The organism is Streptomyces sp. WMMB303 (genome assembly GCF_029351045.1).
Classification (GTDB): Bacteria; Actinomycetota; Actinomycetes; order Streptomycetales; family Streptomycetaceae; genus Streptomyces.
Genome location: NZ_JARKIN010000001.1, coordinates 2,559,537 through 2,605,000 on the forward strand (window position 1 = coordinate 2,559,537; position 45,464 = coordinate 2,605,000).

Annotated in this window: 28 protein-coding genes, 2 rRNA genes and 1 pseudogene (2 of these 31 cut by a window edge); 10 read left to right on the forward strand and 21 right to left on the reverse strand. The window is 71.9% G+C overall.

What is annotated here, in order from left to right:
• The 3 genes from P2424_RS11490 to P2424_RS11500 form a co-directional block, all read right to left on the reverse strand.
• A protein-coding gene (locus P2424_RS11490) for a Gfo/Idh/MocA family oxidoreductase (protein WP_276478933.1) crosses the window boundary here: on the reverse strand, positions 1–908 show its 5' portion. The gene continues 268 nt to the left of window position 1, outside the view; the window shows 908 of its 1,176 coding nt (coding positions 1–908); its start codon is at positions 906–908; its stop codon lies off the left edge, out of view.
• Positions 909–1,075: 167 nt separating this feature from the next.
• Positions 1,076–2,194: a DegT/DnrJ/EryC1/StrS family aminotransferase gene (locus P2424_RS11495; RefSeq protein WP_276475658.1), complete on the reverse strand. Its 1,119-nt coding sequence runs from the start codon at positions 2,192–2,194 to the stop codon at positions 1,076–1,078.
• Between the two features lie 196 nt (positions 2,195–2,390).
• Entirely contained in the window at positions 2,391–3,044 is a 654-nt protein-coding gene (locus P2424_RS11500) for an acyltransferase (RefSeq protein WP_276478934.1), read from the reverse strand.
• A 434-nt stretch (positions 3,045–3,478) separates the two neighbouring features.
• On the opposite strand from P2424_RS11500, the gene P2424_RS11505 reads away from it, so the two are divergent.
• The gene (locus P2424_RS11505) at positions 3,479–5,389 is read left to right on the forward strand and encodes a hypothetical protein (RefSeq protein WP_276475659.1); all 1,911 of its coding nucleotides are present in this window, start codon (positions 3,479–3,481) and stop codon (positions 5,387–5,389) included.
• A 37-nt stretch (positions 5,390–5,426) separates the two neighbouring features.
• Here P2424_RS11505 and P2424_RS11510 read toward each other — a convergent pair whose 3' ends face one another.
• The 3 genes from P2424_RS11510 to P2424_RS11520 all read right to left on the reverse strand — a co-directional run bounded on the left by P2424_RS11510 (position 5,427) and on the right by P2424_RS11520 (position 9,229).
• Complete coding sequence (locus P2424_RS11510; protein WP_276475660.1) at positions 5,427–6,362, reverse strand: class I SAM-dependent methyltransferase; 936 nt, start codon at positions 6,360–6,362, stop codon at positions 5,427–5,429.
• 135 nt (positions 6,363–6,497) lie between these two features.
• Positions 6,498–7,940 (reverse strand): hypothetical protein, encoded by a 1,443-nt coding sequence (locus P2424_RS11515; protein WP_276475661.1) that lies wholly within the window; start codon positions 7,938–7,940, stop codon positions 6,498–6,500.
• Complete coding sequence (locus tag P2424_RS11520) at positions 7,940–9,229, reverse strand: acyltransferase family protein (RefSeq protein WP_276475662.1); 1,290 nt, start codon at positions 9,227–9,229, stop codon at positions 7,940–7,942. Before P2424_RS11520 ends, P2424_RS11515 begins: the two co-directional genes overlap by 1 nt.
• A 179-nt stretch (positions 9,230–9,408) precedes the next feature.
• Between P2424_RS11520 and P2424_RS11525 the strand changes: the two genes are divergently transcribed.
• On the forward strand, positions 9,409–11,841 hold the full coding sequence (locus P2424_RS11525) for a glycosyltransferase family 4 protein (protein ID WP_276475663.1): 2,433 nt from the start codon (positions 9,409–9,411) through the stop codon (positions 11,839–11,841).
• On the opposite strand, the gene P2424_RS11530 is transcribed toward P2424_RS11525, so the two are convergent.
• The 4 genes from P2424_RS11530 to P2424_RS11545 form a co-directional block, all read right to left on the reverse strand.
• Positions 11,799–14,120, reverse strand: coding sequence for a hypothetical protein (locus P2424_RS11530; protein ID WP_276475664.1), 2,322 nt, complete (start codon positions 14,118–14,120; stop codon positions 11,799–11,801). The two genes, P2424_RS11525 and P2424_RS11530, sit on opposite strands and share 43 nt — an antisense overlap.
• A gap of 116 nt (positions 14,121–14,236) precedes the next feature.
• The gene (locus tag P2424_RS11535; protein WP_276475665.1) at positions 14,237–19,291 is read right to left on the reverse strand and encodes an NAD-glutamate dehydrogenase; all 5,055 of its coding nucleotides are present in this window, start codon (positions 19,289–19,291) and stop codon (positions 14,237–14,239) included.
• 517 nt (positions 19,292–19,808) lie between these two features.
• Positions 19,809–20,489, reverse strand: a complete 681-nt coding sequence (locus P2424_RS11540) for an HAD family hydrolase (protein ID WP_276475666.1) — start codon at positions 20,487–20,489, stop codon at positions 19,809–19,811.
• A 130-nt stretch (positions 20,490–20,619) separates the two neighbouring features.
• Entirely contained in the window at positions 20,620–21,147 is a 528-nt protein-coding gene (locus tag P2424_RS11545; protein WP_276475667.1) for a hypothetical protein, read from the reverse strand.
• Positions 21,148–21,431: 284 nt separating this feature from the next.
• Between P2424_RS11545 and P2424_RS11550 the strand changes: the two genes are divergently transcribed.
• The gene (locus tag P2424_RS11550; protein ID WP_276475668.1) at positions 21,432–21,911 is read left to right on the forward strand and encodes an Rv3235 family protein; all 480 of its coding nucleotides are present in this window, start codon (positions 21,432–21,434) and stop codon (positions 21,909–21,911) included.
• Positions 21,912–22,192: 281 nt separating this feature from the next.
• On the opposite strand, the gene secA is transcribed toward P2424_RS11550, so the two are convergent.
• Entirely contained in the window at positions 22,193–25,039 is a 2,847-nt protein-coding gene (secA, locus tag P2424_RS11555; protein ID WP_276475669.1) for a preprotein translocase subunit SecA, read from the reverse strand.
• A gap of 196 nt (positions 25,040–25,235) precedes the next feature.
• Between secA and P2424_RS11560 the strand changes: the two genes are divergently transcribed.
• Both P2424_RS11560 and P2424_RS11565 read left to right on the forward strand, forming a co-directional pair.
• Entirely contained in the window at positions 25,236–25,895 is a 660-nt protein-coding gene (locus tag P2424_RS11560) for a GNAT family protein (RefSeq protein ID WP_276475670.1), read from the forward strand.
• Positions 25,896–26,148: 253 nt separating this feature from the next.
• Positions 26,149–27,363 carry a crosslink repair DNA glycosylase YcaQ family protein gene (locus tag P2424_RS11565; RefSeq protein WP_276475671.1) on the forward strand — a complete coding sequence of 405 codons (1,215 nt, stop codon included), beginning with the start codon at positions 26,149–26,151 and terminating at the stop codon, positions 27,361–27,363.
• A gap of 96 nt (positions 27,364–27,459) precedes the next feature.
• Here P2424_RS11565 and P2424_RS11570 read toward each other — a convergent pair.
• From P2424_RS11570 to mtnA, 7 genes and pseudogenes are all read right to left on the reverse strand, one after another.
• Positions 27,460–28,119: pseudogene (locus tag P2424_RS11570) on the reverse strand (response regulator transcription factor); the annotation flags it as partial.
• Between the two features lie 303 nt (positions 28,120–28,422).
• Positions 28,423–29,124 (reverse strand): ribosome-associated translation inhibitor RaiA, encoded by a 702-nt coding sequence (gene raiA / locus P2424_RS11575; RefSeq protein WP_019354229.1) that lies wholly within the window; start codon positions 29,122–29,124, stop codon positions 28,423–28,425.
• A gap of 302 nt (positions 29,125–29,426) precedes the next feature.
• On the reverse strand, positions 29,427–30,185 hold the full coding sequence (locus P2424_RS11580) for a ComF family protein (protein WP_276475673.1): 759 nt from the start codon (positions 30,183–30,185) through the stop codon (positions 29,427–29,429).
• A gap of 173 nt (positions 30,186–30,358) precedes the next feature.
• Positions 30,359–32,224: an LpqB family beta-propeller domain-containing protein gene (locus tag P2424_RS11585; protein ID WP_276475674.1), complete on the reverse strand. Its 1,866-nt coding sequence runs from the start codon at positions 32,222–32,224 to the stop codon at positions 30,359–30,361.
• Positions 32,221–34,140 (reverse strand): MtrAB system histidine kinase MtrB, encoded by a 1,920-nt coding sequence (gene mtrB / locus P2424_RS11590; RefSeq protein ID WP_276475675.1) that lies wholly within the window; start codon positions 34,138–34,140, stop codon positions 32,221–32,223. The genes P2424_RS11585 and mtrB overlap by 4 nt, the downstream gene beginning before the upstream one ends.
• A 1-nt stretch (position 34,141) precedes the next feature.
• Entirely contained in the window at positions 34,142–34,819 is a 678-nt protein-coding gene (mtrA, locus tag P2424_RS11595) for a two-component system response regulator MtrA (protein WP_019354225.1), read from the reverse strand.
• Entirely contained in the window at positions 34,816–35,937 is a 1,122-nt protein-coding gene (mtnA, locus tag P2424_RS11600; protein WP_276475676.1) for an S-methyl-5-thioribose-1-phosphate isomerase, read from the reverse strand. Before mtnA ends, mtrA begins: the two co-directional genes overlap by 4 nt.
• A gap of 127 nt (positions 35,938–36,064) precedes the next feature.
• Here mtnA and P2424_RS11605 point away from each other — a divergent pair, with 127 nt between their 5' ends.
• From P2424_RS11605 to P2424_RS11625, 5 genes are read left to right on the forward strand one after another with little or no spacing between them, the layout of a single operon-like run.
• Positions 36,065–37,429, forward strand: a complete 1,365-nt coding sequence (locus P2424_RS11605; protein ID WP_276475677.1) for a glycerophosphoryl diester phosphodiesterase membrane domain-containing protein — start codon at positions 36,065–36,067, stop codon at positions 37,427–37,429.
• A 4-nt stretch (positions 37,430–37,433) separates the two neighbouring features.
• Positions 37,434–38,171 carry a DUF4129 domain-containing protein gene (locus P2424_RS11610; protein ID WP_276475678.1) on the forward strand — a complete coding sequence of 246 codons (738 nt, stop codon included), beginning with the start codon at positions 37,434–37,436 and terminating at the stop codon, positions 38,169–38,171.
• A complete protein-coding gene (locus P2424_RS11615) occupies positions 38,168–39,418 on the forward strand; it encodes a DUF4350 domain-containing protein (RefSeq protein ID WP_276475679.1) in 1,251 nt (416 codons plus the stop codon). The genes P2424_RS11610 and P2424_RS11615 overlap by 4 nt, the downstream gene beginning before the upstream one ends.
• Entirely contained in the window at positions 39,415–40,380 is a 966-nt protein-coding gene (locus P2424_RS11620) for a MoxR family ATPase (RefSeq protein ID WP_276475680.1), read from the forward strand. The genes P2424_RS11615 and P2424_RS11620 overlap by 4 nt, the downstream gene beginning before the upstream one ends.
• 17 nt (positions 40,381–40,397) lie before the next feature.
• Complete coding sequence (locus P2424_RS11625) at positions 40,398–41,708, forward strand: DUF58 domain-containing protein (RefSeq protein WP_276475681.1); 1,311 nt, start codon at positions 40,398–40,400, stop codon at positions 41,706–41,708.
• 98 nt (positions 41,709–41,806) lie between these two features.
• On the opposite strand, the gene P2424_RS11630 is transcribed toward P2424_RS11625, so the two are convergent.
• The 3 genes from P2424_RS11630 to P2424_RS11640 form a co-directional block, all read right to left on the reverse strand.
• Positions 41,807–42,742 (reverse strand): helix-turn-helix domain-containing protein, encoded by a 936-nt coding sequence (locus P2424_RS11630; protein WP_276475682.1) that lies wholly within the window; start codon positions 42,740–42,742, stop codon positions 41,807–41,809.
• Positions 42,743–43,082: 340 nt separating this feature from the next.
• Positions 43,083–43,199 (reverse strand): 5S ribosomal RNA (rrf, locus tag P2424_RS11635).
• Between the two features lie 104 nt (positions 43,200–43,303).
• Positions 43,304–45,464, reverse strand: a 23S ribosomal RNA gene (locus P2424_RS11640) (it continues 963 nt past the right edge of the window).

Here is a 45,464-nt window from a genome sequence, read left to right on the forward strand (position 1 = left end):
ACGATGCCGCTGCCCGCACCGGTGCCCTCGCGCACCGCGTCGCGGAACCGCTCGTGCTCGACGAGCAGCGGTTCGCGCTTGGGGAACGCGTACCGCACCGCGTCGCCCTCGGCGACCCCGCGGAAGGCGCGCAGGGCCTCCCACTCGGTGGCCACCGCGCCGTTGGCGTGGAAGGTCAGGTCGGCGGTGAGGGTGTCCGCGACGAAGCAGCCCCGCTCGCCCGTGACGGCGGTGAAGCGCTCCTTGAGCGGGCTGAGCCAGTTCACCAGGTGGCTGACCATGGTGCCGCCGGTCAGCGAGCCGACGACGGCGACCATGTCCTCGTGCTCGCGGCCGCTCTTGGAGACGGTGCGGGCCGAGAGCGAGGCGTAGCCCTGCCCGGTGATCCAGCTCGTCAGGTCGATGTCGTGGGTGGCCAGGTCCTTGACCACGCCCACGTCGGCGATGCGGTGCGGGAAGGGCCCCTGCCGCCGGGTGACGACCTGGAAGAGGTCCCCCAGCTCTCCCGCCTCCAGCCGGGTGCGCAGTTGCTGGAGCGCGGGGTTGAACCGCTCCACGTGGCCCACCCCGGCGACCAGACCACGCTCCTCGAAGGCGTGCACCAGCCGCCGCGCGGCCTGTGGCGTGTGCGCCAGCGGCTTCTCCAGCAGTGCGCACACGTCGTGCGCGGCGAGTTGCAGGCCGACTTCCTCGTGCAGCGCGGTCGGACAGGCGACGACCGCGTAGTCGACGCCGAGCGCCAGCAGGTCGGCCACCTCGTGCAGCACCGGCACGCCGGGCGGCAGGGGTCCGGCGTGCGGGGCTCCGGCCGGGTCGACGACGCCGACGAACTCCACGCCGTCCAGCGAGGAGAGGATCCGCGCGTGGTTGCGGCCCATCACCCCCAGTCCGACGAGTCCGGCGCGCAGCCGCCGCCCCGAGCCGTGCCCCGCGTGCTGCTCCTCGGTCGCGGCGGCCTCGGCGGTCCCGAGGCCGGACCCCGCGCGGGGCGCGCGGGCGGTCCTGGGCTCGTTGGCCGCGGGGGCCACCGGGGCGGCGGACACGGCCGGCGGCGCAGAGGCCGCCCTCGCCGCCGTCACTTCGTCACCCCGGCCCGGCTCGCCGCGCTGTTCGCCGCGGCCACGATCCGGTCCAGGTCCTCGGGTGTGAGTGCGGGGTGCACGGGCAAGGAGAGCACCTCCGCCGCGGCCTGGTCGGTGACCGGGAGGTCGGCGCCCAGGTGTGCGTAGGGCTTCAGCCGGTGGATGGGGGTCGGATAGTAGACGGCGCACCCCACGCCGGCGGCCTGCAACTCGCGCTGGACCGCGTCCCGCACGGAGGAGCCGCCCGGTACCCGGACCGTGTACTGGTGGAAGACGTGCCGGGCGCCGTCGGCGACCTGCGGGGTGACCAGCCCGCCGGTCAGGCCCGCGTCGAGCGCCTTGGCGTTGGTGCGGCGCTGCTCCGTCCACTCCGGCAGCCGTTCGAGCTGCACCCGGCCGATGGCCGCGGCCACGTCGGTCATCCGCATGTTGGCGCCGACGATCTCGTTCTCGTACCGCTGCTCCATGCCCTGGTTGCGCAGCAGCCGCAGGGTGCGGGCCCGCTCCGCGTCCGGGACGACGACCATGCCGCCCTCCAGGGCGTGCATGTTCTTCGTCGGATAGAAGCTGAAGCAGGCCGCGTCCCCGAAGGCGCCCACCGGCCGCCCGTGCAGTGCCGCCGCGTGCGCCTGGCAGGCGTCCTCGACGACGGCCAGGCCGTGCCGCTGCGCGAGCTGGGTGAGGCGGCCCATGGGCGCCGGGTGGCCGTACAGATGCACCGGCAGCAGTGCGGCGGTACGCGGACCGACGGCGTCGGCGGCGGCGTCCGGGTCCAGGCAGAAGGTCTCCGGGTCGATCTCCGCGAAGACGGGTTCGGCACCGGCGAGCCGCACCGCGTTCGCCGTGGCGGCGAACGAGAACGAGGGGACGACGACCTCGTCGCCCTGCCCGATGCCGAGCGCGAGCAGCGCCAGGTGCAGCGCGGAGGTGCCCGAGTTCACGGCGACGCACGGGCGGCCCTCGACCAGTGCGCCGAACTCTTCTTCGAAGGCCGCCACTTCGGGGCCCTGGACCACGCGGCCGTCGCGCAGGACCCGTACGGCGGCGGCGACCTCGTCGTCCCCGAGCACGGGTTTGGCGGCCGGAATCGTGGGCTTGGCAGCCGGAATCATGTCTTTTCGCAGCCCTTGCATGCGGATGTGCCCTCCGGTTCCCCCGGCAGATTCGCCCTATGTGGACCCGCATCCGGCCCTCCTCTTGCATGATTTGCGTACAAATCACCCGGATCGCCTACACCGGCACCCCGGACGAGGGCGCACCGGCGCCCTCCGCGCGCGCTCCGTCACCGAACGGTCGGCCCGGCCCCCCTCACGAGCGGCCCCGCGCCCCGGCCCCGTGCTCCACGGGCCGCACCTCGCGGAGCCCGGGGCCGCCCCCGGCCGCGCCGGCGGCACCCTCCTCGGGCTGCTCCCGGTACCGCTCACCCGTCCTGGGGCACTCCCACTCACCCGGCCGCTCCGGCACCGGACGCAGCCGCACCCCGGAGCGGCCCACCCAGCCGACGCGGCGCGCCGGAACCCCCGCGACGAGGCCGAAATCGGGAACGTCGGCCGTCACCACGGCCCCCGCCGCCACCATGGCCCAGCGGCCGATCCGTACCGGCGCCACACACACGGCGCGCGCACCGAGCGAGGCGCCGTCCTCGACCGTCACCCCCACCGCCTCCCAGTCCCCCGCCCGCTTGAGCGTGCCGTCCGGCTCCACCGCACGCGGGGCGCGGTCGTTGGTGAGGACCACGGCCGGTCCGACGAAGACACCGTCGCCCAGCACGGCCGGCTCGTACACCAGGGCGTGGTTCTGCAGCTTGCAGCGGTCGCCGATCCGGACCCCGGCACCGACGTAGGCGCCCCGCCCGACCACGCACTCCGCGCCGACCTCCGCGTCCTCGCGCACCTGCGCGAGCTCCCACACGGTGCTGCCGTCCCCGACGGCGGCCCGCTCGGAGACCTGCGCGCCCGGCATCGCACGGAAGCCCCCCGCCCGCGTGTGATGCGGCGGCCGGAAGGACGAGGCCGGCCGGTCGGCAGCGGCCGGATTCGGAGTCACCGGGTTCGGGGAGACCGGGTCGGGGGTGGGATCGGCGATGGGCATGGCGGCTCGCTCTCTGTGCGGGACGGTACGGGGACGGAACGACACGGCGGACGCGGCAAAAGCGTCGGGGCCGGCGGTCCGGGACCGCTTCGGCGGGGCCGGGCCGCTCCAGATCCGGTCCGGCCCGGCGAACCGGCCCGAGGCCGAATATGGCCGCGGCACAGGGCATGTCCGACGACCGGCGCGCGCGGCGCACCAGGAGTCCGCCCGCTTCCCCGCGGCACCCCTCCGCCGACCGGGTGAGCGGCGCCCCGGCGGCGCGCCGCAGGCACGGGGCCCGGCGGGCCCGGGGAGAGGCTGGCGGTATGTCGCGCTCGGATGAGATCCCCGTCCCCCAACCGGCGCAGAGACCTCGGGCCTTCGGCCTGCCCGGCACACTGGTCCAGCGCTGGAACGCGCTCGCCGTCCTCGCCTGCGGCGCGACCGTCCTCGTCCTGGGGTACCGGCACCGCTGGACCAACGACGACGCGCTGATCTACACCCGCACCGTGCGGCAGATCCTGGCGGGCAACGGCCCGGTCTTCAACGTCGGCGAGCGCGCCGAGACCTCGACCGGCACGCTCTGGCAGTGGCTGCTCGCCGCCGGGAGCACCGTCCCCGGAGTGGACGACCCGCTGCGGCTCGCGGTCGCCCTGGGACTGCTGTGCACCGTGGCGGGCTTCCTGCTGGCACTGGACGGCACCCGCCGGATGATCCGCCTGCACCGGCCCGCAGGCGCGCTGCTGCCCGTCGGCGTACTGGTGCTGCTCCCGCTCTGCGCGACCTGGGACTACGCGACCTCCGGGCTGGAGAGCGGGCTGACCTTCGGCTATCTGGGCGGCTGCTGGTGGCTGCTGGTCCGGGCGCGCTCGGAACCGGATCCGGAACAGGGCGGGGACCGGGAGGCGCCGGCGCCCCGCGGGCTGCGGCAGGCGCTCACGGCACCCGGACGGGCGCTGCCCGCCACCGCGTTCGTGTTCGGCCTGGGCCCGCTGGTGCGGCCGGATCTCGTGCTGGTCGGCACGGTGTTCCTGGTCGCACTGTGGGTGGTGCGGCGCCCCCGGCCGCGCACCGCGCTCGCCTGGGCGGGCGTGGCGGTCGCGCTGCCGGGCGGCTACGAACTCTTCCGCGCCGGGTACTACGGCGTACTCGTCCCGCTCCCCGCCATCGCCAAGGAGGCCTCCGGCAGCCAGTGGGGCTACGGCTGGTACTACCTGCGCAACACCCTGGACCCGTATCTGCTGTGGGTGCCCCTCGGCTTCCTCGCCGCGTACGGAGTGCTCCACCTCGTCCGTACCCGACACGGAAGCCGAATCCGAAGCGGCAGCAGCAGAGACAGGACCGGGAGCGCTGACGCGAGCGGCGGCAACGGCAGCGCGCCGGGCGCGCCACGCGGGGCCGACGCCGCGCTGGTGGTGGCGCCCGTCGTGGCCGGGCTGCTCTCGGCGCTCTTCGTGGTGAAGGTCGGCGGCGACTTCATGCACGGCCGGATGGTGCTGCCCGCCCTCTTCCTGCTGCTGCTGCCCGTCCTCCTGCTGCCGTTCGGTCGTGCGGCGGCCATGCTGACGGCGGCGGTGGCGGGCTGGGGCCTGGTCTGCCTCGTCGCGCTCCGCCCGCCGCTGGGCAGCCTGGAGGACGAGCGGATCGTCTTCGACTCGCACAGCGTCTACCAGCGGGCGTTGGGCGCGCACCATCCGGTGAGCCAGTACGACCACACCGCGGCACCGCGGGACTTCACCCTGGTGGCGCAGCAGGCCGTGCGCGAGGGCGGGCACACGCTGGTGCTGCGGCTGCCCCGCGACGCCGGGTTCCCGCTGGTGCCGCTGGCACCCGGGGTGCGGGCCCCGGTCGCGGGCGCGGAGGCGCGGCTGGGGCTGGCCGGGGCCGTCCTCCCGCTGGACGGCCGGGTCGTGGACATCCTCGGCCTGGGCAATCCGCTGGGCGCCCACACCGAACCCGTCTCGCACCGCAAGGCGGGGCACGAGAAGCCGCTGAACCGCGCCTGGGTCCTCGCCGACCTGACCGCGCCGGGCGCACCGGTGCCCCGGGGCGTCGACCCGCGCCGGGTGCGGGCCGCCCGGCACGCGCTGACCTGCGGCCCGCTGCCCGACCTCCTCGACTCGACCCGGGCACCGCTGACCCCGGACCGCTTCTGGAGCAACCTGCGGGGCTCCTGGTCCCGCACCACCCTGCGCATCCCGCCGGACCCGCTGGTGGCCGAACGCCGGCTGTGCTGAGCGCGCCGAGCCCGCCGAGCCCGGTCGCGGCAAAGGGTCAGCGGCGGGCGCGGCGCACGGCGCGGGTCATCAGCGGAGGCAGCAGATCGACGGCGAGCCGCCGGACGGCCGCAGCCCGGAGCGCGGCCCCCCGGGAGGTACCCGAGTCGGCGTGCCGTGAGACGGGCAGCACCGGCGGGTCGGCCTTGCGCGCCCCCACCAGCAGCAGCCGCCGACCCGCGACCTCCTGCCACTGCAGCCGGCACTTGCCGCGGGCCCGCAGCTCGGTGTGGAGGGCGTCCTGCCAGGGTTCCGGGTCTCCCCAGGTGCCGTAGAACTTGTGGCCGGACACGCAGACCGGCCGCAGCCCGTCCTCCAGCACGGCCTGCCAGGTGGCGCAGGCGACACCGGGTGTGTGGTCGGAGCGGTAGTCGTCCAGGACGACGAGCCCGGCCGGACCGAGGGCGTCCCGCGCGGCGGCGATGTCCCCGCGCACATGGGGGTACAGATGTGAGGCGTCCACGTGGACGAAGCGGCAGCTGCCGTCCGTGACCTCGTCGGGCACCGCTGTCGTCGGCGCCTGCAGGATCCTCGGCAGCTCGTCGTGGAAGGAGAGGTAGTTGGCCTCGAAGGCACGCCGGGTCAGCGTGGGGTAGGAGCGCCGCAGTTCGCGCCCGTTGGCGTCGTCGGGCGCGGCCTCGGAGTCGAAGAGGTCGCAGACGGTGAAGCGTTCGTCCGGACCGTTCAGGTATCCGCCGGTCAGGACGGCGCTCTTGCCGAGATAGGCGCCCATCTCCAGCAGGTCGCCGCGGTGCCGGAGCTCGCGCTGCCGGGTCAGGAACCAGTCGAAGAGGATCAGGTCCGTGCGGTAGAACCAGCCGGGCACCTCCTCGAAGGTCCGCGGCCGGGGCGGTTCCCGGCCGTCAGCGGCGTCGGCGTCGGGGGCTTCGGCGGCGTCGGGCAGAGCCCGGCCGGACGAGGCGGTGGTCGTCATGGGAAGGCGCTCTCCTCGGTACGGGTGCATACGGGCGTCCCTGAGACCTGTACCGCCCGCCGGGGCGCGCCGGAGCCCGCCGCGCCGCACGTCGGCAGAGCTTCGGCGAGCCGCTGCGCCGCGGCCATCCGGGGTTCAGCCGCCGTTCGCGACCCGGCCCGGCACCCGGGTCCCGCCCGCGCGGGGTGCCACGGCCCGGCCGCCCGCCGGCCACCGGCCGCTTCCGCCCTGTGGGGCGCGCTCCCGGGGGAGCCGCGCCTCGGGCGCCGCCGCGTCGCCCGCTTCCGGCACGGCCCGCCCGTGCAGCCACCCGGGGAACGACGGTTCCACCAGCGGCCAGAGCACCTGCCGCACATGCGGCAACCCCAGCAGCATCGTGAGCCCCACGCCCAGCACCGTCGTCCCCACCACCGCCAGCAGGCCACCGGTGACCACCACCTGATAGCCGCCCGTCTGCCGTACGGCCTCGACGACGAGCCCGTGCAGCAGAAAGGGGTAGAGCGCACCGGCACCCAGCACGGTGTAGCCGGTGCGGCGTGCGGGGACCAGCGCGAGGAACGCGGCCACGAGCACCCCGCCGAGCACGAACAGCGCGAGCCGCACCCCCACGTACGGCAGCGGACGCAGGCCCAGTTCGTGGGCGCCCGCCTCCATCAGCAGCCAGTCGCGGCTCACCCGGGGCGCCGCCCACCAGGCGCCCGCCGCGGCGGCGGCCAGCACCGGCAGCGCCCACCTGCGCGCGGCGCGGTTGCGCAGCGGGCGCAGCCGGTCGGCGCGCAGCCGCAGTCCCAGGACGAACCACGGCCAGTACATCAGCAGCCGGGACAGGGCCAGTTCGTCCCCCAGGTCGGTGAACCCGGCGGCGACCGACAGCAGCGCGGCGAAGACCACCGGCCAGCGGACGGCCCGCCACAGTGGAGCCGTCAGCCGCCAGACGAACAGCGCCAGCAGGAACCAGCACGCGAAGGAGGGCCGGGTCGGGGTGACGGCGAAGGGCTGATCCCAGAAGAGGGCGCGCATCCCGCCGAAAGCCGCCTCGAAGACGAGGTAGGGGACCAGCAGATGGGTCAGCAGCCTGCGCATCTGGTCGGGCCGCCCGGCGAAGTTCCGCGAGAGATGGCCGCACAGCAGCGCGAGGGCGGGCAGGTGGAAGGAGTACACCAGCAGCGAGGCGGCCTCGACGCCGCGCATGGCGTCGGCGACGGGTGCCCAGTTGTGCTCCAGGACGACGAGGAGGACCAGCAGGAACCGCGCGTTGTCGAGGAACGGGTCGCGTCCGCTCTGCCGCCCGGCCGCAAAGGCGCCGCGGGCCCGCCGGTGGGCTCCCTGGGCCGGTCTCCGGTGGGGTCCCTGGGCCGCTTCCGCCGGCCCGGCGGGGTCGCCTTCGCGCACCCCTCGGGCCTCGTCCGCCGCGCCGCCGGAGCCGCCCGGCCCGACGCAGGAGCCCAGGGCCGAGACCGTGGGCCCGTACCGCGGCGCGGCGTCGCCGTCCGGCGGCGCGGTGCCCGGCGGGGCCGCGGCGCCGGGTGCCGTGCGCGACGGTGTCACGAAGGTGTCGGTGAAAGGGTCCCAGGCCATCACGCCGTCCTTGGCTCACTCGTTCCGGGCGAGCGTCCCCGGCGCCGCGGCCGGGTGAGACCCGGCACCGGTGGCTCGATGAGGGGCCGCGCGAGCCGCCGTACGGGCGCGGTCGACAGCAGTACGGCGACGGCGGCTCCGCAGACCGTCAGCAGACCGGCACCGAGCGGGCCCAGCGGACGCAGCGGCGCGTCCCAGCCGTAGCCGTGCGCGGCGGTGGTCAGCAGTCCGTGCAGCAGGTAGGGATACAGCGTCACGGCGCCGAACGCGGTGATCCACCGGGTGCGCCGGGGCACCACGGCGAGGAAGGCGCCGGTCATCAGGGCCGTCACCGCGAACAGCGCGAGCCGCACCAGCAGGTAGGGCAGCGTGCTCGCGCCCAGTTCGGCCTGGCCGTGGCTCATCCACAGCCAGTGCACATCGGTGACCGGCGCGAGGGCGTACGCCGCGGCGCCGCCGGTGGCGAGCACCAGCGGGGCGCACCACCGCAGCGGGACGCTGGTCCGCAACCGGGCGAAGTGGGCGGGCCGCAGGGCCAGTCCGAGGACGAACCACGGCAGGAACATCAGCACCCGGGGCAGCGCCAGGTCGTCCCCGAGGGTGGAGGTACCGGCCGCGAGGGAGACGAGCACGGCGACCGGCAGCGGCCGGGGAATCACCCGCCACACGGGAACCGTCAGCCGCCAGACGAAGAGCGCGGCCAGGAACCAGCACACGAACGTGGGCTCGGTCAGCGTCAACCGGAACGGCTTCCCCCAGGCGGCGGTCTCCGCCGCGGTGTAGAGCACCTCGAAGACGAGGTACGGCACCAGCACCCCGGCCACGAGTTTGCGCAGCTGTGCGGGGCGTCCGGTGAAACCGCGGGAGAAGTAGCCGCTCAGCAGGATGAAGGCGGGCATGTGGAAGGAGGAGATCCACAGATAGCCGGCCTTGACGGTGCGGGAGCCCTCGACGAGCCCCATGGGCCAGGTGTGGCCGATTACGACGAGCACGATGAGCAGGAACTTCGCGTTGTCGAGGAACGGGTCCCGGGCGGGGCGCTCCGCGCCGTCGGCCACGCCGTCGGCATCTGCCGCGCCGTCGGCGGTGCCGTGGACCGCACCGTCAGGTGCCCCGGAGCCGGCCGGCGCCCCTGGGTCCACCGGCGCCTCGGGGGCGACCGCAGACGCCGTTCCGGCTGCCCCCGCGGCCCCCTCGGCGCCCGGGCCGTCCGCGGGCACGCCGGAGCCGGCGGGCGGGCCGCCGTCGGTGCCGCCCGGTCCGGCTGGGTCGATGATCTTCGAGGCCATTGATCGGACAGTAGGCGCGGCGGCGGCCCATCCGGTCGCGGCATGCCGCCGCGAGGGCCGAACGAGGGACATACGAGTGTTACGAGCGCATCCCCTCCCTTTTCGCACCTCAAATAGTCGGTGGAAATCGTCTGTTTTCGAGCATGCGGACATGCAGCACGGAGAAGGGGAAGCCGCGGATGAAGATCGTGTTCCTGCTGGACAACGCCTACGGAATCGGCGGGACGATCAGGTCGACGGTGAACCTCTCCGGAGCGCTCGCCGATCGACACCAGGTGGAGGTGGTCAGCCTCCGCCGGTCACGCCAGGAGCCGGCACTCGACTTCGACCCCCGCGTCACCCTCAGCTCCCTCATCGACCTGCGCCGCTCCTCCCCCGGCTACGACGGGGACCACCCGGACTACCGGCGGCCCAGCGAACGCTTCATCGAAGGCCGCGACCACGTCGAGCGCGGCATCGCCACCCGGCTGGGCGACCTGCGGGTGCAGGAACTGCTGGAGCGGTTGGACGCGGACGTCGTCATCGGTACCCGGCCGAAGATCAACGACTACCTCGCCGCCTACGGCACCGACCGCTACCTGCGCATCGGGCAGGAACACCTCACCCACGCGATGCACAGCGACCACATCCGCAGCCACCAGGACGCCGCCCTGGCCCACCTGGACGCCTTCGTCACGGTCTCCTACGCGGACGCCGCGGACTACCGCGCCGCCCTGCCCGAGGTGCGGACCGAGATCACCTGCGTGCCCAACGCGGTACCCCCCTCGCAGGTCGAACCCTCCGACGGGGAGGCCAAGCTCATCGTCGCCGCGGGCCGCCTCATCAAGGTCAAGCGGTACGACCGGCTGCTGCGCGCCTTCGCGCTGGTCGCCGGCGTCCACCCGGACTGGTCGCTGCGGCTGTACGGGCGCGGCCCGCAGCAGGACGCGCTGCGAGCCGCTGTGAACAGCCTCGGCCTCCACGACCGCGCGTTCCTGATGGGCGTCCACTCCCCCATCGAGACCGAATGGGCGAAGGGCTCCATCGCGGCCGTCTCCTCCGACGCCGAGTCCTTCGGCATGACCCTGGTGGAGGCCATGCACTGCGGCGTCCCGGTCGTCAGCACCGACTGCCCGTACGGACCGGGAGAGATCATCACCAACGGCGAGGACGGGCTGCTCGCCCCGCTGGGCGGCAGCGAGGAGACGACCGTACGCGGCTACGCCGACGCCCTGCTGCACCTGATCGAGGACCCGGACCTCCGCTCCCGGATGGCCGGCGCGGCCCGGGAGAAGGCCGCCCGCTACTGCCCCCGGCGGGTGGCGGGCGAGTACGAGGCCCTGATGACCCGGCTGCTGGCGGGCCGCCCCGGCGCGGCTCCGACAGCGAGGACCGCCCGGCCGACCGGGTACGCGCAGGCAGCCGGAGACGCGCGGACCGGGCCCGGAGCACCGGGCGGGTCCGCTGCCCGGCAGCCCGCATCCGCGGTGTCCACCCCCCGCACGGGCAGACGTGTGCACCTCGCACGGAGCGCCCGCCGCTTCGTACCGCGGGCCCTCGTCCCCGCGCTGCGCCCCCTGGCCCGCGCCCTGCGACTGGACGGAGGCGCGCCGGGCGGCGCCGCCAAGGGGATGCGGCGGCCGGTCGCCCGGGTGCGGGCCGAGCGGGACGGGGCGCTGCTGATCCGGCTCCGGGCCGACACGCTCCCCAAGGGCCCTGCCGTGCTGTCCCTGCGCCCCCGGCACCGGGACGACGCCGCGCCGGTCCGCCTCCCGCTGCCGCCCCGCGACCGGGCGGACGCGGACGGCTGGGTCGCCCTCCGCCTGGAGCGCTCCGGAACGGACCTGTACGAGGCCCGGTGGGACGTCTACGTGGAGCGCGCCTCCGACGGCACGGCCAGGCGCGTCAAGGCCCTCCTCGTGGAGACGGCGCACCTGCTGTCCATGCCGGCGCCGCTCACCGAGGACGGCACCCTGAACCCCCGGATCCCCTACGTCACCAGCGACGGCTACCTCGCCGTGCGCGCCTGGTCCCGCGCCCGGCACGCGGAAGTCACCTCGATCGAGATGGGCGAGCACGGCTACACCCTCACGGCACGGCTCTACGGTCAGGGCACGCGCCCGGCGCTGTCACGACGCACCGAGGAGCTGTCCGGCGGGCCGGTGCTGGCGGCGGTGCCACGCGACAACCCGCGCCAGGCGTTCGAGTTCCCCGGGCGGTGGAGCGGTGACGGCGCGGAGGGCGGCGGCCACCCGGACACCGTGCGGCTGGAGCTGCCCTTCGAGCTGCCCGCCGCGTTCGCCGACGGCGCCCCGGAGGGCGTCTGGGACCTGTGGCTGCGCCCCGGCCTCGGCCCCGAGAGGATGCGGATGGGGCGGCTGCTGGGCGACCTGCCGGACCGCAAGAAGACCGACGTCACCCCGCCCACCCGGCTCGGCGACAGCGGCCAGGCCGTGCAGCTGTACTTCTCGCTCAACAACAACCTCGTCCTCGCCCTGCGGAGCCTCGCCCCGCACCCGGCGGAGCAGGTGCGGCAACCCGGCGCGGAACAGGCCGCCCGGAGCGGGGCCGCGGCGGACACCACAAGCCGTCAGGACCGGTCATCGGCACGTAGCGCCTCGACCCGCGCCTGATCCGGACCGTCCTGCGCCGCGCCAGGGCCGCCGCCCTCCCGCACATGCCGGGCGCGGACCTCGGCCTTCCGCGCCAGGGCCTGCACGGCACGGTCGAAGCGGACCAGCGAGGGCGGTTCGGCCGGGCCGAGCAGCCGCACCTTCAGCGCGGCACGGGCCGGGGCGTACGGGTCCTCCTCCGGATGCCGGACGGTCCGCAGCAGCCCGGGAACCCCCGCGCCGTCCGGGCCCAGCACGGTCGCCGCCCGCACGGTGGGGAAGGCGCGACGGAAACCGTCCTCGTCCATCCCGCTGGTGTTGACGACCGCGTACGGCTTCTCGCTGCTCAGGTAGTCCGAGACCACCGAGGAGACGTCCGAGACGAGCACGTCGGCCTCGTTGAAACAGCTGAACAACCCTGGCCTGGGTCCGTCCACGACCTGGTGCAGCCCGGCGGGCCGCGCCGCCCAGTACGCCTCCTCCCACCTCCGCAGAGCCTCGGCCGTCGCGCGGGCGCGGCCCGGCTCGGGCGCCTGCTGACGCAGCATCCGCTCCACCTCGTCCGCGTGCTGCCGCAGGTCGCCACGGGTCAGTTCCTCCAGCGCACGGGTCGCCTCCTCCAGCGCGGCGACCGCCTCCGGATCCGGCTGCGCACCGCCCTGCCCGGCGCCCGCGCGGAGGACCAGCGCACGGATCCGCCGGTCGGCGGCGCCCGCTCGCGGGTCGATCGACCCGGTCATCGGGTGCGGCTTGTACAGCAGCCGCACCTTCGGGTCGGCCAGCAGCGCCCGGACGATGTTCTCCCCCGCCGTGAGCACCGAGGTGTTGCCCGGATCGTCGGTGAACCCCTCCCAGGTGGGCGCGTAGAGCACGGTCAACCGCCCGTCTCCGCCGCCCGCCGCGCGCTCGTCGGCGTGCCGGATGGGGGTGAGCTGGGGGCGGCCGACCTCGACCACGTCCCTGTCGTCCACGCCGACCTCGGCGAGCTGATAGCGCTCGCGGGCGGCTTCCCCGGCGACCCACACCTGGTCGTATGCCTTGGCGTAGGGGTTGCAGGAGGAGAGCTTGTCGGACTCGCCGTGGTTGATGAAGGCGTGCTTGAGGGTGGGGATCCGCAGCGCCTGGGAGGTCTTGCCGGAGTTGGCCGGGTGCAGCAGCACCTTGAGCGTGGAGTGCTCCAGGTGCATCAGATGGGAGACCTTGGGGATGCAGACGATCGGGACGTCGGTGGCGTCGATCTTCTGCACCATGAACCGCTCACGCAGCACGATCAGCGGCCGCCCCTGCAGCTCCGCCAGCGTGGAGAGCCACATGTTCGCCTGATACGCCGACGTCGTCCCGCCCGAGAAATACATCGCCACCGTCGGCCGGTACTCCGCCAGCCACCCGTCCAGCCAGGCCAGCGCCTCCTCCTCACCGGCCACCCGCCTGCCGGGCAGCAGCCGCCGGGCCAGGTGGGCGGTCCCCGCCAGCAGCCCGGCGCAGCAGCCCCAGGCCGGAACCGACGCCCACACCGGGTCGCCGGACGCGGCCGAGGCGCTCATCCCGGCCGTCGTGAGCGCCGCGACGGCCGTCAGCCGCACGGTCGCCCGCTGCGCGAACAGCGCGGGCGGGGCGGGCGAGAGCCGGAGCGCGGAGGTGTCGATGTTGCGGGTGACCACCGGAAGCCGGCGCCGGTCGCGCACCGCGGCAGCGACGGCCTGACAGGAGAAGTGCAGGAGCCAGCAGAGCAGCACCGCGCCCGGCAGCAGCGCACCGGCCCCGGCCGGGTGCAGCACCCCCAGCCCGCCCAGCCCGCCCAGCAGCAGCGCGTCCCGCAGCAGCTGCCGCACGGGCGGGGTGAACTGCGCCCGGCGCAGCTCCCGCGCCACCGGCTGCGCACCGTAGGGCAGCAGCACATCGGTCAGCAGGCCGAGCAGCGCACCGGCAACGACGAGGGAGGCGTGCGGGGAGGCGATGCCCAGCACCTGGAGGAGATAGCCGACGGCCAGCAGCACCAGCGCCGCCGCGGACCCGGCCCGGTGCCGCAGCACGGCGCGGCGCTGCCGCCGCAGCGCCGCGCCGCCCTCGGCACGGCCCGCACGGTGCACGGCCACCGCCGTCCCGGTGCCGGAGCGGTCGCTGCCGCTGACCGGGTCGAGTACGAGGGTGTCGGCCTCGTCCATTCCCGGGGGTCCGCCCGCGGCATGCTGCCGCGGGCCGCCGCCCCCGCCCGCACGGCTGCCTCCGACCGCGTCGCCGTCCTCGTGCGCGCCGCTGTCGTCGTTCGCGTCGTCCACTCCGTCCACTAGCGCACCCACACTTCACGGTAGGCAGCACCGGCAGCGCCCGTCGCGGCACCGGCGGCCGAACGCGTGACCGCCGCGGCGCGGGGAGATCCCGCGGCGCGGCGGTCAGGGTGCCCGGTGGACCCGGGTCAGCGGTTGCTGCGCAGCAGAGTGCGCATCGTCCGCATCGCCACCGAGAGGTTGGCCAGGTCGAAGGTCTCGGACGCCTGGATCTCGTCCAGGGTGGCCCGGGCGCGGACGAGGATCGCGTGGTTCTTCTCCTCCCACGCCTCGTACCGCTCCGCCGACGACGCGGCGCCGTCCCCGGCCGCCAGCACATCGGCCGTCAGCAGTTGGTGCGCCGCGTAGAGGTCCTCGCGGATGGAGGAGCGTGCCATGGACTGCCAGCGGTCGGCACGGGGCAGCTCGCTGACCCTCCGCTGGAGCTGGGTGATGCCCAGCCGGTCCGCGAGGTCGAAGTAGACCTCGGCCACATCCATCAGGCCCCTGTCCGTGCGGCCCTCGACGGCCACCACGTCCAGCGCGGAGAACGCCGCCGCCGAGCCCGCCAGGCGCAGCGCCAGCTCCGAGGGGACACCGGCGCCCGACAGCTTGTCGTACACCCGCTGATGCCACTTCAGGTCGTCGCCCTTGAGCAGCTTGGGCAGCTCGGCCCAGACCGCCTCGACCCGGTCGGCGAACAGCTCGATGGTGTCGGCCAGCTCCAGCGGCTGCGGACGGTTGTTGAGCAGCCAGCGGGTGCCGCGCTCCACCAACTGCCGGGAGCGCAGCCGGATGTCGGTCAGGACGCCGGCGGGAACCTCGTTGTCCAGCGACTCGACCGCGTCCCAGATGTCGCCCAGCCGGAAGATGGCCCGGGCGGCGGTGTGGGCGCGCACGATCTCCTCGGTGGAGGCCCCCGACTCCTCCATCATCCGGTGGACGAAGGTCGAGCCGGAGGTGTTGACCGTGTCGTTGACCAGCAGCGTGGTGATGATCTCGCGGCGCAGGGCGTGGTTGGCGATCTGCTGGCCGAACCGCTCGCGCAGCGGCTCGGGGAAGTAGGCGTACAGCAGCCCCTCGAGGTACGGGTCGTCCGGCAGCGAGGTGCCGATCAGCTCACCGGTGATATTGATCTTGGTGTACGCGAGCATCACCGCGATCTCCGGCTGCGTCAGCCCCTGGCCGTTGCCGCGCCGCTCCCGCACCTGCCGGTCGGAGGGCAGGAACTCCAGCGGCCGGTCGAGCTTGCCCTCCTTGGCGAGCCGGCGCATCTGCCGCTGGCTGGCCAGCAGCAGACTGGCCGCCTGTGCGAGCGAATTGGCCAGCGCCGCGTTCTGCGCGTAGTTGTTGCGCAGCACCAGCATGCCGACCTCGTCGGTCATCTCCGCCAGCAGCGCGTTGCGCTGCTTGACGGTCATGTCGCCGTCGGCCACCACCGAGTTCAGCAGGATCTTGATGTTCACCTCGTGGTCGGAGGTGTCCACCCCGGCGCTGTTGTCGATCGCGTCGGTGTTGATCCGGCCGTCGTTCAGCGCGAACTCGATCCGGCCCAGCTGGGTGCAGCCGAGATTGCCGCCCTCGCCGACCACCTTCACCCGCAGGTCCTGGCCGTCCACCCGGATGGCGTCGTTGGCCTTGTCACCGACGTCCGCGTCGCTCTCCGTCGACGCCTTCACATAGGTGCCGATGCCGCCGTTCCACAGCAGGTCGACCGGAGCGGTGAGGATGGCCCGCATCAGTTCGGCGGGCGTCATCTTGGTGACCCCCGGCTCGATACCCAGCGCCTCGCGCACCTGCGGAGTGATCGGCACCGACTTGGCGCCGCGGGGGTGGATGCCGCCGCCCTGCGAGATCAGCCCCGGGTCGTAGTCCGCCCAGGACGAGCGCGGCAGCTCGAACAGCCGGCGGCGCTCGGCGTAGGAGGTGGCCGCGTCCGGGTCGGGGTCGAGGAAAATGTGCCGGTGGTCGAAGGCGGCCACCAGCCGGATGTGCTCGGAGAGCAGCATGCCGTTGCCGAACACGTCGCCGGACATGTCACCGACGCCGACCACGGTGAAGTCCTCGGTCTGCGTGTTGTGGCCCAGCTCCCGGAAGTGCCGCTCGACCGACACCCAGGCACCGCGCGCGGTGATGCCCATGCCCTTGTGGTCGTAGCCGGCCGAACCGCCGGAGGCGAAGGCGTCGCCCAGCCAGTAGCCGTAGGACTCGGCGACCTCGTTGGCGATGTCGGAGAACCTGGCGGTGCCCTTGTCGGCGGCGACGACGAGGTAGGTGTCGTCCTCGTCGTGCCGCACCACGTCCCGCGGGTGCTCGACGGCCCCGGAGACGAGGTTGTCGGTGACGTCCAGCAGCCCCGAGATGAACGTCCGGTAGCAGGCGATGCCCTCGGCCTGCCAGGCGTCCCGGTCGGCGGCCGGGTCCGGGAGCTGCTTGCCGACGAAGCCGCCCTTGGCGCCCACCGGCACGATGACGGAGTTCTTGACCTCCTGCGCCTTGACCAGGCCGAGCACCTCGGTACGGAAGTCCTCCCGCCGGTCCGACCAGCGCAGGCCGCCGCGGGCGACCTTGCCGAACCGCAGGTGGACACCCTCCACACGCGGCGAGTACACCCAGATCTCGTACTTGGGACGCGGCGCGGGCAACTCCGGGATGGCCTGCGGGTCCAGCTTCATCGACACGTAGGTGTGCGGCTCGCCGTCGGCGCCCCGCTGGAAGTAGTTGGTGCGCAGGGTGGCGTTGATGACGGTCAGGAAGGAGCGCAGGATGCGGTCCTCGTCCAGGCTCGCCACCTGGTCCAGCGCTCCGGCCAGCTCCTCCAGGATGCCGTCCGTCAGCTCGTGCCCCGCCCACCGGCGGGCCGGGTCCAGCCGGGCCTCGAACAGATTGACCAGCAGCCGGGTGGTGTGCACGTTCCCGCGCAGCGTGTCCTCGATGTAGGACTGGCTGAAGGTGGCGCCCGCCTGACGCAGGTACTTCGCGTACGCGCGCAGCACCATCGCCTGCCGCCAGGTCAGCCCCGCGGAGAGCACCAGCGCGTTCAGCCCGTCGTTCTCGGCGCGGCCGGTCCACACCGCGGCGAACGCCTCCTGGAAGCGCTCGCGGGCCTCCTCCTCCAGACCGCGCCGGCCGTCCGGCATCCGCAGCCCGAAGTCGTAGATCCAGGCGTGCGAGCGGTCGGCGCAGCGCAGCTCGTAGGGCCGCTCGTCGACCACCTCGACACCCATCGCCTGCAGTCCCGGCAGCACGGCCGAGAGGGAGACGGGGCTGCCGGTCCGGTACATCTTGAAGCGCCGCTCACCCGGGACCGCACCGACCGGCTCGTACAGGCTCAGCGAGAAGTCGCTCTCCTGGCCGCCCTGCACCAGCGCCTCCAGGTGCTGCAGGTCGGCGACGGCGGCGCGCGGCGAGAAGTCCGCCTTGTAACCCTCGGGGAAGGCCCGCGCGTACTTCTGCGACAGCTCGGCGGCCTGCTCCTCGCCGCACTCGGCGATCAGCGCCTCGTTGAAGCCGTCCGCCCACGAGCGGGCCGCCTCGGCCAGCCGGGACTCGATGCGCTCGATCTCCGCGTCGGTCAGCTCGGCGAGCTGGGCGCCGGGACTCACCCGGATGACGAAGTGCAGCCGGGAGAGCACCGACTCGGTGTTCCACGCGGTGAAGTCGACGCTGGTACCGCCCAGCTCCTCGGTGAGGATCTCGGTCAGCCGCAGCCGCACCGCGGTCGTGTAGCGGTCGCGCGGGAGGTAGACGAGCGCCGAGTAGTACCGCCCGTACTCCTCCTTGCGCAGGTAGAGCCGCAGCTTGCGGCGCTCCTGGAGGTAGAGCACGGAGGTGACGATGGAGCGCAGCTCCTCGACCGAGGTCTGGAACAGCTCGTCGCGCGGGTAGGTCTCCAGGATCTGCAGCAGGTCGCGCCCGGCGTGGCTGTCGGGCGTGAAACCCGCGCTCTCCAGCACGTCGGCGACCTTGCGGCGGACCACCGGGACCCGGCGCACCGACTCGGTGTAGGCGGCGGACGAGAACAGCCCGAGGAAGCGGCGTTCCCCGACGACGTTGCCCGCCTCGTCGAACTTCTTGACGCCCACGTAGTCGAGGTACGAGGAGCGGTGCACGGTCGCACGGCTGTTCGCCTTGGTGAGGACCAGCATCTGGTGCTCGCGCGCCTTGGCGCGCGCATCGGCGGGCAGCCGGTTGAAGGACGGCGAGACCGGGTGGCTCTCCTCGGTGCTGCGCTGCGGGTCGGCACGGAGGATGCCCAGTCCCGTGCCGGGCAGCGGTGCCAGGCTCAGCTCCTCGCCCTCGTCGCCCTTCCCGGAGCCGTCCGAGCCCTCCTCGACGTCCAGCTCGTACTCGCGGTAGCCGAGGAAGGTGAAATGGTCGTCGGCCAGCCACCGCAGCAGCTCCCGGGCCTCCTCGATCTCCTCCTGGGGGAGCTCGTCCGTGGGCTCGCCGGGAAGCTCGTCGGCGATGCGCAGGGCCGCGCCGCGCATCTTCTGCCAGTCCTCCACGGCCTCCCGCACATCCGAGAGGACCCTGCGCAGATCCGCGGCGATCTGCTTGAGGTCCTCGCGGTCCGTCTCGCGGTCGATCTCGACGTGGATCCAGGACTCGACCACCGCGTCGTGCGGCAGCTTCCCGTTCCCGGCCGCCCCGGCCCCGTCCCGCGCGCCGGCCACGGGCTCGCCGGCCCCGGCGGTCCGGGTGTCCGGCAACTGCGTGTCCGGGACCTGCGCGAGGTCGTCCCGGCCGACCGAGAGCACCTCCAGCAGCTTCCCGGTCAGATCCCGGCGGACCACCATCTGCGGGTGGATCACGGCGTGGATGCCGCGCCCCTTCCGCGAGAGCTCATTGGTGACCGAGTCGACCAGGAAGGGCATGTCATCGGTGACGACCTCCACCACCGAGTGCGTGCACGACCAGCCGTTCTCGTCTATCGACGGCGAGTACACGCGGACGTTCGCCGTGCCCTGCGGCCGCTCCTCGGCCAGCCGGTAGTGGGCGAGAGCACCTCCGAGGACATCGACCGGATCGCGGTCGGCGAGATCCTCCGGCGCCGTGTGCAGGTAGTACCGCTGGAGATACGCACCAAGGGCGTCGTCCTGGGGCCCCTGGTCCGGGTGGCGCCCCTGAGCCGGGCTCCGTTCAGCCACCCGTGCGGCTTCCGCCAGCCGCTCGGCCTTTGCTTCTTCCAGCTTGCTCTGCATGTCCTCTGGCTCCTGTCGCGCGCCGTTGCGTGACGTCGGGAAAATGAAGGCACGGCACCGGAACGACGCGGGGTCTCCGCTCGGGTCCGCCGCTGTGCCGGGAGAGACGACCAGCGGCGCCCCGCCCGCGCTGTCGCGGGGGGCGCTGTACGGAGGATCGCTCGGGCGCAGATCCTCCGGTGGATATCGCGCTGATCACGTGGGTAAGGCTATCGCCCCCGGACGCCGGCACGTCATGGGCCTTATATGTACGAATAGGGAGAACGCCGAGATCGTCTTCTCCGAACCGGCCAGTTGGACCGGGTTCGGGAAAACTTCTGGCAAAGCGGCGTTCCGAGGGCACGCTTCCGAAGACGGTACGAGCGGCCCGGACGGTTCCCCTGTTCGAGCCGCCGGGGCCGTAGCGCCCGCAGCGCCCGGGCCCGCCGTGATCCTGCGGCCGCTGCGGCGCCGGGCCGCCGCGCACTCTGCCGGGCCGCCGGCGCCCCGGCCTGCCCCGCACCCCGGACGGATCCGCTCACGGCTCCGCCGCCAGCAGCTCCGCCGTCCGGACGGCCTCGTGCAGGGTGTCGACCACCGGCACACCCGCCTCCTCCAGGCTGGCGCGGCTGTGCGAGCCGCCGGTGAACAGCACCGCACGGGCCCCCGCCTGCGCGGCCGCCAGAGCGTCGTCCACGGCGTCCCCGATCACCACCGTGCGGCGAGGCTCCACCCCGCCGAGCGCGGCGAGGTGCCGCACCATCTGCGCGGCCTTGCCGCCGCCGGAGGGCCCCACCGAGCCGTCCACCCGCAGGAAGTGCTCCTCGATGCCGTAGGTGCGCAGCAGCGGCAGCAGCCGGTCGTGCGGCGCCAGCGAGCAGAGCGACTGGGTGCGGCCCGCCGAACGCCCGGCGGCCAGCAGTTCGGCGGCTCCCTCGGCGAGCCCCGCCTGCGGGGCCAGGGCCCAGTAGTGCCGGTGGAAGGTCTCGTCCATGACCCGCCACTCGTCGTCGGTGGGCATTCTGCCGAGCAGCCGCTCGTAGAAGCGCGGCACCGGTACGCAGAACAGCTCCCGGTACCGCTCCAGTGTGATGGTCGCCATACCGAGCTCGCCGAACGCGGCGTTCGTCGCCTCGATGACCGTATGGATGTCGTGCAGCAGCGTGCCGTTCCAGTCCCACACGATGTGCGCGGACTGCTCTTCTCGCCCCAGGACCATGCAGCCGACGGTAGGAGAGAGCACTGACATCGCGACACCGATTTCCCGCCCCGCACCGCGGCAGCCCGCTGCGACACGGGCACCGGTCAGCGGGACGGCCGCGGTCCGTCAGCGGCCGTCCGGCGGTCCCTCAGCCGACGAGCGCGGGAATCTCCTGGGTGGCGAACCACAGCAGTTCGTGGTCGTCGGCCCGGTCCACCACCTGCTCCGCCCGCTCGTCCCCGGCGAGCGCCGCGGACAGCGCACCGACCGCGCCGGTCACGTCCTCGACCGCGTCCTCCGCGTCGAGGTGGACGGCGGCCGCCTTGGTCAGCGGGACGGCGGCGGTCAGCCGGACCCGGCCGACGGCCCCGGCGTCCGCCTCCGTGCCGGCCTGGGAGCCGGCGTCCTCCTCGGCGGGGACGACGGTCCCGTCGGCGGCCTCCAGCGCGACGACGACCCGGCGGCGCGCCGCCTCGTACTGGTCGGCGAGCAGCCGCAGCGAAGCGCCGGCGGCCTGCCGCAGGGCCGCGTACTCCAACTCCTCCGCGTCCTCCGAGCCCCACCACGCGCGCAGCCCGGAGGTGACCGCGTACGCCTCGACGGGCGCCGGTCCCAGCTCACCCGCGCCGTGCGCCTCGCTCAGTGCGGGCAGGGTCAGAGGGACATAGACACGCATGGGCTGCCGCTTTCGTGTATCGCCGGGACCGGATGCCCCGTCAGCATACGGGCCCGCCTCACCCGGCGCCCTGCGCGGCGGCCGAACGAACCCGCAGGTGAACACGGCCCGGAGTCAACCCGCGCGAGCCGCCCCCACCGGATAGGGGAATCTGCCGGAGCCCCGCACCGGGCCGCCTCCGCGCATTGCGGCACCCCCTGTGCCGCCGCTACAACCGTTGCCGTCCAGCCAGTTACCGCCCGGTATTCGCTCGTCGGGTCCCGGCACACACCCCGAGGGAGCCCATGACGACGCCCGTCTCCGACCCGGTATCCGGACGTCAGCCCCGCAGGCGCGGCCCACGCCCCGCACCCACCCGGCCGCCGACCCGGCGCGACAGCCGCCGACCCGCCGACGCCGCGCTCCGGGCCGCGGCTCACCGCGCCCGCCAGGGCCGGCCCCCGTTCTGGTTCGCCCACCGGCTGCTGCTGGTGCTGAGCGGCCAGTGCCCCGTCCACACCCTGCTGGCCCACGTCCGAGGGCCCGCCTACGACCGGCTGACCGCCCTGGCACCCTCGGCACCGCTGCGCCCGCGCGGCACGGACCGCACGGCACCCGAAGTGCTGGAGGCCCGCGGCACCCAACCGCGGGCCGGTGTCATCGAGGCCTTCGCCCGCGTCGCCACCGGCGCCCGACAGCGCGCCATCGCGTTCCGCCTGGAATGGTGCCCGGACAACCGCTGGCGCTGCACCGCCGTGGAACTCGACGTCACCGCCGGCGGCTGAACGCGCCGCCTCGCGGGGGCGGCTCCCGAGGGCCGGGCACGGCGAAAGCCCAGGCTCAGCGGAGGCACGGGCCGGGCACGGCGGGAGGCCGAGCACCGCCCCCGGCAGAGGCGGAGCAGCCGGAAACCCGGCTGAGGGGCCGGCGACACGGCTGAGGGGCCGGCGACACGGCTGAGGGGCCGGGCACCGGGTGCCCGGCCCCTCAGGCCGCGTAGGAGTGCGCGAGCGGCCCCGGACAGCCGCCCCGGAAGGCGGTCTGCGCCGACGGGCCGCGCAGCGCCCTACTTCCGCTTCTTGCGCCCCTTCTGGGCCTTGCGACGCTCGGCACGGGTGAGACCGTCGGCCGACGAGCGGACCGGACCGCCGCCGTTCTCGTCCGCCGCCTCGCTGGTGTCCAGATCGCGCTCGACCACGCCGCCCTCGGCCGTCGGCGCCGAGAAGTGCAGACGGTCGGGGCGCTGCGGCTGGTCCAGCCCCTTGGCGTGGATCGCGGGGGCCGGCCCCGCGCCCGCACCGGCCGGAACGGCGTCGCGCGCCCCCTCCTTCTCCAGGGACGGCGCCGGTGCCTCGTCCTCGACCGGCACCTCCTCGACCTGCTGCTCGACCTGGACCTCCAGGTTGAACAGGTAGCCGACGGACTCCTCCTTGATGCCGTCCATCATGGCCTGGAACATGTCGTAGCCCTCCCGCTGGTACTCGACCAGCGGGTCCTTCTGGGCCATCGCACGCAGGCCGATGCCTTCCTGGAGGTAGTCCATCTCGTACAGGTGCTCGCGCCACTTGCGGTCGAGCACCGACAGCACCACACGCCGCTCCAGCTCCCGCATGATCTCGGAGCCCAGCTCCTGCTCACGTGCGTCGTACTGCTCGCGGATGTCGTCCTTGATCGCCTCGATGATGAAGTCGGCGGTCAGGCCCTCACGATCGCCCGCGGCCTCCTCCAGCTCCTCGATGCTCACCTGCACCGGGTAGAGCTGCTTGAAGGCGCTCCACAGCCGGTCCAGGTCCCACTCCTCGGCAAAGCCCTCGACGGTCTCGGCCTGGACGTACGCCTCGATCGTGTCGTCCATGAAGTGCCGCACCTGCTCGTGCAGGTCCTCGCCCTCCAGGACCCGGCGGCGCTCGCCGTAGATGACCTCGCGCTGCCGGTTGAGCACCTCGTCGTACTTGAGGACGTTCTTGCGGATCTCGAAGTTCTGCTGCTCGACCTGGGACTGCGCCGAGGCGATGGCGCGGGTGACCATCTTGTTCTCGATCGGGACGTCGTCGGGCACGTTGGCCATGGCCATCACGCGCTCCACCATCTGCGCCTTGAACAGCCGCATCAGATCGTCGCCGAGCGACAGGTAGAAGCGGGACTCCCCCGGGTCGCCCTGCCGGCCGGAGCGACCGCGCAGCTGGTTGTCGATCCGGCGCGACTCGTGGCGCTCGGTGCCCAGCACGTAGAGGCCGCCCAGCTCCTTGACCTCGTCCACGGCCGCCTTGACCGACTTCTCGGCCTTGTCCAGCGCGGTGGGCAGGGCCGCCGCCCACTCCTCCGGGTGCTCGTTCGGGTCCAGTCCGCGGTCGCGCAGCTCGTTCTCCGCCATGCCCTCGGCGTTGCCGCCGAGCTTGATGTCGGTCCCGCGGCCGGCCATGTTGGTGGCGACGGTGACAGCGCCCTTGCGGCCCGCCTCCGCGACGATCAGCGCCTCCCGCTCGTGGTTCTTCGCGTTGAGCACCTGGTGCGTGACACCGCGCTTGGTGAGCTGCTTGGAGAGGTACTCCGACTTCTCGACCGAGGTGGTGCCGACCAGGATCGGCTGCCCCAACTCGTGCTTGTCCGCGATGTCGTCGACGACCGCGTCGAACTTGGCGACCTCGGTGCGGTAGATCAGGTCGGCCTGGTCCACCCGGGCCAGCGGGCGGTTGGTCGGGATGGGGACCACGCCGAGCTTGTAGATCTGGTGGAACTCGGCGGCCTCGGTCATGGCCGTGCCGGTCATACCCGAAAGGGTGTTGTAGAGGCGGAAGAAGTTCTGGAGGGTGATCGTGGCGAGCGTCTGGTTCTCGTCCTTGATCTCCACCCCCTCCTTGGCCTCGATCGCCTGGTGCATGCCCTCGTTGTACCGGCGTCCGGCGAGGATGCGGCCGGTGTGCTCGTCGACGATCATGACTTCGCCGTCCATGACGACGTAGTCCTTGTCGTTCTTGTAGAGCTCCTTGGCCTTGATCGCGTTGTTGAGGTACCCGACCAGCGGGGTGTTGACCGACTCGTAGAGGTTGTCGATGCCCAGCCAGTCCTCGACCTTGGCGACGCCGGACTCGTGGATGCCGACCGTCCGCTTCTTCTCGTCGACCTCATAGTCGCCGGTCTCCGGCTTCTGGGTGCGCGGATCGCCGGGCTCGCCCTTCTCCAGCCGCTTGACCAGCTTCGCGAAATCGCTGTACCACTTCGTGGCCTGATCGGCGGGGCCGGAGATGATCAGCGGCGTACGGGCCTCGTCGACCAGGATCGAGTCGACCTCGTCGACGATGGCGAAGTTGTGGCCCCGCTGCACCAGTTCGTCCTTCGACCACGCCATGTTGTCGCGCAGGTAGTCGAACCCGAACTCGTTGTTCGTCCCGTAGGTGATGTCGCAGGCGTACTGCTCGCGGCGCTCCGCGGGGGACATGTTGGCGACGATGCAGCCGACCTCGAGGCCGAGGAAGCGGTGCACCCGGCCCATCCACTCGGAGTCGCGCTGCGCCAGGTAGTCGTTGACCGTGACGATGTGGACGCCGTCGCCCGACAGGCCGTTCAGATACGCGGGCAGCGTGCCGACCAGCGTCTTGCCCTCACCGGTCTTCATCTCGGCCACGTAGCCGAGGTGCAGCGCGGCGCCGCCCATCAGCTGGACGTCGTAGTGCCGCTCGCCCAGCACGCGCTTGGCCGCCTCACGGACGGTCGCGAACGCCTCCGGCATCAGGTCGTCCAGACTCTCGCCCTCGGCGTACCGCTCCTTGTACTCGTCCGTGAGCGCGCGCAGCTCGGCGTCGGACAGGTCGACGAAGTCCTCTTCGATGGAATTCACCTGCCGCGCGACGCGGTCCAGCTTGCGCAGGATCTTCCCTTCACCTGCACGCATGAGCTTGCCGAAGACGGACACTTAAGGTGGCTCCTTGCCGGTCGGGCCTGGCACGGTCTGCACGGTCAGTGCGGATATCGGTGCGGATCACCGAGGTCCTCTCCTTGCCGAGGGCCTGTACCGCACCGGCCATCGTATGCGAGGGACGACTGCCCCTGTACCCCCAACGTGCCGGAGCCCCCGAAGGTGCCGGGGGCCCCGGCGGCACAATCGGCCTATGGAACCGATCACACTGCGCACCGAGCGGCTGCTGCTGCGTCCCTTCGAGGAGTGGGACGAGGCGGCCCTCGCCGCCGCCTGCGACGACCCGGACATCCAGCGCTTCGTCCCGGTACCCGAGCCGTACACGCTCAAGGACGCCGAGGAGTTCGTCCGGGGTGTGAGCGCGAACGGCTGGCGGGAGGACACGATGTACAACTTCGGCGTCTTCACCCGCAGTGGCCCGGACGGCGCGGGCGGGGGTGGTGACGGCGGAGCGGAAGAGGGCCGCGCGGCGGACGACGGCGACGCCGGCGGCGAACTGGTGGGCTCCATGGGACTGGTCCGGCTCTCCCTGCACACCGCCGAGCGCCAGGCCGAACTGGGCTTCTGGACAGCGCGTGGCCACCGGCGCAAGGGCTACACGGCGGAGGCCTCGCGTGCCGTCGTGGACTGGGCGTTCACCGCGCTGGGGGTGGAGCGCCTGGAGTGGCTGGCCCACGTGGAGAACACCGGATCACGCGCCGTGGCGCAACGGCTCGGCTTCGCGGAGGAGGGCGTCGCACGGGCACGCATCGTGCACAGGGGAACCCGCCGCGACGCCCGCGTCGCCGCCCTGCTCCCCTCGGACCTGGGACACCCGCAGCCGACCCCCTACCTCCCCTCGCCGCCCCGCTGACAGCTCCGCTGAACGGCCCGCACAGCTCCCGCGCACAGCCTGTTCCGGCAGGCGCCGCCCAGGAGACAGGGGCAGCCGCGGGAGGCGGATCAGCAGCGCGGGCGGGCGCCCCGGGAGGTGAGCGCGGTCACGGCCGGGAGCGGGCACCGCGGAAGGCAGGCAGACGCCGGAGGCGCTGGGTGGCCGCTCGGCAGCGCTCGGGGCCGGCGGAACGGCGCGGGGAGTGTCAGTGGCCCCGCCTAGGGTGGGCCGCATGACGACCGGTCTGCCCGCCACCGCTGTCCCGGCCGCCGGCGCCCACGCGCCGCAGGCCTCCCTCTCCGCCGCCGAGGCCCGGCGCATCGCGCTGCGTGCACAGGGACTGCTGGGAGCCCCCGACCGGCAGGCAGGAGCGCGCGGGGTGCTGCGGCACCTGGGCGCGGTCCAGCTGGACACGATCTCGGTCCTGGCCCGTTCGCACGAGCTGGTGCCCTACGCCCGGCTGGGCGCTGTGGGACGACAGGCCGTGGAGTCCGCCTACTGGTCCGGAGCACACAGCTTCGAGTACTGGTCGCACGCCGCGTGCGTGCTGCCGATCGAGGAGTGGCCGCACTTCGCCTTCCGCCGCCGCGCCTTCCGCGACCGCGGCCGCCGCTGGCACCGGATGAAGGACCGGGAGGGCTCGTGCGCCGCCGTCCGCGACCGGCTCCGGGCGGAGGGCCCGCTGACCACGGCGGACCTGGGCGGCGGCCGGAACGGCGGCGAGTGGTGGGACTGGTCCGAGAGCAAGATCGCGGTCGAGTGGCTGCTGGACATCGGGGAGGTCGTGGTCGCCGAGCGGCGCGGCTGGAAGCGCGTCTACGACCTCGCGGAGCGCGCTGTCCCCGGCGGCCTGTTCCACGATGACCTGGACGACCACGCATGCCTGCGGCGGCTCGTCGCCCAGGCGGGCTCGGCACTGGGCGTCGCCACCCGGGCCGATCTGGCCGACTACCACCGTCTCAAGGCCGAACAGGTGGAGTCGGTGCTGCCGGACACCGGGCTGGTGCCGGTCCGGGTGCAGGGCTGGCCCAAGCCCGGCTGGGCCGACCCGGCGGCCCTGGAGTCCGCGCCGCGCGGTCGGCACCGCACGACGCTGCTCTCCCCGTTCGACTCGCTGGTCTGGGACCGCCCCCGCACGGAACGGGTCTTCGGCTTCCAGCACCGGCTGGAGGCCTACGTCCCGAAGCCGAAGCGGGTGCACGGCTACTTCGCGATGCCCCTGCTGGCGGGCGGCAAGCTGGTCGGCCGCGTGGACCCGGCCCGGGAGGGCAGCACGCTGGTCGCCCGCCAGCTCTCCCTGGAGAGCGGGAAGGCCGTGGAGCCGATGGCGCAGGCGCTGTGCGAGGCCGCCGCGTGGGTGGGCTGCGACGCGGTGCGGGTGGAGCGCTGCTCCCCCGAGGAACTGCGGCCGCGGCTCCGCAGCGCCCTCGACGCGCTGGGCGGGTGAGCCACCCGCCCTCGGGGGCTCGCCATCCGCGGGCGGCGCGGGCCGCCGCCCGCTCATGGTGGATTTCCGACCGCTCTGTGGGCCGCTGCCCGCGCGTCAGCGGATTTCGAGGATCTTCTCCCGCATCGCGTAGACCACGGCTTCCATCCGGGAGTGGAGCTGAAGTTTCTCCAGGATGTTGCGGACGTGGTTCTTGACGGTGTTCTCGCTGATGAACAGCTCTTTGGCGATGTCCCGGTTGTTCATCCCGGTGGCCACCAGCTTGAGCACCTCCAGCTCCCGGTCGGTGAGCTTGGGCGCGGGCACCAGTTTGCTCTCGTCGGTGCGCTGGATCATGGACTTGAACTCGGTGAGGAGCTTCGCCGCCATCGAGGGACTGATCTGGGACTGGCCGTCGGCCACGGCCCGGATCGCCGTGGAGACCTCGTCCGTGGAGATCTCCTTGAGCAGGTATCCGGTCGCGCCCGCCTTGATGGCGTCGTAGAGGTCGGCCTCCTCGTCACTGATCGTCAGCATGATGATCTTGGCGCTCGGTGCGACCTCTTTGATGGAGGTGCACGCCTCGATGCCGCCCCGCTTCGGCATCCGCACGTCCATCAGCACGATGTCGGGCAGCAGATCCGCCGCCTTGTCCACCGCCTCGGCCCCGTCCCCGGCCTCTCCGACGACCTGAATGTCCTCCTCCTGCGCCAGCACGATCTCCAACCCGCGCCGGAACAGCGCATGATCATCGACGACCAGCACCCGGATCGGTTCCTTGCGCCGTTCCCGCTCGTAGGGCTCCTCTCCCGCCGCCGGGCCCGGGTGTGCGTCGGGCACGGGCATCACGGGCCCGAAGCTGTCCACCATCGTTCCTCCCCCTGCACCCTGATCTCCCACCAACCCCGCTACGGCCAACGGAGGTTGGCCCGGGCCTTGATGTTACTCATGCCGACGCCCCCGGCCGGGTCCCGAGATCCGGCCGGGGGCGCGAACATCAAGCCGGTGGTGCGCAGGGCGGGTGCCGGACCGTGCCCGGCTGCTCGCCGGTGGACCGCACCTGACCGGCGCCGGGCGGTGTCAGCCGCCCAACGCTCCGCCCGCTCCGGGCGGCGGCTCCTGTACGAACGGGTCCGGCTCCAGATGAATCACGCCGTAGTCATAGCCGTGCCGACGGTAGACGACACTGGGCTGCTTGGTCTCGGAGTCGACGAACAGATAGAAGTCGTGACCCACCAACTCCATCTCATAGAGCGCCTGGTCCAGCGTCATGGGCGCTGCCGCGTGCGTCTTCTCGCGGACGATGAGCGGTCCTTCGCCGCGGACCTCCAGCGGTCCCATCTTGGTGACCACGGGCTGGCCGTCGGCCTCCGAGGCCACGGCCACCGATCCGGCGGCGGCGTCCAGTTCTCCGTTGAGTTCCGACGCGAGGTGGGCGGTCGCCGCCGCCACACTCATCGGTGCGCGGCTCCCGCCGCGGTGGACGCGACGCTTGTCGGCCTGCTTGCGCAGCCGGGCTTCCAGCTTGCTGGAGGCCAGGTCGAGCGCCGCGTACGGGTCGGAGGCTGCTGCCTCCGCACGAATGACCGGTCCACGCGTACGCAGGGTGATCTCAACCCTGTCGGAACGGTCGGCCTGCCGGGGATTGTGCTCCTTGGCCACCTCGACCTCAAGGTTGATCACCTTGCCGTCGAGTTTCTGAACCTTCTCCAGCTTTTCGGCCACGTGCTTGCGGAACCGGTCGGGCACCTCTGTCTTGCGACCCTTGACGACGATGTCCACGCAGAACTCCGTTCCCGGACGGTCCCACATTCACGTGCGACCGTCCTTGGTGCACTGACGCCGGAGGCTCGGCCCTCCCGCCGTTGGGCTCTCCGGCTCGAGTCGGCTTGCGAGTTTCACCTCCTTCTCCCCCGGAGGAGAGATCACCACTCAATCCGAACGTACCTCCACTGGGGGAGGCTCGGCACCCCCTACCGGCACGTACCTCCGATCAGGGGGGTGAACCCTCGTACCACCTGCAACGACGTCCGCGATCTGATAGTTCCATCGCGTCACGCGAGGCAACTTTCCGTTCTTCTTGATCACTCGACCGAGCGCACCGCGAGCACCGCGGCCGAGGCCACCCCTCCCAACGCCCGCGACGCCTCCGCGAGCGTCGCACCCGTCGTCATCACATCGTCCACCAGCACGACCCGGCCCCGACCCAGCAGCCGCACGCCGCCCTGCACCATCTCCAAAGCTCCGGCAAGATTCGCGGCCCGCTCCGCTGCGCTCAGTCCTGCCTGGTCGGCCACCCTCCGGCGCAGGCACAGCACCGGCAGCACCTGTGCGGCCATGCCCGCCCCTCTGAGTACCGCCGCCGCCTCCCGCGCCATGCGCCGCACCGGGTCGTGCCCCCGCCGCGCGACAGCCCGGCGCATGGAGGGCACCGGAACGAGCAGCGTCGACGCCGGACGCCGGGCCGACCAGCAGCCCGCCCGGGCGGACGCCCCGCCCTGGAGGGGCACCGCCGGCGCAGAGGTGCCCGCCGCACGCGAGGCGCGTTCGACGGCACGTGCGAGCACCGCTCCCAGTGGCGCGGCCAGCCCCAGGGCACCGCGTTCCTTGTGAGCGAGCAGCGCGGCTCGGGCCTCGTCGGTGTAGGTGAGGGCTCCATACACCTGCGGCAATCCGGACGGTACGCGCGAGGGACGAACCCGCCGCGGCACCGCGCCATTCAGCACGCTGCTGCACTCTTCGCACAAGCGGTCCCGCGCACGCGGGCGACCGCATCCGGCACATTCCACGGGCAGCACCAGACCTGCGAATTCCCGCCGAAGTCCCGGCCAGGTCCTCGACATGTCCCCACTCTGGCACCGGGGATCCGGCGCCACCACCCCTGTGGAAAACCCCTGGAACGCTCGCGCGGCCCGACCCCGGGCAGCAGCGCCCACGCGCCGCAACACCGGGGCTCGGGAGCCGCCCGGACCCGCCGGATCCGGGGTCCGAGCGGCTGCCCGGCCCGCCGGGGGACTCAGCCCGGGTAGGCGGGGGCGGAACCGTTCTCCGTGAGCATCCGCCAGTTCGCGTCGGGGGGCAGCCGCACGATGCCCTCCTCGGAATCGGCGAGCAGCGGCTTGCTCTCGTCCTCGGAGGCGGCGACCCCTGTCACATCGGTGATCCCCGGGAGCGTCGGCTGATCGGAGACCGAACCGTCGGTCTCCATGTACTGCAGCTGCTGCACGCTCCCCGACTCGCGCCCCACCACCACGAGCCGGCTGCCGCCCGCCCACGAGGCCGCCGAGACGTCCACCAGTTGTGGCGCGACCGGACGCAGTTGCTCGACCGTCACCCGGGAGTTCTTCGCCGTCCCCCCGCGTACCACCCGGCCGAGCTGCAACGAGGCATGGCCCTCGCCGTCCCGCACCCGCAGCAGGATCCGCACCCCGTCGGAGGCCACCCGCAGCGACTCGATGCGCTCGTCCTCGCCCAGGTCCGGCACCCGCACCTCGTCGGGCTGCTCCTTGCCGCTGCGCAGCCGCAGCAGCCGGGGAGCGTCCGGGTCACGATCGGCGACCCACAGGTCGCCCAGTCCGTCCCAGCTCGGCGCCGTCAGCCGGTCCTTCTCCTGCTTCGCCGCGCTGGTGAGCACCGGATCGCCGAGCGCGGTGGTGGCACTGCTCCCCTCCAGGGAGGCGACGTAGAGGGCGCGCCGGCCGCGCGAGACGGCAGCGCCCTCGCTCTCGATCCGGTTGACCGCGACCGCGCCCATCTCCACCTGCCCGCTGCCCAGCGGGCCTTCGACCGGGCGCGCCGACGTGCTCTTGTTCTTGATGGACGCGACGCGGTGCTTCCCGTCGATGAAGTACGCCCGCTTCGCACTGCCGTTGAGGCGGCCCGGCTGGTAGGCGGCTACCTGCTCCCGGGTCCGGGAGCAGAGCTGCCGGTCCTCGGGACCGGCCAGTTCCACCTTGCCGACCTTCGCCGACGCCTGGTCCTGCACGGAGTACAGCACTTGCGCCGCCATCCGCGCGCATCGCTTGCCGCCGGCCTCGGCGGCGCGGGCATTGAGCCGCAGCCGCAGCACGCCCGAGTCGTCGAGCGAGAGGTGCTGTCCGCGCGCCAGGCGGCTGCCGCGCGGGAACGAGGAGTCGACCACGGGGTCGAGCCAGCCGGACGGACCCTGCAGCAGCGCGGAGACCGTCTCGGTGACCGGGTCGATACGTCGCCGAAGATAGACCGGATCGGCGACGAGCACATTCTGACCGTCAGTGATCGAATCCGCGTCCGGCCCGAGCTGCGCGTAGTAGTAGGTGTTGATGGGGCGGTAGATGCGCTGGAAGTCGGACTCGCCGAGCACGAGGCCGTCCGGCATCTCGTCGATGCGCCACTCCCCTTTCACCTTGGTCAGCCGGAAGACCTCGCTGTACTTGCCCCCGGAGGGCGAGTAGGCGTGCTTGCCGTCCACCTCGGCCATCCGGTCGCCCGAGACCTCCACCGAATAGCCGCCCTTGACAGCCGTGCTCTCCGGCGGCGCCTTCACCGCGCCCGGGGCGTCCGAGAGCACCGTCGTCGACGCGAACGGCTTCCACCTACGGGCCATGGCGGGGGTCATGTACTCGCGCGCGGTGCGGAATGTGGCCTCGTCGCTGGTCGTCGCCTCCAGAAAGCCCCGGACTATCTGGGTCGGCGCCTCGCCCTTCTGCGGACTGACGCTGTAGACCCGCACCTGGGAGTCCATTCCGCTGCGGTGCGAGGAGCTGACGTGCTTGACCTTGCCCCCGTCCGGCATCGACGCACACCCCGCCAGCAGCGCCCCGCACGAGGCGAGCACGATCAGGGCGCGGCGCCGCCGCGCGGCGCTTCCGCCCCGCCGCGTACGCTCGTCGGCCGCTCTCATCCCCGCTCCTCTCCGGAGTGCCCTGCCTGCTCGTCGTTCCGCGTCCCGCCGGTGGCGCCGGTGGCCGACGCCGGCGCGGTGCCCGCCGCCACCGCCTGCCGCTCCCGCTCCCTGGCCCGCTCCCGCTTCCTGCGCGAGTCCTCGGGCTCCAACCGCAGCGGAGAGCCGCGCAACGGCTCCCCGGCCGTGCAGGGCAGGACGAGCAGGAACTGCGATCCGTCGCCCGGCGCGCCCCAGGCGCGCAGCCACCCACCGTGCAGCCGGGCGTCCTCCAGCGCGATCGACAGCCCCAGTCCGGTACCACCAGTGGTGCGGGCCCGGGCCGGGTCGGCGCGCCAGAAGCGGTTGAAGACCCGCTCGGCCTCGCCTTCCTTGAGACCGACGCCGTAGTCGCGCACGGCCACCGCCACGGCACCGCCCCCGCTCGCGAGCCGCACCACCACGTCGCGACCCTCCCCGTGCTCCACCGCGTTGTCGACCAGGTTGCGCAGCACCCGTTCGATCCTGCGGCCGTCCATCTCGGCGACCACGGGCTGCTCGTCACCCCTCACGAGGATCCTGCTGCCCTTGCGCTCGGCGAGCGGCTCGCTGCCCTCCACCACCCGGTGGACCACGTCCCGCAGGTCGACGGCGCTCGGCTCGAGGTTGGCGGCGCCCGCGTCGAACCGGCTGATCTCCAGCAGATCCGCCAGCAGCGATTCGAACCGGTCGAGCTGCCCGAGCAGCAGCTCCGCCGAGCGGGCGGTCACCGGATCGAAGTCCTCACGCGCCTCGTGGATCACATCGGCCGCCATCCGCACCGTCGTCAAGGGCGTCCGCAGCTCGTGTGAAACGTCCGAGACGAAGCGGCGCTGCATCCGGGACAGCTCCTCCAACTGCTGAATCTTGAGCTGAAGGTTCTGCGCCATCTTGTTGAACGACTCCCCCAGCCGGGCGATGTCGTCCTCGCCGGTGACCTTCATCCGCTCCTGGAGCCGTCCGGCCGCCAGCCGCTCGGAGATCCCGGCCGCCATGCGCACAGGCGTCACCACCTGCCGCACGACCAGCCACGCGATCGCCCCCAGCAGCACCACGACGAACACCCCGGCCGTCGCCAGAGTGCCCTTGACCAGGCTCAGCGACTCCTCCTCCTGGGTGAAGGGAAAGACGTAGTAGAGCTGGAAGGGATTGCCGCGCGCGTCGTTGAGACGCTTGCCGACGATCAGCGCCGGTTCGCGGGTGAAGTCCTGCTGGTAGACGCGGGCGTACCGGCGGTGCGGGCCCGGCTCTTCGTCGAGGGCCTTGCGCAGATCCTCGGGGATGCTCTCGGGGCGGATGTCACCGCCCGCGCGCGGACCGCGCGTGGTGATGCTGCTGTTGCCGAGGAAAGGCGACTCGCTGTTCTCGGACCCGAGCGCCACCACCGAATAGACGCCTTGACCGCTGCTGGCGAGCTGTTCGACCAGGTTGGTCAACCAGGTGCCGGAGTTCTGCGCGCCCCTGCTGCCCCGAATGCTGTCCTCACCGCTGGGACCGCTGCCGGCGCTGTCGGCCATCCGCTCGGCGGCGGCGAACCCGCCGGAAGCCTGGCTCTGCGCGGTCTGCTCCTTGGCCTCCAGCAAACCGTTGCGGACCTGCCCGATGACGACGAGCCCCAGGAGCAGCACGACTCCCAGCGAAAGCAGCAGTGTGGCCACGACCACCCGGAGCTGGATGTTCCGCCGCCACAACCGCATCACGGGCAGCAGCGGCCTCCGCACCCACCGCACGAAGAACCGCACCATGGGGCGCGCGCCGGGACCGGTCGCCCCCTCGGGGAGCAGACCGTCGGAGAAGAGGGCCCCGCTTCTCCACAGGCGTCCGATTTTGGACACGTCGGACTCGCGGCCCGTTCCCCGCCCTCCACCGGTGCGGTTCGGTGCGGTGTTCCGGGCCATCTCAGCCCGGCCCGGCCTTGTAGCCCACACCCCGCACGGTCACGACGATCTCCGGCCGCTCCGGGTCCTTCTCGACCTTCGAGCGCAGCCGCTGCACGTGCACATTGACCAGCCTGGTGTCCGCCGCGTGCCGGTAGCCCCACACCTGTTCCAGCAGCACCTCGCGGGTGAAGACCTGCCACGGCTTCCGCGCCAGCGCCACCAGAAGATCGAACTCGAGCGGGGTCAGGGCTATGGACCGGCCCTCCCGCTTGACCGAGTGCCCGGCCACGTCGATCACCAGGTCGCCGATGGCCAGCTGCTCCGGTGCGGGCTCCTCGGAGCGCCGCAACCGCGCCCTGATCCGCGCCACCAGCTCCTTGGGCTTGAACGGCTTGACGATGTAGTCGTCGGCGCCCGATTCCAGCCCGACCACCACATCGACCGTGTCGCTCTTCGCCGTGAGCATGACCACCGGTACCCCGGATTCCGCCCGGATCAGACGGCACACCTCGATCCCGTCCCTCCCCGGCAGCATCAGGTCGAGCAGCACCAGATCCGGCTTGGTCTCCCGAAAGGCGGCAAGCGCCTTGTCACCGTCCGCGACAAACGACGGTTCGAAACCTTCTCCGCGCAGCACAATGCCGAGCATTTCTGCCAGTGCGGTGTCGTCATCGACGACAAGGACGCGTCCCTTCATGCCTTCATCATCCCATTAGCCGATCGTGACGCTCGATTTCGTGATGTGGAACACAGTTCCGCGATGCTGGCGGCCGTCACGGGAGAGGCAGTCCCCTCATCCGTGACCACTGCCGTGACCAGGGCGGACGGCGTCACATCGAACGCCGGATTGTAGGCGTGCGCCCCCACCGGAGCCAGCGCCGGGCCCCCTCCAGCAGCTGCCGGCCCCGGCCCGGGCCCCACCGTCACCTCGTGGGCCGCCCGCTGCTCCACATCGATACCACCGCCCGTCTCCGTCTGCGGATCGATCGTGGTCACCGGAGCCACCACCACGAACGGCACCCCATGATGACGCGCGAGTACCGCCAACGGATACGTGCCGACCTTGTTCGCCACCGAGCCGTCCGCCGCGATCCGGTCGGCGCCCACGAGCACCGCATCCACCTCACCGGCCGCGAACAGCGACCCGGCCGCGCCGTCCGCCAGCACGCTGTAGGCCATCCCCGCCTCGGCCGCCTCGTACGCCGTCAGCCTCGATCCCTGCAGCAGTGGACGCGTCTCCCCCACCCACAGCCGCCGCAGCTCACCGGCCCGGTGCACGGCCTTCACCACGGCCAGTGCCGTGCCCTCACCGCCGGAAACCAGCCTCCCGGTGTTGCAGTGCGTCAGGATTCGCAGCCCGCCACCGGGCACCAGACCCGCCAGCAGCTTCCTCCCGTGCCCGGCCATCCGCCCGCTCGCCTCGGCGTCCTCCCGGTGCAGGGCCCGCGCCGCGGCCAGCGCCCGGTCCGCCGCGTGCGCCGCACCGCCACCGGCAGCCTCCCGATAGGCGGCCTCCACCCGCCGCGCCCCGTACGCGAGATTCACCGCCGTCGGCCGCGCATGCGCCAACTGCTCCGCCGCCTCCGCCACATCGGAACCCCGCGCCGCGGCCAAGGCGACCCCGTAGCCACCGGCAACGCCCAGAACCGGCGCGCCCCGCACCACCAGCGACCGGATGGCGGCCACCAGCGCGGGCACGTCCGGGCACACCAGTTCCGCCTCCGTAACCGGCAGCCGAGTCTGGTCGAGAAGGATCACCGCGGGCCCCTCCGGTGACTCCTCGTAACGAATCACGGGCACACACTCATCAGCCATCCGCCCAGTCTGCCCGCTCGACGCGAGGCCCCTGAAGGGCGTGCAGGCTCCCGACTGGCCGCACCCGCGCCACCCCGTGGCACGATGGGCAGCCCACCAGGCCCGGGATTGCACGAGGTGACCTCACGTGAACGACTCCCCGGACCGGGCTTCACCCGGATCCGCTTCGCCCGACCCCCGCCCCTCCGGCACGCCCGGACAGCGCGCCGGGGGCCCTACGGGCGACGACGCGGAGCGCGCCACACCTGAGGCGTCGCGGCCCGAGCGGCCCGAGGTGGACGACCGCCCCCGCACCTGGGCCGCCGACCAGCCACCTGCCGCCCCACAGGGGTGGAACTGGGGCGACCGGGACGACAGCCGAGGCCGGCGCAGCAGCCGGGGTCAGATCCCACGGCAGCATCAAGGAGGCCCCCGAGGGCGGACAGCGGGCCCCGGAACCGGTCCCCCCGGCCCGGGCTGGAACCACAACGGCCCACCCACCGCCTGGGCACACCCGCCGCAGGCCGCGAAGCCCGGCGTCGTCCCGCTCCGCCCTCTGGGCATCGGCGAGATCCTGGACGGCTCCGTCAGCGCCATGCGCACCCACTGGCGCACCGCGCTCGGCATCGCCCTCGTCGTCGCCGTCCTCACCGAACTCGTCTCGGTCCTCACCATGCGGCTCTGGCTCGGCGACTCCACCGCGTTCGAGTCCCTGACCAAGAACGAGGAGCCCAGCCTCGAGGAGCTGAACAACGCCCTCACCGACACGCTCAGCACACTGAGCGTGACCTGGGTCGTCGGCATGCTCGGCACCGTGGTCGCCACCGCGATGCTCACCGTGGTCGTCAGCCGAGCGGTCCTCGGCCGCCAGGTCACCCTTGGTGAGGCATGGCGAGACGCACGTCCCCAGCTCCCCCGCCTGCTCGGCCTGCTCCTCCTCCTTCCCCTCCTGGTCTGCCTCGTCCTCTTCGGCTGTCTGCTCCCCGGGGTCCTCGTCGCGCTCGCCGGTCCGATCGGACCGGCGCTCATCCTGCTGTTCTTCGGACTGCTCGGGGGAATCGCCGCCGCAGCCTGGGTCTGGGTCCGGTTCTGCCTCGCGCCGCCCGCGCTGATGCTGGAGAAGCAGGGGCTGACCGCCGCCATGCGGCGCTCGGCCAAGCTGGTGACGGGAAGCTGGTGGCGCATCCTCGGCATCCAACTGCTCACTCTGGTCCTGATCACCGCCATCTCCTTCGTGGTCTCACTGCCGGCCACCGCCGTCTCCGCACTCGTCAGCGGCGGCGACACCCTCACCGACCCCGCGGCCGCGACGACCTGGACCTCCCTCGTCATCAACGGCATCGGCTCCGTCCTGGCCTCGACCGTGGCCCTCCCCCTCAGCGCAGGCATCACCGCCCTCCTCTACCTCGACCAACGCATCCGCCGCGAGGCTCTCGACCTCGAACTGGCCCGCGCGGCAGGCGTCCCCGGCTTCGAGCGCCAGGACACCGAGCCCCCCGCCGCGGGAGGCTGACACCGTGCCGGGGGGACACATCTCCGCGCTCTCCCGCTGCTGCGCCGCCGCTTCCCACCGGTCGGCCACCGCCGACGAGAGCAACGGTCCTCTCACCACCCCCCGGCTGCCGGCCCGCGAGGACGCCGAGCGGGAGCTGTCCCGGCCCGAATACCACCAACACGACCCCTCCCTGCCGCATCGCGCCGTCGACTGGCTGTGGGACCGCCTCGGCGACCTGCTCCGCACCGCCGCGGAAGCCGCCCCGGGCGGATCGGTGGGCCTCACGGTCCTGGCCCTCGTCCTCGCCCTGCTCCTCGTCGCTCTCCGTCTCCGTCTGGGCGCCCTCCGCACAAGGCGCACCACGGGCTCCGCGACGCTCTTCCCCGACCGGCTCCGCAGTGCGGCCGACCACCGCGCCGCCGCCGAAGCCCACGCACAGGCCCAGCGCTGGACCGCGGCTGTCCAGGAGCGGATGCGCGCGCTGGTCCGCTCCCTGGAGGAGCGCGCACTGCTCGACCCCCGACCGGGCCGCACAGCCGACGAAGCCACCACCGAGGCCGCCACCGTCCTCCCCGGGCTCGCCGAACCACTGCGCGCCGCTGCCCGCACCTTCGACGAGGTCAGCTACGCCGACCGACCGGCCGACCCCACCGACTACGCCCTCCTCCGCGACCTGGACAACCTCCTCCTCCGCACCACCCCCGCCCCGCTCGCGAGCCATACCTCCTCAGCACCGGCATCCCACGGGTGGGCCGTGTGACACCCACGGCACCCACCTCCACCTCGCCCCTCGCACCTCACATATGGCAGCGGGCACGCGGGCTCCTCCTGGCCGCCGCGCTCCTCGCCGTCGCCGGGGTGACCCTCGCCGCGCTCCGCTCGACCGAGCACACCGCCCCGCTGGATCCCGGCTCGGCCTCGCCCGACGGCAGCAAGGCCCTCGCCCGACTCCTGACCGACCGGGGCGTGCACACCACGGTCCTCACCGACTCCTCCGCCCTGCACCGACAGACCGGCCCCGACACCACCCTTCTGGTTCCCTTCCCCAACTCCCTCACCGAGCGCCAGCGCACCGCCGTCCGCAAGGCAGCCGAGGACTCCGGGCGCACCGTCCTGCTGGCGCCGGATACGAGAACAACCTCCGCTCTCACCCCCGGCATCCGCACCTTCGCCGCCCTGCCCACCGCCCCGACACCTCCGGACTGCGACCTGGCTGCGGCCCGCCGTGCCGGCGGTGCGGATCTCGGCGGACACCGCTACAGCACCACCGGACCTGCCGAGAAGTGCTATCCGCGGAGCGGCCGCGCCACCCTGCTGCGCCTCCACGCGCCTTCCCGCGGTGACACCGTCCTCCTGGGTACGGCCGACCCTCTCCGCAACGAGCACCTCGACCAGCACGGCAACGCCTCCCTGGCCCTCCAACTCCTCGGACCGCATCCACAACTCCTCTGGTACCTCCCCTCCGACAGCGAGAGGGTTCCCTCCGACGACGGGGAGCGCAGCTTCTTCGACCTGCTGCCCGGCGGCTGGTCCTGGGCGGCCGTACAGCTCGCCCTCGCGGCCCTTCTCGCCGCTCTGTGGAGGGCCCGGCGGCTGGGCCCGCTCGTCACCGAACGGCTCCCCGTCGCCGTGCCCGCGGCCGAGACGACAGAGGGAAGGTCCCGCCTCTACCGCAAAGCCAATGACCGCGGTCACGCGGCTGACGCGCTCCGCACCGCCTGCCGCGGCCGGCTGGCCCTCCTGGCCGGAGTGCCTCGCGCGCAGGCCCACGACCGCGAGATTCTCGCCCCTGCCCTGGCCGCACGCGTAGTCCACCGAGCATCATCCGAACCGGGTGAACCGGCATACGACGAGGCCAGGATCCGCTCCCTCCTCTTCGGCTCCTCTCCTGCGAACGACACCGCGCTGCTCCACCTCGCGGACGAACTCGACCGCCTTGAGGAACTCTTCGCCCCCGCCGGCTCCCAGCAGCACCGTCGCAGGGCAGACAAGGACATCACCCCGTGAGCACTCCCTCCGCAGACAACGCCCGCAGCGCCCTCGAAGCCCTCCGTGAGGAAATCTCCAAGGTTGTCGTAGGACAGGACGCCGCAGTCACCGGACTCGTCATCGCCCTGCTGTGCCGAGGACACGTACTGCTCGAGGGCGTGCCGGGCGTCGCCAAGACACTCCTCGTGCGCACACTGGCCACCGCACTCGAACTCGACACCAAGCGGGTGCAGTTCACCCCGGACCTGATGCCCGGCGATGTCACCGGTTCACTGATCTACGACTCGCGCGCGGCCACGTTCTCCTTCCAGCCGGGCCCGGTGTTCACCAATCTCCTGCTCGCCGATGAAATCAACCGCACTCCGCCCAAGACGCAGGCATCCCTGCTGGAGGCCATGGAGGAACACCAGGTCTCTGTCGACGGCCGACCCCACCCGCTTCCCGATCCCTTCCTGGTCGCCGCCACCCAGAACCCCGTCGAGTACGAGGGGACCTATCCCCTGCCCGAAGCACAGCTCGACCGCTTCCTGCTCAAACTGCACATCCCGCTCCCCTCGCGGGAGACCGAACTCGATGTACTCACCCGGCACGCCGAGGGCTTCGACCCCCGGGACCTGACCGCCATGGGCGTACGCCCCGTCGCGGGCCCCACCGAGATCGAAGCCGCGCGCGCAGCCGTCGCCCGGACCACCGTGTCCTCCGACGTCACCGGCTACGTCGTCGATATCTGCCGTGCCACCCGCGATTCCCCCTCGCTCTCCCTCGGGGTCTCCCCCCGAGGCGCTACCGCTCTGCTCTCCGCCGCCCGCGCCTGGGCCTGGCTCACCGGCCGGGACTACGTCACGCCGGACGACGTCAAGGCATTCGCCCCGCCAGCGCTCCGACACCGCGTCCGGCTACGGCCCGAGGCCGAGATGGAAGGCGTCACCTCTGACAACGTGCTGCACTCCGTTCTCACCCACACCCCAGTTCCCCGCTGAGAATTCCGGTTCCCACCATGGCCCTCACCGGCAGAACGGCCCTCGCAACCGCCCTGGCCACGCTCATCGTGGGCTTCCTGCTGCCCGGTTGGACCGGGATCCTCGCCGTCGAACTTCCCCTGCTGATTGCCATCGTGGCCGACCTGTTCCTCGCCGCGCCAGTGAGTCAGCTCCTGTTCACCCGAAGCGGTGACACCTCAGTTCGACTTGGCGAACAAGCGCTCGTCACTCTCGTCGTCACGAATCCCAATAGCCGCACCCTGCACGCGCAGCTCCGCGACGCCTGGCCGCCCAGCAGCTGGCCGCAGGACATCTCCGACCGCGCCAGCCGCCATCCGCTCCGCGTACCCCCGGGAGAGCGGCGCCGGGTCACCACCCGGCTCCAGCCCACCCGCCGCGGGGACCGCGAAGCCGTACGCGTCACGATCCGTTCGCACGGCCCCCTGGGGCTGGCCGCCCGCCAAGGGCATCACGAGGTCCCCTGGACCGTCCGAGTCCTTCCCGCCTTCCCCAGTCGGAGACTCCTGCCGGGCAAACTGGCCCGGCTCCGCGAACTCGACGGCCGCACCAGCATCCTGACCAGCGGCGAGGGAACCGAGTTCGACAGCCTGCGGGACTACGCGGCCGGAGACGACACCCGTTCCATCGACTGGCGTGCCACAGCCCGCCGTGCGGATGTGGCCGTCCGCACCTGGCGGCCCGAGCGGGACCGGCGGATCCTGCTCGTCCTCGACACGGGCCGTACCTCGGCAGGCCGCGTCGGTGACGTACCCCGCCTCGACGTGGCCATGGACGCAGCACTGCTCCTCGCCGCCTCGGCCGTCCGCGCCGGCGACCGCGTCGACCTGCTCGCCCATGACCGTGTCACCAGGACGAGCGTCACGGGTCGCGCCGGTACCGACACTCTGCCCGCGCTCGTAGCGGCCATGGCTCCGCTCGAGCCCGCTCTCACGGAATCCGACCTGCGGACTCTGGCGGCAAGAGCCCTGCGGGCGACACCCAGCGGGTCGCTCCTGGTCCTCCTGACCGGACTCGACCGAGCGCCGGTCGACGAGGGTCTGCTGCCGGTTCTGCCGCTCCTCACCCGACGGCACACCGTTCTTGTCGCCTCGGTATCCGATCCCCGCATCGAGGAGATGGCGGGCGGACGGGGCACTCTCGACGCGGTGTACGGCGCGGCGGCAGCAGCACAGTCACTGGCGGAACGGCAGGAGACGGCAGAGCGTCTGCGCCGGCACGGCGCGACTGTCGTGGACGAGCCCCCGTCCCGTCTCGCCTCCACACTGACCGACGCCTACCTCTCGCTCAAAGCGGCGGGACGGCTGTGAACAGTGGGCAAGACCCTGTCGGCTCCGGTCGATTCCTCGCAGGGGCACGGTGGTCGGGTGGTCCGCCACACCAGCGGACCCGACGCCCGGCCCCGCCCTCAGATCTGGCTGAAGGTGCGTCGGTAGGCGCCGGGGGTGGTGCCGAGATGCGCCCGGAAGCGGCGGCGCAGGTTGACTGCCGAGGTGAGTCCGACGCGGGTGGTGACGGCTTCGACCGTCAGGTCGGTCCGTTCCAACAGGACGCGTGCCGCGTCGATACGTTGGTCGAGCAGCCACTGCCCTGGGCTGGTGCCGAGTTGCTCGGTGAAGCGCCGGGCGAGGGTCCGGCTGGAGAGCCCGGCGCGTTCGGCGAGCCGGTCGAGGGTCAGTCGGGTGTCGAGCCGGGAGGTGGCCCACTCCAGCAAGGGTGCCAATGACTCGTCCGCCTTGGCCGGTGCGGGCTGTACGGCGTACTGGAGTTGGCTGCCCTCGCGGTGCGGCGGCAGGACCATGTTTCTGGCGATCCGGGCGGCGTATGCAGCGCCGTGGTCGGAGCGGACCAGGTGCAGGCACAGGTCGATGCCTGCGCCGGTTCCCGCGCTGGTGGCCACGTCGCCGTGGTCCACGAAGAGCACGTCCTGCTCGAGGCGCACCTGGGGGAAGGCGGCGGCGAGTTGGGTGGTGTGGCGCCAGTGGGTAGTGGCGCCACGGCCGTCGAGCAGTCCGGCCTGAGCGAGGACGAAGGCTCCCGTGCAGATGGCGACGATCCGCGCCCCGCGGCGGTGGGCAGCCCGCAATGCCGCGGTGACTGCTGGCGGCGCGGGCGTGCCGGGCGGCTGCCAGCCGGGAACGATCACGGTGTCCGCTTGCTCCAGGGCCTCCAGCCCGGCGTCGACGACCATCGCATAGCCGGCGGTGGTCGGCAGTGGGCCGGGGCTCTCGGCGCAGATCCCGAAGCTGTAGCGGGGCGGCCCGTCCAGTGGGGCGGTGCCGAAGACCTCTCCGGCCCCATCGCCCTGGCGGGACACGACATCGGCGGCGCCGTCGCCCAGCACCTTCTTGCCCGCAACCTACTCGAGGTGTCCCGGTTCGCCTTGGTCAACTCGGTCCTCTACGACTCCTGGCCCGCGCCCCACGTGGCCCGATTCCAGGACGGGGACACGGGTGAGGGCGTGCTGGCCGCCCGCCGGCAGGCGATTTCCCGGGTGCTCGCGGGTATCGCCACCGAGTCGTTGAAGGATCTTCGAATCCGTCGTCTGATCACCATTCGGTCGTCCCGAGTCCTCGTCAGTTCGCCGGCCGACGGGACACCGAGGCCCGGAAAGCGAAAGCGAATCGGCCCTGAACGTGAGAAAGCCCCGTCGGATGTCTCCGACGGGGCTTTCCCCACAATGAGTTCGGCGGCGTCCTACTCTCCCACACGCTCCCGCATGCAGTACCATCGGCGCTGAAAGGCTTAGCTTCCGGGTTCGGAATGTAACCGGGCGTTTCCCTCACGCTATGACCACCGAAACACGGTGAAACACACAACCAGCAGCACAACACCCACCCGACAACACGGGGATGGTGCTTGCACGGTTGTTGTCTCAGAACCGACACAGTGGACGCGAGCCTCTATGGACAAGCCCTCGGCCTATTAGTACCGGTCACCTCCACACGTTACCGTGCTTCCAGATCCGGCCTATCAACCCCGTCATCTCCAGGGAGCCTTAACCCCTCAAAGGGGGTGGGAGTCCTCATCTCGAAGCAGGCTTCCCGCTTAGATGCTTTCAGCGGTTATCCTTCCCGAACGTAGCCAACCAGCCATGCCCTTGGCAGAACAACTGGCACACCAGAGGTCCGTCCGTCCCGGTCCTCTCGTACTAGGGACAGCCCTTCTCAAGACTCCTACGCGCGCAGCGGATAGGGACCGAACTGTCTCACGACGTTCTAAACCCAGCTCGCGTACCGCTTTAATGGGCGAACAGCCCAACCCTTGGGACCGACTCCAGCCCCAGGATGCGACGAGCCGACATCGAGGTGCCAAACCATCCCGTCGATATGGACTCTTGGGGAAGATCAGCCTGTTATCCCCGGGGTACCTTTTATCCGTTGAGCGACGGCGCTTCCACAAGCCACCGCCGGATCACTAGTCCCGACTTTCGTCCCTGCTCGACCCGTCAGTCTCACAGTCAAGCTCCCTTGTGCACTTACACTCACCACCTGATGACCAACCAGGCTGAGGGAACCTTTGGGCGCCTCCGTTACTCTTTAGGAGGCAACCGCCCCAGTTAAACTACCCACCAGACACTGTCCCCGATCCGGATCACGGACCCAGGTTAGACATCCAGCACGACCAGAGTGGTATTTCAACAACGACTCCACGAACACTGGCGTGTCCGTATCACAGTCTCCCACCTATCCTACACAAGCCGAACCGAACACCAATATCAAGCTGTAGTAAAGGTCCCGGGGTCTTTCCGTCCTGCTGCGCGAAACGAGCATCTTTACTCGTAGTGCAATTTCACCGGGCCTATGGTTGAGACAGTCAAGAAGTCGTTACGCCATTCGTGCAGGTCGGAACTTACCCGACAAGGAATTTCGCTACCTTAGGATGGTTATAGTTACCACCGCCGTTTACTGGCGCTTAAGTTCTCAGCTTCACCACACCGAAATGTGACTAACCGGTCCCCTTAACGTTCCAGCACCGGGCAGGCGTCAGTCCGTATACCTCGCCTTACGGCTTCGCACGGACCTGTGTTTTTAGTAAACAGTCGCTTCTCGCTGGTCTCTGCGGCCACACCCAGCTCAGACAGCACGTGCCCTCACCAGACATGGCCCCCCTTCTCCCGAAGTTACGGGGGCATTTTGCCGAGTTCCTTAACCATAGTTCACCCGAACGCCTCGGTATTCTCTACCAGACCACCTGAGTCGGTTTAGGGTACGGGCCGCCACACAACTCGCTAGAGGCTTTTCTCGACAGCACAGGATCATCCACTTCACCACAAACGGCTCGGCATCAGGTCTCACCCCTGTAACGAGGAACGGATTTCCCTACTCCTCGGGCTACACCCTTACCCCGGGACAACCATCGCCCGGGCTGGACTACCTCACTGCGTCACCCCATCACTCACCTACTACAAGCTCGGACCGTCGGCTCCACCACACCCGGACTCCGAAGAGACCAGGAGGCTTCACGGACTTAGCATCACCTGATTCGATGTCTGACGCTGCATAGCGGGTACCGGAATATCAACCGGTTCTCCATCGACTACGCCTGTCGGCCTCGCCTTAGGTCCCGACTTACCCTGGGCAGATCAGCTTGACCCAGGAACCCTTAGTCAATCGGCGCACACGTTTCCCACGCATGTATCGCTACTCATGCCTGCATTCTCACTCGTGAACCGTCCACAACTCGCTTCCACGGCTGCTTCACCCGGCACACGACGCTCCCCTACCCACCCACACACCCGTTAAGGCTATTGTATGAGTGACACGACTTCGGCGGTGTACTTGAGCCCCGCTACATTATCGGCGCGGAATCACTTGACCAGTGAGCTATTACGCACTCTTTCAAGGATGGCTGCTTCTAAGCCAACCTCCTGGTTGTCTCTGCGACTCCACATCCTTTCCCACTTAGCACACGCTTAGGGGCCTTAGTCGATGCTCTGGGCTGTTTCCCTCTCGACCATGGAGCTTATCCCCCACAGTCTCACTGCCGCGCTCTCACTTACCGGCATTCGGAGTTTGGCTAAGGTCAGTAACCCGGTAGGGCCCATCGCCTATCCAGTGCTCTAC

What these genes read in the sequence shown, in the direction of transcription:
- P2424_RS11505 (WP_276475659.1), top strand. Translation starts at nt 3,479, where the DNA reads ATGTCGCGCTCGGATGAGATCCCCGTCCCCCAACCGGCGCAGAGACCT.
- mtnA (WP_276475676.1), bottom strand. Translation starts at nt 35,937, where the DNA reads ATGGCTGATGAGTGTGTGCCCGTGATTCGTTACGAGGAGTCACCGGAG.
- P2424_RS11495 (WP_276475658.1), bottom strand. Translation starts at nt 2,194, where the DNA reads ATGATTCCGGCTGCCAAGCCCACGATTCCGGCCGCCAAACCCGTGCTC.
- P2424_RS11560 (WP_276475670.1), top strand. Translation starts at nt 25,236, where the DNA reads ATGGAACCGATCACACTGCGCACCGAGCGGCTGCTGCTGCGTCCCTTC.
- P2424_RS11580 (WP_276475673.1), bottom strand. Translation starts at nt 30,185, where the DNA reads ATGTCGAGGACCTGGCCGGGACTTCGGCGGGAATTCGCAGGTCTGGTG.
- P2424_RS11510 (WP_276475660.1), bottom strand. Translation starts at nt 6,362, where the DNA reads ATGACGACCACCGCCTCGTCCGGCCGGGCTCTGCCCGACGCCGCCGAA.
- P2424_RS11545 (WP_276475667.1), bottom strand. Translation starts at nt 21,147, where the DNA reads ATGCGTGTCTATGTCCCTCTGACCCTGCCCGCACTGAGCGAGGCGCAC.
- P2424_RS11625 (WP_276475681.1), top strand. Translation starts at nt 40,398, where the DNA reads ATGGCCCTCACCGGCAGAACGGCCCTCGCAACCGCCCTGGCCACGCTC.
- P2424_RS11585 (WP_276475674.1), bottom strand. Translation starts at nt 32,224, where the DNA reads ATGAGAGCGGCCGACGAGCGTACGCGGCGGGGCGGAAGCGCCGCGCGG.
- P2424_RS11540 (WP_276475666.1), bottom strand. Translation starts at nt 20,489, where the DNA reads ATGGTCCTGGGGCGAGAAGAGCAGTCCGCGCACATCGTGTGGGACTGG.
- mtrB (WP_276475675.1), bottom strand. Translation starts at nt 34,140, where the DNA reads ATGGCCCGGAACACCGCACCGAACCGCACCGGTGGAGGGCGGGGAACG.
- P2424_RS11515 (WP_276475661.1), bottom strand. Translation starts at nt 7,940, where the DNA reads ATGGCCTGGGACCCTTTCACCGACACCTTCGTGACACCGTCGCGCACG.
- P2424_RS11500 (WP_276478934.1), bottom strand. Translation starts at nt 3,044, where the DNA reads ATGCCGGGCGCGCAGGTCTCCGAGCGGGCCGCCGTCGGGGACGGCAGC.
- P2424_RS11525 (WP_276475663.1), top strand. Translation starts at nt 9,409, where the DNA reads ATGAAGATCGTGTTCCTGCTGGACAACGCCTACGGAATCGGCGGGACG.
- P2424_RS11520 (WP_276475662.1), bottom strand. Translation starts at nt 9,229, where the DNA reads ATGGCCTCGAAGATCATCGACCCAGCCGGACCGGGCGGCACCGACGGC.
- P2424_RS11550 (WP_276475668.1), top strand. Translation starts at nt 21,432, where the DNA reads ATGACGACGCCCGTCTCCGACCCGGTATCCGGACGTCAGCCCCGCAGG.
- mtrA (WP_019354225.1), bottom strand. Translation starts at nt 34,819, where the DNA reads ATGAAGGGACGCGTCCTTGTCGTCGATGACGACACCGCACTGGCAGAA.
- P2424_RS11535 (WP_276475665.1), bottom strand. Translation starts at nt 19,291, where the DNA reads ATGCAGAGCAAGCTGGAAGAAGCAAAGGCCGAGCGGCTGGCGGAAGCC.
- P2424_RS11565 (WP_276475671.1), top strand. Translation starts at nt 26,149, where the DNA reads ATGACGACCGGTCTGCCCGCCACCGCTGTCCCGGCCGCCGGCGCCCAC.